The sequence below is a fragment of the Virgibacillus xinjiangensis genome (genome assembly GCF_042643145.1).
GTDB classification, from domain to species: domain Bacteria; phylum Bacillota; class Bacilli; order Bacillales; family Amphibacillaceae; genus Virgibacillus_O; species Virgibacillus_O xinjiangensis.
Genome location: NZ_JBHRSA010000013.1, coordinates 1 through 57671 on the forward strand (window position 1 = coordinate 1; position 57671 = coordinate 57671).

The 57671-nt window shown below is 44.2% G+C and carries 52 protein-coding genes and 1 pseudogene (1 of these 53 running past the window's edge); 23 read left to right on the forward strand and 30 right to left on the reverse strand.

What is annotated here, in order from left to right; genetic code table 11:
• Both ACFOGI_RS04245 and ACFOGI_RS04250 read left to right on the forward strand, forming a co-directional pair.
• Positions 1–365 (forward strand): DnaD domain protein (locus tag ACFOGI_RS04245; RefSeq protein ID WP_390268918.1); only part of this gene is annotated, 365 nt, incomplete at its 5' end.
• Positions 366–593: 228 nt separating this feature from the next.
• Complete coding sequence (locus ACFOGI_RS04250; RefSeq protein WP_390268921.1) at positions 594–2360, forward strand: hypothetical protein; 1767 nt, start codon at positions 594–596, stop codon at positions 2358–2360.
• A 271-nt stretch (positions 2361–2631) separates the two neighbouring features.
• On the opposite strand, the gene ACFOGI_RS04255 is transcribed toward ACFOGI_RS04250, so the two are convergent.
• Positions 2632–4263 (reverse strand): flavin-containing monooxygenase, encoded by a 1632-nt coding sequence (locus ACFOGI_RS04255; protein WP_390268924.1) that lies wholly within the window; start codon positions 4261–4263, stop codon positions 2632–2634.
• On the reverse strand, positions 4260–5195 hold the full coding sequence (locus tag ACFOGI_RS04260) for an alpha/beta hydrolase (protein WP_390268927.1): 936 nt from the start codon (positions 5193–5195) through the stop codon (positions 4260–4262). Before ACFOGI_RS04260 ends, ACFOGI_RS04255 begins: the two co-directional genes overlap by 4 nt.
• A gap of 135 nt (positions 5196–5330) precedes the next feature.
• Between ACFOGI_RS04260 and ACFOGI_RS04265 the strand changes: the two genes are divergently transcribed.
• Positions 5331–6020: a response regulator transcription factor gene (locus tag ACFOGI_RS04265; protein ID WP_390268930.1), complete on the forward strand. Its 690-nt coding sequence runs from the start codon at positions 5331–5333 to the stop codon at positions 6018–6020.
• A 140-nt stretch (positions 6021–6160) separates the two neighbouring features.
• On the opposite strand, the gene ACFOGI_RS04270 is transcribed toward ACFOGI_RS04265, so the two are convergent.
• Positions 6161–6973: a 5'-methylthioadenosine/adenosylhomocysteine nucleosidase gene (locus ACFOGI_RS04270; RefSeq protein WP_390268933.1), complete on the reverse strand. Its 813-nt coding sequence runs from the start codon at positions 6971–6973 to the stop codon at positions 6161–6163.
• A gap of 489 nt (positions 6974–7462) precedes the next feature.
• On the opposite strand from ACFOGI_RS04270, the gene ACFOGI_RS04275 reads away from it, so the two are divergent.
• A complete protein-coding gene (locus ACFOGI_RS04275; protein ID WP_390268935.1) occupies positions 7463–8305 on the forward strand; it encodes an Ltp family lipoprotein in 843 nt (280 codons plus the stop codon).
• 93 nt (positions 8306–8398) lie between these two features.
• On the opposite strand, the gene ACFOGI_RS04280 is transcribed toward ACFOGI_RS04275, so the two are convergent.
• Positions 8399–9172, reverse strand: coding sequence for an acetoin reductase (locus ACFOGI_RS04280; RefSeq protein WP_390268938.1), 774 nt, complete (start codon positions 9170–9172; stop codon positions 8399–8401).
• A gap of 347 nt (positions 9173–9519) precedes the next feature.
• Here ACFOGI_RS04280 and ftsZ point away from each other — a divergent pair, with 347 nt between their 5' ends.
• Together ftsZ and ACFOGI_RS04290 are read left to right on the forward strand one after the other, a co-directional pair.
• Positions 9520–10701 carry a cell division protein FtsZ gene (gene ftsZ / locus ACFOGI_RS04285; RefSeq protein ID WP_390268941.1) on the forward strand — a complete coding sequence of 394 codons (1182 nt, stop codon included), beginning with the start codon at positions 9520–9522 and terminating at the stop codon, positions 10699–10701.
• 490 nt (positions 10702–11191) lie between these two features.
• Entirely contained in the window at positions 11192–12616 is a 1425-nt protein-coding gene (locus ACFOGI_RS04290; protein WP_390268944.1) for an MFS transporter, read from the forward strand.
• Positions 12617–12975: 359 nt separating this feature from the next.
• Here ACFOGI_RS04290 and ACFOGI_RS04295 read toward each other — a convergent pair whose 3' ends face one another.
• Positions 12976–14082 carry a 5-methyltetrahydropteroyltriglutamate--homocysteine S-methyltransferase gene (locus ACFOGI_RS04295; RefSeq protein WP_390268947.1) on the reverse strand — a complete coding sequence of 369 codons (1107 nt, stop codon included), beginning with the start codon at positions 14080–14082 and terminating at the stop codon, positions 12976–12978.
• A gap of 299 nt (positions 14083–14381) precedes the next feature.
• Positions 14382–15425, reverse strand: coding sequence for an NAD(P)/FAD-dependent oxidoreductase (locus ACFOGI_RS04300; protein ID WP_390268950.1), 1044 nt, complete (start codon positions 15423–15425; stop codon positions 14382–14384).
• A gap of 159 nt (positions 15426–15584) precedes the next feature.
• Here ACFOGI_RS04300 and ACFOGI_RS04305 point away from each other — a divergent pair, with 159 nt between their 5' ends.
• From ACFOGI_RS04305 to ACFOGI_RS04320, 4 genes are read left to right on the forward strand one after another with little or no spacing between them, the layout of a single operon-like run.
• Complete coding sequence (locus ACFOGI_RS04305; protein WP_390268953.1) at positions 15585–16442, forward strand: ABC transporter ATP-binding protein; 858 nt, start codon at positions 15585–15587, stop codon at positions 16440–16442.
• Positions 16378–17289: an iron-hydroxamate ABC transporter substrate-binding protein gene (locus ACFOGI_RS04310; protein ID WP_390268956.1), complete on the forward strand. Its 912-nt coding sequence runs from the start codon at positions 16378–16380 to the stop codon at positions 17287–17289. Before ACFOGI_RS04305 ends, ACFOGI_RS04310 begins: the two co-directional genes overlap by 65 nt.
• A gap of 18 nt (positions 17290–17307) precedes the next feature.
• Complete coding sequence (locus tag ACFOGI_RS04315) at positions 17308–18309, forward strand: FecCD family ABC transporter permease (protein WP_390268959.1); 1002 nt, start codon at positions 17308–17310, stop codon at positions 18307–18309.
• A complete protein-coding gene (locus tag ACFOGI_RS04320) occupies positions 18302–19309 on the forward strand; it encodes a FecCD family ABC transporter permease (protein ID WP_390268962.1) in 1008 nt (335 codons plus the stop codon). Before ACFOGI_RS04315 ends, ACFOGI_RS04320 begins: the two co-directional genes overlap by 8 nt.
• A gap of 107 nt (positions 19310–19416) precedes the next feature.
• Here ACFOGI_RS04320 and ACFOGI_RS04325 read toward each other — a convergent pair whose 3' ends face one another.
• The gene (locus ACFOGI_RS04325; protein ID WP_390268964.1) at positions 19417–19857 is read right to left on the reverse strand and encodes a CHRD domain-containing protein; all 441 of its coding nucleotides are present in this window, start codon (positions 19855–19857) and stop codon (positions 19417–19419) included.
• A 176-nt stretch (positions 19858–20033) separates the two neighbouring features.
• Between ACFOGI_RS04325 and ACFOGI_RS04330 the strand changes: the two genes are divergently transcribed.
• On the forward strand, positions 20034–21836 hold the full coding sequence (locus ACFOGI_RS04330; RefSeq protein WP_390268967.1) for a LysM peptidoglycan-binding domain-containing protein: 1803 nt from the start codon (positions 20034–20036) through the stop codon (positions 21834–21836).
• Between the two features lie 114 nt (positions 21837–21950).
• On the opposite strand, the gene ACFOGI_RS04335 is transcribed toward ACFOGI_RS04330, so the two are convergent.
• Together ACFOGI_RS04335 and ACFOGI_RS04340 are read right to left on the reverse strand one after the other, a co-directional pair.
• A complete protein-coding gene (locus tag ACFOGI_RS04335) occupies positions 21951–23297 on the reverse strand; it encodes a bacteriocin secretion accessory protein (RefSeq protein WP_390268970.1) in 1347 nt (448 codons plus the stop codon).
• A gap of 21 nt (positions 23298–23318) precedes the next feature.
• Positions 23319–25469: a peptide cleavage/export ABC transporter gene (locus tag ACFOGI_RS04340; protein ID WP_390268972.1), complete on the reverse strand. Its 2151-nt coding sequence runs from the start codon at positions 25467–25469 to the stop codon at positions 23319–23321.
• 239 nt (positions 25470–25708) lie between these two features.
• Between ACFOGI_RS04340 and ACFOGI_RS04345 the strand changes: the two genes are divergently transcribed.
• The 4 genes from ACFOGI_RS04345 (at position 25709) to ACFOGI_RS04360 (ending at position 28786) form a co-directional block, all read left to right on the forward strand.
• Positions 25709–25879, forward strand: coding sequence for a class IIb bacteriocin, lactobin A/cerein 7B family (locus ACFOGI_RS04345; RefSeq protein WP_390268975.1), 171 nt, complete (start codon positions 25709–25711; stop codon positions 25877–25879).
• 41 nt (positions 25880–25920) lie between these two features.
• On the forward strand, positions 25921–26103 hold the full coding sequence (locus ACFOGI_RS04350; protein WP_390268979.1) for a Blp family class II bacteriocin: 183 nt from the start codon (positions 25921–25923) through the stop codon (positions 26101–26103).
• Between the two features lie 489 nt (positions 26104–26592).
• Positions 26593–27192 (forward strand): DUF3267 domain-containing protein, encoded by a 600-nt coding sequence (locus tag ACFOGI_RS04355; RefSeq protein WP_390268982.1) that lies wholly within the window; start codon positions 26593–26595, stop codon positions 27190–27192.
• A 304-nt stretch (positions 27193–27496) separates the two neighbouring features.
• Complete coding sequence (locus ACFOGI_RS04360) at positions 27497–28786, forward strand: hemolysin family protein (protein ID WP_390268985.1); 1290 nt, start codon at positions 27497–27499, stop codon at positions 28784–28786.
• 158 nt (positions 28787–28944) lie between these two features.
• Here ACFOGI_RS04360 and ACFOGI_RS04365 read toward each other — a convergent pair whose 3' ends face one another.
• The 4 genes from ACFOGI_RS04365 to pdxR all read right to left on the reverse strand — a co-directional run bounded on the left by ACFOGI_RS04365 (position 28945) and on the right by pdxR (position 32640).
• Positions 28945–30252 carry an N-acetylmuramoyl-L-alanine amidase gene (locus tag ACFOGI_RS04365; RefSeq protein ID WP_390268988.1) on the reverse strand — a complete coding sequence of 436 codons (1308 nt, stop codon included), beginning with the start codon at positions 30250–30252 and terminating at the stop codon, positions 28945–28947.
• 232 nt (positions 30253–30484) lie between these two features.
• Positions 30485–30727 (reverse strand): twin-arginine translocase TatA/TatE family subunit, encoded by a 243-nt coding sequence (gene tatA, locus ACFOGI_RS04370; RefSeq protein ID WP_390268991.1) that lies wholly within the window; start codon positions 30725–30727, stop codon positions 30485–30487.
• A gap of 18 nt (positions 30728–30745) precedes the next feature.
• Complete coding sequence (locus tag ACFOGI_RS04375; protein WP_390269151.1) at positions 30746–31087, reverse strand: YnfA family protein; 342 nt, start codon at positions 31085–31087, stop codon at positions 30746–30748.
• 173 nt (positions 31088–31260) lie between these two features.
• Positions 31261–32640, reverse strand: a complete 1380-nt coding sequence (gene pdxR, locus ACFOGI_RS04380) for a MocR-like pyridoxine biosynthesis transcription factor PdxR (protein ID WP_390268994.1) — start codon at positions 32638–32640, stop codon at positions 31261–31263.
• A 132-nt stretch (positions 32641–32772) separates the two neighbouring features.
• On the opposite strand from pdxR, the pseudogene ACFOGI_RS04385 reads away from it, so the two are divergent.
• Positions 32773–32850: pseudogene (locus ACFOGI_RS04385) on the forward strand (FMN-binding negative transcriptional regulator); the annotation flags it as partial.
• A gap of 87 nt (positions 32851–32937) precedes the next feature.
• Positions 32938–34065, forward strand: coding sequence for a trans-sulfuration enzyme family protein (locus ACFOGI_RS04390; protein ID WP_390268997.1), 1128 nt, complete (start codon positions 32938–32940; stop codon positions 34063–34065).
• A 182-nt stretch (positions 34066–34247) separates the two neighbouring features.
• On the opposite strand, the gene ACFOGI_RS04395 is transcribed toward ACFOGI_RS04390, so the two are convergent.
• The 7 genes from ACFOGI_RS04395 to mmgD all read right to left on the reverse strand — a co-directional run bounded on the left by ACFOGI_RS04395 (position 34248) and on the right by mmgD (position 43676).
• The gene (locus ACFOGI_RS04395; RefSeq protein ID WP_390268999.1) at positions 34248–35723 is read right to left on the reverse strand and encodes an aldehyde dehydrogenase; all 1476 of its coding nucleotides are present in this window, start codon (positions 35721–35723) and stop codon (positions 34248–34250) included.
• Between the two features lie 10 nt (positions 35724–35733).
• Positions 35734–35928 carry a 4-oxalocrotonate tautomerase gene (locus tag ACFOGI_RS04400; protein ID WP_390269002.1) on the reverse strand — a complete coding sequence of 65 codons (195 nt, stop codon included), beginning with the start codon at positions 35926–35928 and terminating at the stop codon, positions 35734–35736.
• 128 nt (positions 35929–36056) lie between these two features.
• On the reverse strand, positions 36057–37022 hold the full coding sequence (locus ACFOGI_RS04405) for a catechol 2,3-dioxygenase (protein ID WP_390269005.1): 966 nt from the start codon (positions 37020–37022) through the stop codon (positions 36057–36059).
• Between the two features lie 65 nt (positions 37023–37087).
• The gene (locus tag ACFOGI_RS04410) at positions 37088–38602 is read right to left on the reverse strand and encodes a 4-hydroxyphenylacetate 3-hydroxylase family protein (RefSeq protein WP_390269008.1); all 1515 of its coding nucleotides are present in this window, start codon (positions 38600–38602) and stop codon (positions 37088–37090) included.
• A gap of 261 nt (positions 38603–38863) precedes the next feature.
• On the reverse strand, positions 38864–40750 hold the full coding sequence (locus tag ACFOGI_RS04415; protein WP_390269011.1) for a XylR N-terminal domain-containing protein: 1887 nt from the start codon (positions 40748–40750) through the stop codon (positions 38864–38866).
• Positions 40751–41097: 347 nt separating this feature from the next.
• The gene (locus tag ACFOGI_RS04420) at positions 41098–42537 is read right to left on the reverse strand and encodes a bifunctional 2-methylcitrate dehydratase/aconitate hydratase (protein WP_390269014.1); all 1440 of its coding nucleotides are present in this window, start codon (positions 42535–42537) and stop codon (positions 41098–41100) included.
• Between the two features lie 47 nt (positions 42538–42584).
• Positions 42585–43676 carry a citrate synthase gene (gene mmgD, locus ACFOGI_RS04425; RefSeq protein WP_390269017.1) on the reverse strand — a complete coding sequence of 364 codons (1092 nt, stop codon included), beginning with the start codon at positions 43674–43676 and terminating at the stop codon, positions 42585–42587.
• Positions 43677–43801: 125 nt separating this feature from the next.
• Here mmgD and ACFOGI_RS04430 point away from each other — a divergent pair, with 125 nt between their 5' ends.
• On the forward strand, positions 43802–44671 hold the full coding sequence (locus tag ACFOGI_RS04430; RefSeq protein ID WP_390269020.1) for a LysR family transcriptional regulator: 870 nt from the start codon (positions 43802–43804) through the stop codon (positions 44669–44671).
• 130 nt (positions 44672–44801) lie between these two features.
• Here ACFOGI_RS04430 and ACFOGI_RS04435 read toward each other — a convergent pair whose 3' ends face one another.
• The gene (locus ACFOGI_RS04435; protein ID WP_390269023.1) at positions 44802–45539 is read right to left on the reverse strand and encodes an SDR family NAD(P)-dependent oxidoreductase; all 738 of its coding nucleotides are present in this window, start codon (positions 45537–45539) and stop codon (positions 44802–44804) included.
• A 194-nt stretch (positions 45540–45733) separates the two neighbouring features.
• On the opposite strand from ACFOGI_RS04435, the gene ACFOGI_RS04440 reads away from it, so the two are divergent.
• The 3 genes from ACFOGI_RS04440 (at position 45734) to ACFOGI_RS04450 (ending at position 47882) form a co-directional block, all read left to right on the forward strand.
• Positions 45734–46333, forward strand: a complete 600-nt coding sequence (locus ACFOGI_RS04440) for a TetR/AcrR family transcriptional regulator (protein WP_390269026.1) — start codon at positions 45734–45736, stop codon at positions 46331–46333.
• A gap of 394 nt (positions 46334–46727) precedes the next feature.
• A complete protein-coding gene (locus ACFOGI_RS04445; RefSeq protein WP_390269029.1) occupies positions 46728–47072 on the forward strand; it encodes a DUF4064 domain-containing protein in 345 nt (114 codons plus the stop codon).
• Between the two features lie 15 nt (positions 47073–47087).
• Entirely contained in the window at positions 47088–47882 is a 795-nt protein-coding gene (locus ACFOGI_RS04450; RefSeq protein WP_390269032.1) for a hypothetical protein, read from the forward strand.
• A 258-nt stretch (positions 47883–48140) separates the two neighbouring features.
• Here the strand turns inward: ACFOGI_RS04450 and ACFOGI_RS04455 are convergent, their stop codons facing one another.
• The 4 genes from ACFOGI_RS04455 to ACFOGI_RS04470 all read right to left on the reverse strand — a co-directional run bounded on the left by ACFOGI_RS04455 (position 48141) and on the right by ACFOGI_RS04470 (position 51534).
• Positions 48141–49037, reverse strand: a complete 897-nt coding sequence (locus ACFOGI_RS04455; protein ID WP_390269035.1) for a sensor histidine kinase — start codon at positions 49035–49037, stop codon at positions 48141–48143.
• Positions 49038–49058: 21 nt separating this feature from the next.
• Complete coding sequence (locus ACFOGI_RS04460; RefSeq protein ID WP_390269038.1) at positions 49059–49808, reverse strand: ABC transporter permease; 750 nt, start codon at positions 49806–49808, stop codon at positions 49059–49061.
• On the reverse strand, positions 49801–50724 hold the full coding sequence (locus ACFOGI_RS04465) for an ATP-binding cassette domain-containing protein (protein ID WP_390269041.1): 924 nt from the start codon (positions 50722–50724) through the stop codon (positions 49801–49803). The genes ACFOGI_RS04460 and ACFOGI_RS04465 overlap by 8 nt, the downstream gene beginning before the upstream one ends.
• A 120-nt stretch (positions 50725–50844) precedes the next feature.
• Complete coding sequence (locus ACFOGI_RS04470; RefSeq protein ID WP_390269044.1) at positions 50845–51534, reverse strand: response regulator transcription factor; 690 nt, start codon at positions 51532–51534, stop codon at positions 50845–50847.
• Between the two features lie 372 nt (positions 51535–51906).
• Here ACFOGI_RS04470 and ACFOGI_RS04475 point away from each other — a divergent pair, with 372 nt between their 5' ends.
• On the forward strand, positions 51907–52677 hold the full coding sequence (locus ACFOGI_RS04475; protein WP_390269047.1) for an acyl-[acyl-carrier-protein] thioesterase: 771 nt from the start codon (positions 51907–51909) through the stop codon (positions 52675–52677).
• A 92-nt stretch (positions 52678–52769) separates the two neighbouring features.
• Here the strand turns inward: ACFOGI_RS04475 and ACFOGI_RS04480 are convergent, their stop codons facing one another.
• Entirely contained in the window at positions 52770–54041 is a 1272-nt protein-coding gene (locus ACFOGI_RS04480) for a hypothetical protein (protein WP_390269050.1), read from the reverse strand.
• Between the two features lie 601 nt (positions 54042–54642).
• Between ACFOGI_RS04480 and ACFOGI_RS04485 the strand changes: the two genes are divergently transcribed.
• Positions 54643–55164 carry a gamma carbonic anhydrase family protein gene (locus ACFOGI_RS04485; protein WP_390269053.1) on the forward strand — a complete coding sequence of 174 codons (522 nt, stop codon included), beginning with the start codon at positions 54643–54645 and terminating at the stop codon, positions 55162–55164.
• 59 nt (positions 55165–55223) lie between these two features.
• On the opposite strand, the gene ACFOGI_RS04490 is transcribed toward ACFOGI_RS04485, so the two are convergent.
• The 4 genes in view from ACFOGI_RS04490 to ACFOGI_RS04505 are tightly spaced (at most 60 nt apart) and all read right to left on the reverse strand, a layout consistent with a single transcriptional unit that may run on beyond the window.
• Positions 55224–55670, reverse strand: coding sequence for a PaaI family thioesterase (locus ACFOGI_RS04490; RefSeq protein WP_390269056.1), 447 nt, complete (start codon positions 55668–55670; stop codon positions 55224–55226).
• Positions 55671–55693: 23 nt separating this feature from the next.
• Positions 55694–56638 carry an NAD(P)H-dependent flavin oxidoreductase gene (locus ACFOGI_RS04495; protein WP_390269059.1) on the reverse strand — a complete coding sequence of 315 codons (945 nt, stop codon included), beginning with the start codon at positions 56636–56638 and terminating at the stop codon, positions 55694–55696.
• A gap of 60 nt (positions 56639–56698) precedes the next feature.
• On the reverse strand, positions 56699–57553 hold the full coding sequence (gene paaX, locus ACFOGI_RS04500) for a phenylacetic acid degradation operon negative regulatory protein PaaX (protein ID WP_390269062.1): 855 nt from the start codon (positions 57551–57553) through the stop codon (positions 56699–56701).
• A gap of 24 nt (positions 57554–57577) precedes the next feature.
• Positions 57578–57671, reverse strand: partial view of an enoyl-CoA hydratase-related protein gene (locus ACFOGI_RS04505; protein ID WP_390269065.1) — the 3' portion only. 683 nt of this gene lie beyond the right edge of the window; the window shows 94 of its 777 coding nt (coding positions 684–777); the start codon falls outside the window, past its right edge — the gene reads right to left on this strand; its stop codon occupies positions 57578–57580.

A 57671-nucleotide genomic window follows, 5' to 3' on the forward strand; every position in this document is an offset into this window, starting at 1 on the left:
GGTCATTTTCTTGTCCGGGGTGGATCAATAAGATGGCAGAGGTGGATCCAACCTATGTCCTTCTTCAGTATGTGAAGGGGATTCTGAAGGCATGGAATCAAAAGGGAATCAGGACGGTCGACGAGGCTGAAATGGAGGAGAGGTCTTTCCGGCAACAGGAGAAGAGAATGTCCAGTCATGTCCAAAACCGGCAGAACGAGGAGATTGTGCCCGATTGGTTCAGGGATAGGAACAAGTTATCCGTTGAAAAAACCGACTCGATTGAGACGGACACCGGTGAAGACAGTGAGGAAGTATCGATTGAAATTGAAAGGCTGCTCGCCAAGGTCAGCGGAAAAGAAGAAGAGTCTCATATTGTGAGTTAGGAGTTTGGTGATAAGTACTAAGAGCTCGCCTCTACATGAGTATAGTATAAAGATTATTCATTTAACCCCTCTATTAACACCAGTAGTACTAAAATATTGAAGTTGAAGATTTAATTAGCAAAAATTACCATGAATAGGTAACTGATAATGTGGTTTTTCGATCAAACTTCTTTGGTTCTTGGTTTATAAATGATAAAATGTTAGAAAATTCAAGAATGAGGTATGTAAATGATTGATAGACTCATATTAAGTGAAACAGCTTACTTTTATAATCTTCAGCAGAAATTAAACAATAATTTTATTAAGCATCTTTTCATTGACATTTCAAGAAAAAAATCGGGCCCCTATGCTACAAAAATCATTAATCAACAATACACAATATCTGGAAAAAACCTAACATACTCATTATGTATTTTTAAATATAAAGACACACCAAACTTTCTCGACGATGAAGGCAATGAAGTGGAGATTAAATTTGCCTACCTACTATTAATTCAATACTCAGGTATGCTAGTTGTGAATAAAAGGAATGTAAGCAGCTTAAATTCTAAATTAGAAAAATATATTACAGATGTAGATGTTACCACTATTTCAAGGTTGTTTTTGAATGAGAAAACTTCTTATGAAAAGTTTTCTTTAAGAAATATGGATATTAACGATAAAGCAATACGTAATCGAAATATTGAAGCAAATGACTTACGAATTTCCTATAACCCTATTTATTCAAGCAAATATATACTTAATAATATGCGTATAAAAGATGGAAATAAAAAGATATCTTTGGGCTTAAGTACCTCAAAAATTAATAGGTTAGGTAAAAAAGTAGCTATAGAAGATTATTTTGAATATGTTATTGACGTAGTAGACAGGATTGAAAGCTTTGAATTAAAGGAATCCTATTTAGATAACTTTTCAACTCCTATACCTACAGAAAATCTTATAAAAGAGCTAGAGCCTAAAAGTATACTATTTTTATTTAATGACTTATTAAATGATTTCGAAAACGGTATGATCGATGATGTAAGGTATGGAAATCCTGACAACGGAAGAAGCATAGACCTGCATAAATACTTAGAGGAATTTAATTCCTATTGTGAAATACTAAAAAAAGATACTCGCGGAAATGCAATACACAGAATTGTAAACTCAATTGATAAGAGTTTAATTTTAAAGAAAAATAAGACTTCCATAACCCTAGGGTGTAAAAAACTGAGAAAAATCTTTCTTATTTATAATGGGGAAACTATTAATTTACAAGAATATCTAAATAAGAATCAAAGCTTTATCGTTACATTTTCAGATATGGAGATCGTTTATTCAAACAAGAAACTATTTAAGGATAATAAACTCCTACAGAACCTTGACTCTTTTTTGGAAGTTTTAGTGCCATACGATGAATTAACATCAATAACAGCTGAGAAAGGTAATACTTCTAAAACTTCGTCTAAATTCGAAGAAAACACTCTATTCGATTTTATTGAAAGTAATATCGCTTACGATATAGATTATTTAATATGTGATGATTTAGGCAATGAATTTGCAGATTTTATCTCTATATTAGATTCTAAAAAAATAAGTTACTATCATGCAAAACATGGTAATTCCCAATTATCAGCATCTGACTTTCAAATTGTCATAGGACAAGCCATAAAAAACATTGGTAACATGAATATGTCACCTAATGACTTGAAAAGAAAAATTGAAAGATGGGGCGGAAAAATATCTGGAACAAATATCCCGTTAATTAGAAAGGGAAATTCTACTGAAGAAGTTCATGTAGCATTCTCTAAAACTCAAGACTCTCCCAACTCGATGTTAGAAATTTTTATTGTTGTTAACTTTTTATCAAAATCTCGGTTAGAAGAAGAATTAAATAAATTAAAAAATGGGGACTCAGCTCAACACCAGGTAATTCAAATATTGTGGTTGTTATCCTCTTTTATTTCTACGTGTAAGGAAATGGGGATAATAGTGCATATAACGTGTTTACCATAGATAATCCGCTCCCTTGAAGAAAGGGAACGGATTATTTTTAATATGTTGCTAATCATAAATTCTTTCTTCCATTTACCATCACTTTGGTAAGTTTTTCCTAAACAGGTTTGAGCATGATGGACTCCGCCTGTTACACCAGGGTTGAACAGTAGATCGGCTGCTGTAAACTTTAACAACTCTCTTACACAGTTCAATGCTGGTTCCAAATCCAGGGTCCTAATCCAAAAGCATGCCGGTCACCAACCTTCATCTATCAAACCATCCCCCCACACTATATCTTCTGCTCGCTAAGACTATTTAAGGTAAAGCCTTTATAGCCATTGGACGCAACATCCTCACATATATTGCGATACGGTCCGACGCCGCCAAGGTAAATGGGGAAGCCGCGTGGTTTTCCGTCTATGTTAGCTCCGGTGTACCAGGAATCAGTCTGGACGAATAGTGTTTGCTCCGCTACTTCCCGGCAATGTTGGCTCCACTCTCTCTCCGCTTCAGCTTCTGCTTCAGCGCGAGTCATGTTGTGTTCATCCATATACTGAATGAAATCATGGATCCACTCTACATGCTGCTCGATGGATACCGGCATATTCGACAACACCGAAGGGCTCTCCGGGCCGGTAATGGTGAACATGTTCGGGAACCCATTGAGGGCAAGCCCAAGATACGTTTGAACAGACGATCCTCCAGCCCACTTATCATGCAGGCTTGTGCCATCCCGGCCACGGATATCCATTTTCAACAGGGTTCCGGTCATTGCATCATAGCCTGTCGCAAACACGATGATGTCCAGCTCATGTTCCTCCGCGCTCGTCTGTACCCCTCTTTCCGTGATTTCCTCTATCGGATGCGCTTTGACATCTACCAATGAGACATTATCACGGTTGTACGTTTCATAATAATCGGTGTCTAAAACCGGCCGTTTCGTGCCGAAATAGTAGGTCGGCTTCAGCTTCTCAGCGATTTCCGGATCTTCGACAATCTCACCGATCTTCTCCCGGATAAAGCTGCTTACCGATTCATTGGCATCGGCATTCACCATGAAATCATTGTAGGCATTAAGCAAATACAGACTGCCTTTATTCCAGGCCTCTTCAAAAATCTTCTCCCGCTTTTCCGGTGGATCCTCTAATGCCGACCGTTCTCCTGGTGGGATGGCCAACCCAGAATTGGAATGACGCATCGAGTCGCGCAAGTTCTCGAAATCCCCTTTTACTTGCTCGATATAGGCCTGATCATACGGATGATTCTCGGCCGGAATGCTGTATTGGGGTGTCCGCTGGAAGACCGTCAGATGTTCGGCCTCCTTCGCAATCATAGGAATGGATTGAATACCACTGGATCCCGTGCCAATGATCCCGACTCGTTTGCCTCGGAAGTCGACGCCTTCATGCGGCCAATTCCCGGTATGATACCAATCCCCTTTAAAGCGATCGATTCCCTCAAATTGCGGCAGATTGGCGGTGGACAAACACCCGACACCTGTAATAAAGAATTGGGATCGAACCGTTTCCCCATCGCCCGTTGTCACTTCCCAGCTGTTAGAGGCTTCATGGAAGTGGGCGGAGGTTACGCGTGTGCCGAACTCGATATCACGCCGCAGGTCAAATTTATCAGCCACGAAGTTCAGATAATCCAAAATTTCCGGCTGTGTCGGAAACCGTGAAGACCAGCTCCATTCCTCATACAGTTCTTTTGAAAAGGTATAATTGTAATAAATGCTCTCGGAATCGCAGCGGGCACCTGGATAGCGATTCCAATACCAGACGCCGCCGACATCATCACCCGCTTCATACACCTTCACCGAATAACCGGCCTCCCGCAACAAATGCAGCATATAAAGTCCCGAAAAGCCTGCCCCCACAACTACAGCATCATAATCGACATGCTGCTGCCGAGCCCTCATAGCGTCGCTCCTTTCTTCAAAAATTGGCCGATGCGTCCAACCGTCTTTTTAATACGGTCGGCAAAGAAGATCATATTGGTGAAATAACCATGGACCAACCCATTTTCACAAACATACGTGACGTCCACACCTGCATCCTTCAGCCGTTTCGCATAGGCTTTGCCCTCATCCCTGAGGACATCATTTTCGGCCGTGGCCACAAATGCAGGCGGCAAACCCGATAGTTCCGGTGCTTTCAGTGGGGATACATACGGATTTGTCCGGTCTTCATCCCCGCGGATATAGTGCGTGCCGAACCATTTCATCAATTCCCGATCCAATCCGTACCCTTCTTGAAACTGTTCATAGGATGGTGTGTCATAACCGAGATCTGTCACCGGATAAATGAGCAGTTGTGATTGAATGCCGGTATCTCCGTCCTCTTTCGCCTTCATAGTGACTGCTGTCGCCAAATTTCCGCCAGCACTATCGCCCCCGACAATGATATTGTTGCTGATTCCATTAATGGCCGTACTATTTTCCCGTGCCCATTGATACGCTGCATAGGCATCATTCAATGGAGTCGGAAATGGATGCTCTGGTGATAACCGGTAATCGACATTGATCACAACATGCTCCGTATGGTTGGCGAGCAACCGGCATGTTGCATCAGCTGTCTCCAGATCACCAAGTACCCAGCCACCACCATGATAATAGACGATAATCGGAAAAGGCCCCTCTCCCGCTGGTGTATATACCCTGGCGTTTATCTTTTCGCCATCACCAACCGGAATCCTCCGTTCTTCCACATTCGCTACAGGCGCCAGTTCCACTTCCACTGGTGGTGCCTGTGCCATCATCTCCCTCACACTTGGCGGGTCCATTTTGTAAAATGCCGGCATCTGAGTAAACGCTTTCAAATATTCCTTCGCGCTTTCATCTAAATGAGTCAAAAAACCACCCTTTCATGGAATCAATATCTATCGGCTGAGCTTCATGAATGCCTTGTAAATAGTTTATAATATTGTTTATAATTAGTATATTCCCACAATTTAACCGGGACATCCCCCTAAATAGGAGGTAATAAGATGCCATCAGCTACTACCATTTTAGGAAGCGTTCAGGCATTCGAGAAGATAACCTCGCATGAAGAACAGCTGCAGCAAGCCCTGAAAACCTATGTAGACCTGTTTCCTGTCACCAATGGCTATCTGTTCAGATATTCGCCTCTGGGCTATTTAGCTGAAGGAATTATTGTCATCGAAGATCATCAACTATACAGTGCCAGCTCTATCCGTGATGACATCCGCTCCATTCCCGGAATCTACACAGCCATTTATGAACGCCAAGCCAAATATTACACAGGGGCTGAGTACCTCAAGCAAATGGGTACCAAGTACGTTTTCACTGCAACAGCGGGACTCGTCATGCCCATCACGATCAATAACATTGTCATCGGCTATATCATCAGCAACACCTTTACAGATGATCAGCAGATTGACACCAACATGCTTGCCTCCATCACCCTCTACGGACAGACCATCGGCAAAGCACTTTATCAGCTTAACGGCAGGCAAAAGTCGAACGTGTTAAGCAGAAGGGAAATGGAAGTCATGCATATGATTGCCAATGGGGATACCACCAAGAAAATGGCCGACGACCTGGACATAAGCGAATTCACGATCAACCAATATGTTCAAACAGCGATGCGAAAGCTCGGCGTACAGAACCGTACACACGCTGTCGCCGAATTATTTCGGAGAGGCATATTGACTTGACCATTCCGTAAAATGACAAAAGCGCCGTATCACTTTTTCTGATACGGCACTTTCGTATGCTTTGTTTGAGCCCGCCAAATGGGTACGAATCTCTTCCTCTGCCCCATCCATTCCTCGAGAATATCGGACTCTAGCTGTTCCTACATCCCCTTCAACATTTCTTCAATCACATGACTGGAATTGTTCGCTGCTTCTTCTACAAAGTTTTCTTGGATGCCGGCAGCTTCTTCCCCTGCATCATCGGAAGCTGAGCGGATGACGACGTACGGAATTTCATTCAAGTAGGCGACTTGTCCGACGGCCGCACCTTCCATCTCGACTACGTAAGCATCAAATGTTTCATAGATCCATTCCGTCTTTTCTTCGCTTGCGATGAATTGGTCCCCTGTCGCAATCGGTCCTTGGAAGACATCAACATAATCAGGAAGACCTTCCGTTGCTTTCTCTGCCAGCTGAATCAAGTCTTGATCCGCTTCGAAATACCTTGTGTCCATGTATGGAATTTGTCCCGGTTTGTAATCTTTGGCGGTTTCGTCCATGTCATGATGGACGGTCTTGGTGGAGATGACGATGTCTCCGAGACCTAAATCAGGATGGACCCCACCTGCTACGCCAGAGTTGATCAATGTATCTACTCCAAAATCACTGATAAGCATTTGAGCTGCGGAGGCTGCATTCACTTTCCCGATGCCTGATTTCACCAGGACAATCGGCTGCCCTTCCAGAGTTCCTTCGTAAAAGGTCAATTGTCCTTTCTCCGTCGTCTCTTCCACTTCCATATGCGAGTGGAGGATGTCGATTTCCACTTCCATCGGGCCGATGATTCCTACTACATTTTCTTCTTCCTCTTCAGCAGCCGCTTCTGTATTTTCAGCCTGGTCCCCACAACCTGCCAGCAAGAGAACCAACATTACGCTTCCGATTAAACTTCCTAGCTTCTGTTTTACACTCATGTCATTTCCTCCTGTTAAGTAAAATACGAACAATAGATAAAATATAATTACTAATGTACGTATTTTATTCTACACAATTCCTTAATTTTTGCCAACCCCTCTTTTATAAATTGTTTAAAAACGAATGATGGTGACTGAATACAGATGCATGTCCCGGCCATTGGACGCATTGCCTGTCTAATCCCATCATGGAACTGGGTCAGGCCTTCTGGAATATTACAAAACTATGACACTGATTAAGCTTACCTTCTCATCATCAAGGTTGTGCTTCTCTTTGCATCCCCACCCTTCCACTTTTGCCTTAACGGCAGAATTCATTGGGATTAAATGGGAATAAATGATCAGCCGATCAAATTGATCGTAAATTAGAATGATTAGTGAAATGTAACTTTTTCAAGAAAATATATTACAAGTAGTTTACAAATGTTACAGATGGCACTATGATGAATAGGACTATATAACTAAAGAAGAAATCAGGGGGAAAATAGATTGAGTACTTTATTCATTATAATCGGGTTGTTCGGATTTCTCGGCTTCGGCTTTCTGGCCATCGTCAGCATATTTAAGAGGAACGGCCTGACCAAGAAGCGCTTCATTAAAAGTGGTGTTCTATTCGTTGTGATGATCGTCGGTATATCAATGACGGATTCCGGTGATGGGCAAGAGACTGCATCGAACGAAGCTGATGCTGAATCGGAAGAAGTAGAAGAGGAAGAACCGGAGGAGGAACCGAAGGAAGATCCTGAAGAAGAGTCAACAGAGGAATCTGACGGGGAATCTAAAGCGGAGCCTAAGGAAGAATCTGAAGCAGCATCAAAAGAAGAACCAAAAGAGGAATCGAAAGCCGTATCAAAAGAGGAGCCTAAAGAGGAACCTGCGGCAGAACCGAAAGAACCGGAATTGACTCTTTCCCAGGAAAACGCAGTGAACCAAGCGGAGAGTTACCTTGCCTATACGGCATTTTCAAAACAGGGGCTTATCGAGCAATTGGAGTATGAAGGGTTCAGCAACGATGATGCGACCTTCGCAGCGAATAACATAGAAGTCGACTGGAGAGAACAGGCTGTCCTGGCTGCTGAAGATTATATTTCCTATACAGCATTTTCTGAGCAGGGACTGATTGAACAGTTGGAATATGAAGGCTACAGCACAGAAGATGCAACATACGCCGTGGAGAACATGGATGTCGACTGGAAAGAGCAGGCCGTTCTGTCTGGTGAAAATTATCTTGACTATACCTCTTTTTCACGAAGTGGCTTGATCGAACAATTGGAGTATGAAGGATTCAGCACAGAACAAGCGACATATGCAGTGGATCAAATCGGTTTGTAAGAAAGATGGAATAGATGAAGGGGAGGATGGAAAACCATCCTCCCCTATTTATGTAAAGCAAGAGGTACCCATATAGATACCTCTTCATCTCTCTTATCTGAATACAATTCCGCCATCGGTGATGATGGACTGCCCAGTTATATAGTCGGAGTCGTCCGATGCCAGGAATGATACAAGGTTTGCGACATCCTCCGGTTCTTGGGGTCTTCCCAGAAGGATACCTCCGGAGAATTCTTTGAATGCGTCCCCAGGTTCCATGTGATCATAGTATTTGACCATTTCTTCGTCAATCCTGTCCCACATGCTCGTGCCTGCAACACCTGGGCAATAGGCATTCACTCGAATATTGTCTGAGGCCAGTTCTTTGGCAGCTGATTGGGTATATGAGCGTACTGCATGCTTTGTAGCAGAATAAGTGGATAGCATTTCATACGACTCATGTCCAGCTATACTGCAAGCATTGATGATTTTACCTTTCGTTTTCTGTTCGATGAACTGTTTAGCAGCTGCTTGCGTTCCAAATACGACACCGTTGACATTGATGGAAAATGCTTTGTTCAACTGTTCTTCATCAACGTCCAAAAATGGACTGACCACATCGATACCAGCATTGTTCACAAATACATCAAGCTGCCCGAAGGCTTCTACTGCTTTGGATACTAAGTTGAACTGGTCGTCTCTTTTCGAAACATCCCCTGTTACAGCAATGGCTTCAATACCATCTTTTTTAAATTCTTCTAATGTGGAATTCAGTGTCTCTTCGTTAATATCATTCAATACAATGTTGAATCCGTCTTTTCCCAGCCGCTGGGCAATTCCTTTACCCAGACCGCCGCCGGATCCCGTCACTACTGCTACTTTTGCCATGTAATCTCTCTCCTTTTACTGATCCATCATTTATCATTAGTTCTTTAGAAGCATTCCATTGATACTATTCCCTTCCATCGACAAACCAAACATCCTGATGATTGGATTGAACCTGTTTTAAGGTTACCAACAGATTACATTTCCAATAAAAACCAGATCACCATATGTACGTATACAATCCTTTTTGATAACCTTCATACTGTGGTAAAGTTAATACGATGGTAGTATGGAATTGCTTACAAGCAAACTAGTATTGATAGAATGTCACACGGGTATTTCCTTGCCCGGCAAAATAGGGGAAGAATTACATCAATCATCGAAATATTACATAGTGGGAGGAACTGAGAATGTTTGAGTTTGATTCAAATATGGAGCAGCTGGCATCGATAAAAGTCATCGGGGTAGGCGGAGGCGGCAATAATGCCGTGAACCGTATGATCGAGCATGGAGTGGAAGGTGTTGAGTTCATTGCCGTCAACACCGATGCACAGGCACTTCATCTCTCCAAAGCGGAAGTGAAACTGCAAATAGGTGGAGAGCTTACCCGAGGGCTCGGTGCCGGGGCAAGCCCAGAAGTCGGAAAGAAGGCGGCAGAAGAGAGCCGGGATGAAATCGAGGCAGCCCTCCAAGGCGCTGACATGATTTTCGTTACAGCAGGAATGGGTGGAGGAACAGGTACAGGTGCAGCGCCTGTCATCGCGCAAATCGCCAAGAACCTGGGATCCTTGACACTCGGTGTGGTTACCAAACCATTCTCCTTCGAAGGAAGAAAGCGGTCGACACAAGCGAAGTCCGGCATCGATGCATTCATCACGGCAGTTGATACACTGATCGTCATACCTAACGACCGCCTGCTGGAGATCGTGGACAAACACACCCCAATGCTGGAAGCCTTCCATGAGGCAGACAATGTACTAAGACAAGGGGTACAGGGCATTTCCGACTTGATCGCTAAACCAGGCCTGATCAACGTCGACTTTGCCGATGTAAGGACCATCATGCTCGATAAAGGATCAGCCTTGATGGGAATCGGAAGTGCTACCGGAGAAACTCGGGCGACGGAAGCAGCCAAGAAGGCCGTTTCCTCTCCATTACTCGAGACTTCCATTGATGGTGCGCGCGGAATTCTGATGAGCATTACCGGCGGAGCCAACCTGAGTCTCTTTGAGGTACAGGAAGCTGCCGACCTGGTCACTTCAGCGGCAGACAGTGAAGTGAATGTGATCTTCGGTTCCGTCATCAATGAGGAACTGAAGGACGAAATCATCGTGACCGTCATTGCTACCGGTTTTGATGAAAATGCCAAACAGGCAGAAACGCAGCAAAGACAACAGCGTCCGGACATCAATGACCATCAGCAAGCAGCTAGCCGTGAGCCGGAGGAAGCCCCACGGGAAACGTACGAGTACCAGCAACAACGGCCACAACGGCGGCCACAGCCACAGCAGCAACAGCAACCCGAACCAGAGGAAGACTCCCTGGACACTCCTACTTTCTTGAGAAACAGGAGACGAAACCGCAACCGTTAATAGATGAAGATAAAGCAAATGACCGGTCCCTATCAGACTGGTCATTTGCTTTTTGTATGGAGCAGCGGCCATCATACCCCAAGAAAAGCCCACCCACTCCCTCTCTTGCAAACAGGGTTGGTGCAATTCCCACCTAGCTTCCCTCAAATGTGAATGATCCCGATAGATGGTACTAATCTATATATTCCATCATAGATGACAGTAAATTTTTTTAACCGGATACAAAAAAGCGCTTGCACATTATAGCGTTTTCATATAATATGAGTTTATAGAAAATTAATTTGTTGATTAAACAAACTAGCTTGTAGACGCCCTCTGATCAATCATTTTTACCAAAAGTTCTCTCCAGGATTTTTTGGTTATTCAAGCAAATAGTCCTGCCTTTTATGAAAGCGTTCTAGTAGTTTGAACAGTGATCCTATTATTTTGACGAAACTGTTGATTAAGGAAGATATGAAAGACTTCAAGAGCAATAATGGAGGGATTCATCATGGAAAGCATGGAAAGAGCGATAGAAGTAAATGGACCAATGGAAAGTAATAAGGAGCCGGTTCGCCCATTTGGTATGCGAGATAAGATTGGATATTTATTAGGGGATTTTGGAAACGATTTCTCTTTTATTCTAGTAAGTACATTCCTGATGGTGTTTTATACTGACATCTTCGGGATCAGTGCGGCAGCCGTCGGTACTCTATTCTTGGTTGCACGGATGTGGGATGCGGTAACCGATGTTCTATGGGGACGTTTTATCGACTCCAGAAAGACAACGCCAAAAGGGAAATTCCTTCCTTGGATTTTCAGGATGTCGTTCCCGCTTGTCATTGCGAGCGCTTTAATGTTTCTGCCTATTCCAGGGATGTCTGAAGGCTTCTACCTTGCATATGCCTATGTAACCTATATTTTATGGGGGATGTTATATACATCTGTCAATATCCCGTATGGTTCCATGGCTGCGGTAATCTCCAGTGATTCTACCGATCGTACATCCTTGTCTGGATGGAGAACAATGGGAGCAACGTTAGCGAGCCTGGTCATCAGTGCTGGTGCACCATTATTCGTTTTTGTGAATAACGAATTGTCTGCAAGCCGGATGTTCATGACAGCAGTACTCTTTAGTATTCTAGCAATTTCTTGCTATATGGGTTGTGTAAAGTTAAGTACCGAACGGATTCAAACACCAGATAAAAAGCCAGGTGAAACACTTAGCTTTGGAAAAACAGCCAAAGGCCTTGTGAAGAATACTCCATTAATCACGATCTTGGCAGCATCCCTTATATTTTTGATGACCATGATGCTTGTCATGTCCATAAACGTTTATTTGTTCAAAGATTATTTTGGTAACGCAACCGCATTGAGTATATTTACCATTCTCCAGACTGCTGCGGTGTTTGGTTCTATGCCAGCATTGACACCAATGGTTAAGCGTTTTGGCAAGAAAGAAGTTGCTTCTTTCGGCATGCTGCTTGCGGGAAGTGCATATCTTACACTGTATTTTATGTCAACCACTTCCTTGGCTGTGTTCTTCGTAGCCAACTTTCTAGGCCTTCTAGGATTCGCGTTGTTCAACTTGATTATTTGGGCCTTTGTTACAGATGCTATCGACTATCAAGAATACCTTACGGGAACCCGAGAAGATGGAACCATATATGCTATCTACTCATTCGCACGAAAAATGGGACAGGCATTTGCAGGTGGTCTAACAGGATTTGCGCTTACATTCGTCGGATATACGGCATCTGCCTCGCAAACACAGGAAGTAAAAGACGGAATCTATACGGTAGCCACCTTAGTACCTGGCGTCATGTACCTGCTTGTGTTCTTGATCCTCGTATTTGTGTATCCGTTGAACAAAAAGCGCACCAAACAGCTTGAAATTGATCTAGCTGAGAAGCGCGAAGCAACAGTGGGAAACTAAGACGGACAAATCCTGCTTAGATAGACAAGTCCATTAAAAAGACTTCCATACAGTAAAAAAGAATTTGAAATAAAGAAAAACCGCCACATGGCGGTTTTTCAGCTTGTAGAGAAACCCCGTGGTTTTCTACAAGTTTTTTTCTGGCCTCCAGGAGCACAGACCATTCCCTTTCCGCGGACGAACGCCCGAGTCTCCTCGTGAAAACCCACACTGCGGGGTCTCGGATCGCCCGTTTTTCCGCAGGAGTGTCATGGTCCTTTGCTCCTTAGTCCGAGGTTGAAACCGAAAAAGACTCTTCTCCACCTGGCCCACCACCCTAGCTAGGTGGAGGGCAACCATTGGTACTGGGGCCGTTTTAGTTACTTCCAGACATCGTTCGCTACGTCAACAATCAACTTCAATTTATCCCATTGCTGTTCTTCGGTCAGTTTGTTGCCAAGATGTGTGGAGGCGAATCCGCATTGCGGGCTCAGGCATAGCTGTTCATGTGGTACATGGTTTGCTGCCTCTTTGATCCGCGCCTTGATTTCGTCTTTATCTTCCAGCTCTCCATTTTTCGAGGTAACGACACCAAGGACGACTTTCGCGCCCTCATTCGGCACATGGTCGAGTGGCTTGAAATCTCCTGAACGGTCATCATCGTATTCCAGGAAGAAACCGTCCACGTTCTCTTTTGCAAACAAGGTCGGTGCAATGCGCTCATAACTTCCTTCAAATGCGTAGGTGGACCGGTAGTTGCCCCGGCATAGATGGGTGGTTACAACCAGGTCCTCCGGCTTGTCTTCCAATGCCAGATTCACTACACGCACTGCCAGGTCGATCAATTGCTCACTGGAATATTCATCACTTTTGTTTGAATGATAGTTATCAGAAGAAAGCCCTGCAATATGGACGTCATCCAATTGCAGATAGCGTACACCTGCATCATAGAATGCACGGATGGCATCCTTGTATGCTTGTGCAACATCCCTTGCAAAGTCTTCGATATCTGGATAGATTTCCGTATTGCGGACCCCTGTTTCAAACAATTGGTTCGGACTCGGGATGGCCTGCTTCGGAACGGCACGGTCGCCGACAATTTCTTTGAACTCGATGAAATCTTTGATGAATGGATGATCTGGGTTGAACGAAACTCTGCCGGTATTCCGGATATGGTACCTTTCCGTTTCAATCCCGTCGAATTCATAGCCTTTTTCTGTCACATACCCTTCGATCCCATTCAGATGTTCCAAGAAATCGAAATGCCACCAGGTACGGCGGAATTCCCCATCCGTAACAGCTTCTAACCCGACTTCGATCTGCTTGTCCACAATGCGTTTGATTTCCTTTGTCTCCACTTCACGCAATGCCTCTGCAGAAATTTTTCCCTCTTTATAATCCGCTCTAGCCTTATGTAGGTTATCAGGACGCAGCAAGCTGCCTACATGATCCGCTCTGAATGGAGCCTTCAAGATGGTTTTTGTCATGGTTTATCTCCCTCTTTCTTTCATTTTTTAAATAATTTCTTCTTATAATGACCATAGCATAGAAGAATCGCTATAGCGTAACACTTAATAACTATCACTCGTTATAGCTTGAAGCTATATTAGGGAGGAATTCTTCTGTTAAAGCCAAACGCATCCGTGAAAAAAATGAATTGTAACCAACTTTGACATCTCTGGCTCCACGCATAAAAAAAACACCCCAACAAAGTGGGGTGCCATCCATCATATCGTGCTATCCTCGTGGCCTGCCTAACAGCTTGCTATAATCCACTCGGCCAGCGTTACACCGTACCCAGCATCTCACGGATCATCTGCTTGTTCCGCTCATCGAACTGTTCATTATGGGAGGAAACCAAAGCTGTGGCCGCAGCGGACGGGTCGATATGATTCTTCGCGCTGTTGACGGCATTCACTGCATCTTGGAATGCTCCGACAAGCAGGTTCACTTTGCCTTCGTAGGATATATTATCCCCGGCCGCAAATATCCCTTCTTGGCTGGTACACCCTTGGGCATCTCCACTGTAAAAGCCATCCTCGGTCCGCTCCATCGGAAGATTGTCAGAGGTGTCCAGGGAGTTGTCCTGATGGTAACCATGATGGACCAATACATGGTGCACTCGCTCTTTTGAAATTTCACCGGTCCAGACATTTTCCAGTACGGCCTCATCCAAGTGGCTGCCAGCACCCTCCAGCGACCGGATGACCGTATTCCGCAAGATGACGGCATTGCTGTTTTCCAGCTTTTCCACCTGGGCTTCATGTGCCCCTGCTTCTCCTTTGCGGCACACCAGAATCACTTTTTCAGCAATATCCACCAGCTCCACCGCCCAGTCTATCGCGGCATTGCCTCCTCCGGATATCATCACGACCTTATTGTGAAGGGACTTAAGGGAAGGCATCCTGTAATGGAGGTTGTTCCCTTCAAACCGGCTGGCTCCCTCGATCTCGAGACGTTTCGGCGTGATGATCCCTCCCCCATTTGCCAGAATGACCGACTTGGAATGATGCTTACTCCCGTCATCCGTTGTGATGACAAATTGGTTGTTGCCATCTTTTTCAAGGAAGTCCACTTTTCTGTTCAAAACGACGGCCGGATTGAATGTCAGAGCCTGTTCTACCAGCTGCTTGGCGAACACAGCCCCTGTGACAGGAGGCTGTCCTCCTGCATCCCAGATCATTTTTTCCGGATATAATGTTACCTTTCCGCCAAGTGATGGCTGTGCTTCCAAAATTTTCGTTTTCATTCCACGCAATCCACTATAAAAGGCTGAGTACAGACCCGCAGGCCCTCCACCAATAATGGTGACATCGAATAGTTCCTTCATGATACGTCTTCTCCCATCTATGTATTGACTATTTTTTTAATTTTCATTTGACAGCAAGCGGTTTACTATTTACTATCTAACTATGTAATAGATAATGATAATCATTTTCAATTATCATACCATGAATATTATAAAAATTACATAGGGAGGGTTGGATTAATGCGATTGACCGTGGAAGATGTCCGGGTCGGCTATGAAGACAAGACGATCGTCCATGATCTGAGCATGTGCATCCCGGATGGCGAGATCACCACCATCATCGGTTCCAACGGCTGTGGCAAATCCACGCTTTTGAAAGCGATGACCAGGGTGATTGCCCCTCAAGCCGGACAAATCATGCTGGACGGGAAAGCGATTGCCCAGATCAATACAAAGGAACTAGCAAGACAGCTTGCTTTTCTTCCGCAAAATCCAGACAGTTCCAGTGGCCTTCTGGTGGAAGAATTGGTCTCCTATGGCCGTTTCCCCTACCAAAAGGGATTTGGCAATCTATCCAAACAGGATAAGGAAATCATCCAATGGGCGCTAGACGTCACCCAGACAGAAGCGTTTCGCGGCCAGCCATTGGATGCCCTGTCAGGTGGCCAACGGCAGCGTGTGTGGATCGCCCTGTCATTGGTTCAGGATACGGATATCATCTTCTTGGATGAACCCACTACCTACTTAGACATGGCCCACCAGCTGGAAGTGCTGGAATTGCTCCAGAAGCTGAATAAGGAAGAAGGCAAAACCATCGTCATGGTACTGCATGACCTCAATCAAGCTGCACGCTTCTCGGATTTCGTGATCGCACTCTCCAATGGCAGGCTGATCCAGGCCGGGAGTCCAGAGGAGGTCATCACACCGGAAGTTTTGAAAGAAGTATTCCAAATAGATGCGGTTATCGGGAAGGACCCGCGAACAGAAAAACCGATGTGTATCACCTACAATCTATTAAAAGGAGAGAAAAATCATGAAAAAATGGATATTTCCCATGCTTATCCTGCTTACCCTCATCTTGGCAGCGTGTTCCAGTAATGCGGAAACAGGCAGCGAGGATGAAACAGATGACACCATTACATATGAATCCGAAACAGGACCGGTCGAGGTGCCGGCAAACCCTGAGCGCGTTGTCGTACTGTCCTCCTATGCCGGGGATCTGATCAAGCTGGGAGTGAATGTGGTCGGTGTCGATTCCTGGTCGGCTATGAACCCCAATTTTGAAGAACACTTGGAGCAAGCCGAAGTAGTTTCCAATCAAGACTTGGAGAAGATCATCGAGTTGGAACCTGATTTGATCATCGGCCTGAATAACATAGAAAATGCCGACAAACTGAAGGAAATCGCGCCGACCGTTCTGTTCACCTATGGCAAAAACGACTATCTCGAGCAGCATATCGAAATCGGAAAAGTCGTGAACAAAGAAGAAGAAGCGAGGGAATGGGCAGAAGACTTCAAGGAACGTGCCGCAGCCCTGGGTGAGGATATCAAGGCCAAAATCGGGGAAGATTCTACTGTCACAGTGATTGAAAACTTTGAGAAACAATTCTATCTCTTTGGAGACAATTGGGGCCGTGGGACGGAAATATTATATCAAGCGATGGACCTGAAAATGCCAGAGGCGGTAGCCGAAGTCGCCATGGAACCAGGATACTTTGCCATCTCCCAGGAAGTCTTGGGTGATTATGTCGGCGATTATGTGATTTTGAGCTTGACCAATGACCAGGACACATCGTTCTTGGAAGCCGATTGGTATAACAATATAGACGCGGTTGAAAAGGGGAACGTCTTCCAGGCAGACGCAAAAGCCTTCTATTTCAATGATGCTCTGAGTCTCGAGTATCAATTGGATTTCTTTGAAGAAAAATTTCTCGGTACCGAGTGAAGCCAGGGAACTGACGAGATGAAAAAGGTCCGTTCCCTCCCCTTCCCATTGTTATTGCTTACAGCTTTGCTGTTATTGTTCCTGAGTTTCTATGCCGCCCTCACATTCGGTGCGGCAGACACGACCTTCCGGGATGTCTGGCATGCCATGATCGGAAAGACTGGTGGAGATTACTACTCCGTCTTGCAGGAAATTCGCTTCCCACGGGTGATTGCAGCCTTCTTTGTCGGCAGTGCCCTGGCCGTTTCAGGGGCCATCATGCAGGGTGTCACCCGCAATCCGCTTGCAGACCCAGGCTTGCTCGGCATCACGGCAGGTGCTAATGCAGCCTTGGCGCTGACCATGGCACTTATCCCGTCAGCATCGTACCTTTCGATCATTATCGCCTGTTTCATCGGAGCTGCTGTCGGAATGGGGATTGTCTACGGGATTGCCGGGTCCATGAAAACGGGTCTTTCTCCGCTGAAACTGGTATTGGCAGGGGCTGCCGTCACAGCCTTCCTACAAGCACTGGCGGACGGAGTGGGGATTCTTTTCCATATATCCAAAGATGTGTCCATGTGGACTGCTGGCGGTCTGATCGGAACCACTTGGCAGGCACTCTTGGTCGTTCCTGTCATCATCGCCGGCCTCCTTGCCAGTATTGCTCTCAGCCGGCATTTGACGATACTGAGCCTGAATGAAGAAGTGGCTGTCGGACTGGGCCAGAAAACCGCCTTGCTGAAAACCTTGCTCATGGGAATCGTGGTCCTCCTTGCTGGAGCTGCGGTGGCCCTGGTTGGAAACCTTGCATTTGTGGGGCTCATCATTCCCCATATTGTCCGGGGGCTGGTCGGTTCCGACTACCGGATGATTGTTCCCATGTCCATCGTGGCAGGCGGGCTGTTCATGGTTATCGCAGACCTGGTCGGGCGCACCCTGAACGCTCCATTTGAAACCCCGGTTGTTGCGATTGTGGCCATCGTCGGTCTACCGTTCTTCTTATTATTGGTACGTAGAGGAGGACGAGCATTTGGCTGAACAGAAACAGAAAAAGCAAAGAAAATGGATAGCCATTCTTGTGGCCATCTTGATCGGGGTGTTTACCTGCAGTGTCTCCTTGGGAGATTCCACCCTGTCCATCTGGCGTATCGTCCCGACGCTATCCGGGTTCGGCTCGTTCAAAGAAGAATTCATCCTATTTTCCATCCGCCTCCCCAGGTCCATTATCCTAGCGCTTGCGGGAATGGCCCTGGCCATGTCCGGTGCATTACTGCAGAGTGTGACCAGGAATGACCTGGCAGACCCGGGTATCATCGGGATAAATGCCGGGGCCGGTGTGGGAATCACCATCTTTTATCTCTTTGTACAGTCCGATATCCAGCACTATGCCTATGTATTGCCGATGGTCGCCTTCCTCAGTGCGATCATTACGGCTCTCTGCATTTACTTTTTTTCCTATGAAAAAGGAAAAGGGATCCAGCCCGTCAAACTCGTATTGGTCGGTGTCGGCTTTGCCTCTGCTCTCTCGGGATTGATGATGCTGCTGATTTCCTCTGCAGAACGCAGCGATGTGGAGTTTGTCTCCCGATGGCTCGCCGGCAATATCTGGGGAACAGACTGGCCATTCATCCTGGCGCTGCTTCCATGGCTCCTTGTTTGTCTGCCGGTTATCTTTTACAAAGCGAACACGCTGAATATCCTGGCAATGGGTGAGCCTAGTGCGATCGGATTGGGTGTCTCCCTGAACAAAGAAAGATTTCTCCTGATCATCATCGCCGTTGCCCTGGCAGCCGCAGCGGTATCCGTGACAGGAGGAATCAGTTTCATCGGGCTGATGGCACCGCATATAGCAAAAAGCCTGGTAGGACCTAGACACCAGTCATACCTCCCTATCGCATTACTGATGGGAATGATTCTGTTGATCGCAGCAGACACCATCGGCCGGAACGTGTTGGTATCTGATACGATTCCAGCAGGGATTGTGGCAGCATTCATCGGCGCCCCTTATTTCATCTATCTGTTAATGAAATCGAATTGAAGAATAAAAGAAACCTGGACATTTCTTCTACGAAGGAGGATGGTCCAGGTTTTTTTTCTGTCAATACTGCTCAGCCGATAGATTCCCCATCTTTTTGGCTAAGTTACCTAGTATCGTCTATGGTGCAACGGAATGATCTGCCCTCTGATTTCCCCACCAGGATTTTGTTCGGTATGGGCATTCACATACGTCAATTCTTTACGCATCAACATCAGCAGGTCCTTCACATCTCTTACACCTACATCATTGGGAACAATGTCCTCATCTGTAATGACGCCTGTAATTACCCCTCGGCGAGTGGTTATCCCATTCTGCTCTTCCAGTGTCGCCAGATCGGCGCCAAAAAGGAAGGCGAGAACAGGCCCATTCTCATTGCGGGCTCCAAAGTGAATATGCGCTTGGATGAAGTTTCTGATCTGGTTGACTTCCAGCTCGAACTTGATCTTTGTACAATCCCTGTTGGCGACAAACTCAGCTGTTCCGAAAGCATCTGTCCTTACTGGAGGTACTTCGTTCGCACCTTCCAGATGAGCAATGAATTTCTCCATCAATTTCACCTCCTCCCTACACGGTATGTAAAACGGAAGGACCATGTATAGGTGAGGGAAATCAATAGCTGTAAAAGCAACATCAGCCTTGGAAGGGATGGTGTTGGCGTCCTCTATATTCTAATGCGAAATCCATGTACATAAACTAGTCAAGACCATGGATAAGAGGTGATCGCATGCAAATGTTTTATACGGTGCAGCCGGGGGTCACCGTCTACTTAATAGCCAATCGCTGGCAAGTGCCGCTCCCATCCCTTATTGCTGCCAACCGGTTGGTGTCGCCTTATACGATTTTCATCGGCCAACAGTTGTCGATGCCTCCAGGTGTTACGACCTATCTGGTGCAGCAAGGAGACACTGTTTACAGGATTGCACAGCGCTACCGCATTCCCCTGGCATCCATCATCCAGGCCAACTCCTTGCAGCCGCCCTATATCATCCAGCCGGGACAAGTGCTTACCATCCCTGAAGGTGTGCCTTATTATGTCGTCCAGCGGGGAGACACCCTTTATGGAATAGCTGCAAAATTTAACGTCCAAACAGAAGGGGGCATTCTGCCGCAATTGATCCGCACGGTGAATCAATTGCCATCCGATACGATTTATCCGGGAATGAACCTTGTCATCCCGTATGCCCCTCCAGGCGGGGATGGACTCCTTGCCTATACAGCTGTACAGGGAGGAAGCTTTGATATATGGCTGTACAACCCGCGGAATGGATCCAGTTCCCGACTGACGAATGGGCTTGGTGAGCAGTACGCTGAACCGTTTTGGTCGCCCGACAGCAAGAAAATAGCCTTCATTGGCAGAAACAAAATCGTGTATGTTGCTGATGTAGAAACAGATTCGATTGCCCGGATCGACCAAATCAGCCCCTACACCTTGCTGGATTGGTCTCCTGACAGCACGCAACTCAGCTATGTAAAGGGTAATCAGATCGTACTTTACGATATACATGCACACAGTGCTCGAACCCTCGACCAGCCTGGTGCAAGTGATGTCCAGTGGTTCCCTTCAGGAGATGAACTGCTGTTCAAAGCAAATGATGCGAACGGAACCCCTCAGCTTTATCGGATTCAGACCGATGGCATGAACAAAAGGCAAATCACCCAACTGGAAGAAGCGTCTTTTTTTAATGTGCGTCTTTCTCAAGATGGCGCTTACGCCCTTTTCACCGGTCCGGGAGTGAGTGTTTCCTTGGTGACAACAGTCGATATCTCAACAGGAGCGATACAAACACTTCCAGGCGGCCCTCTTGGGAAGAATTACAATCCCGAATGGTCCCCGGGTTCAGAGCAGATTGCATACAGTGCCACCTTTTACGTAAACGGCTATTATTCCTACATTCAAACGGATGACCGGGCCGGCAGGAACCTCCAGACTTGGGCCATTGCCGATTGTTTCAGTTCGGATGTCACCTGGTCGCCCAATGGAGACAAAATCGCCTATCTCTCCGGATGCCGACAAGCTATGGGTCCGAACGAAGCATGGGCCTTGGACGTTTCCCATCCCGTTCCAATCCGACTATTTACAGCAGATGCGATTTCCTATCTTAAATGGTCGCCATCCCAAACAGCACGCAAGAAGACATTTCGCAGTGACGTCTACCAAGTATCCCTACGCTACCCAGCCGACTGGCAGCAAACAACCGCTGAACGATTTGAAGGACCTGACGGATTTTTTCAAATCGGGGCCATTCTTTCCGAAAGTGCGCTGGAAGAAGTATGCCGGAATGAAGCCTACCATCCATTAGAACCTTATGGATCCAATCCACAGATTGTGGCGACAACCCACCTCGGTGAAGACGCCTGTATCATCCTTCCATCAGACGACCAGCCGCCTGAAATGAACCAACAGGCCGCCTTTATCACGGCCTATCCGGAATCGATCATGATCAACGACGATACGTACAACTACTTCATCCTTTGGGCTGATCAGGATCATATCAGGGAAATATCCAGTGAACTGGAATTTCTTTGAGTTGGCGTGAATTAACCGGAATACAAAAAAAAGAAGGTGCAACTAAAAAATCTTAGTTACACCTTCCCCCACGTCGGTTATCAACTTAAAACCTTCTGACCTTTAGAATAACCCTTAGAAAATTTTGTCCTTAAAGTAATTAAAATAGGTCTTTTCTCCAACGATTAATGATACTTCTCCGGCTAATCCAAAACGTAAAGGAGTACTTTCTGGAATTTCAATTACGGACCCTTTAACTTGGTAGAAAACCCCTTTTTCTGTTTGAGTGCTGTTACTGGCGATTTCAGTGATTTTCCCACGTAAGGCTTTTTCAGAGACACCTTTTACATCGAGAGTAAACGTAAATTGCATTCCCACCTCTACGTTGGTCATATCAGATGCTGGTATAGCAGTAACAATTTCAACCGTATCTTTTTCTAGGTTAGGTAAAATCTCTGCCAGAACAGTGCCTTCTGTAACAGAAGAAGTAGATTTATACTCCTCATTGATATGTATAATGCCATCTGACTTTGCCACCACTTTATTTTTCTCAGAGAGAACTTCCATCTCATTGAGAGAGCTCTGATTCGTCGTTATTTCATCTTCCACTGCTTGAATTTGCGATGCTATTTCCGCAAGCTTTTCGCTTTTAGTTAAATCATTCTTTGATTGAGAAGTTGAGATTTGCTGATCCAAGCTACTAATTGAAGAAGAGTTATTACTAATTTCCAACTCAAGATTCAGAATTTCTCCCTCTATATTATCAATTTGAGAATCCAAATTACTTAGAATACTCGTTTTCTCTCTTTCTTTATCTAAGGAAGAGTTTATCTGTTCACTATAGAAATCAAACTGATTATTGATTTTTTCACTTTCGGTATGGAACGAATCATCATTATTTTTAAGCGCTTCTCTTAAGCCTTCAGTATTAGAGAGAGTTTTCTTTTTGTCCTCGAGCATGTTACTTATCAATTCATTCTCTTCTTCTATCGATTTCTCTGTACCCGTAAGTATTTCAACTATGTCCTCGTTGTTTTCTTTTTTTTCAAGGAAATTATTCACTATTTCAGAGTATCCAAAAGGGTCATCGCCTTCAAAATAATTGACTTCGTTCGTTATACTTTCTTTCAGTGTATACAATTCCTCTTTCTGTTCATTTAACTCGTCAAGTTTAGTTTGAATCTCTTTTTCTTCTCTTTTCATTTGTTTTTCATCGAATACCAATAAAGTATCGCCAGTCTTCACTTCTTTATTTTCTTCTAAAAAGTTATCCACTATTTCACCCGAATTACTAGCCTGTACTAATTCGGTCTCTGTCGGTTCTAATAAACCAATTGCATCCACCGTAACTTCTCTGTAACCAACAAATAGAAAGATACATACAACGACCAATAGTAAAATTACAGGATATAGAATGTACATATAGAAATGGCTATGGCTCTTCTTATAAATAGAAGAGTTATCCTTCCAATTATTTTCCAACTCTAATGCTCCTCCTTTCTTCTAAATTTCCCATAGACTGTAATATTTACCTTTCGATTCTAATAACTGCTCATGTGTACCTGATTCGACAAGCCGTCCTCCATCCATGACCAAAATATCATCGCATTTTTTGGCAATTTTTAGATGGTGAGCAACAAAAATAATGGTTTTATCTTTGAGGTTTAACAAATTAGATATTATTTTATGTTCTAGAAGAGTATCCATATTACTTGTAGCTTCATCTAGGATCAAGACTTCTGCGTTCTTTAATAACGCTCTGGCTAGAGCTATTCTTTGCTTTTGACCTCCTGATAGGTTTGAGCCTCCTTCTTCTATCGGAGCCTGAAAACGGAGTGACTGGGAGTTTATGAACTCCGTCAATTCAACAAGTTCACAAACCTCCAAAATTCTTTTGAAATCTATGTTATCTCGTATGCCGAATGTTAAATTTTCCAGTATTGATCCATAAAAGAAAAATGAATCCTGTGGGACATAGGTTACATGATCCCTTAAATAATATTTATCAATATCTTTTGAGTTTATATTATTAAAGGCAATGCTGCCTTCTTTCGGTTCATAATAGTTAACTAAGAGTTTAGCTACCGTTGACTTACCAGAACCACTGACCCCCACTAGTGCAACTTTGGAACGGAAAGGAATAGAAAAGGAAACATCCCTCAACACAGGAGCTTTCAAACCATAGGAAAAAGTTACGTCATTGAATGTAATTTCATTATCCAAGATGGACGGATCTTTCACTTTCAATCTCTCATGTTCACTTACTTCTGGCTCAATATAAAACACCTCATTTAGACGCTTATTCGCTACTTGAGCTGTTTGTATCTTTACTTGTAAATTAATAATATTTTTAAGTGGTTTTATGAAGAACACCAATAGAGAATTATATGTAATGAGTTGCCCAATACTGATTTCTCCATCTATAACCAAAAAGGAACCAACCCATAGGATGACTACAGTACTCAGCAATTCGATTAGATGCTTGAAGGAGCTCTGCAAATTATCCAGATTAGCCCTAACAAAGGTCTTCTTTAGAAGTTTCACAAACTTCTCGTCAACCTTATTGTAGATTCTTTCCTCGGCATGGTATGACTTGATTGTCTCTACCCCATTAATACTTTCTATCATACTTGAATTCAGTTGGGCACTAGCAACCATTTCCTGCTCGTTCGCCTTTTCATAGAATTTGACAAAAGACAAAATAGCGATGATATAAAATGGCAAAGTACAAAGTGTGATTAGAAATAACGTCATATTCTGTACTGCCAGCACAATGCCGATAATGATTACCATGCCTATGTCTAAAATCATTGATAATGTAGCGCTGGCTAGAGCATCAATGATTTTATTGGCATCAAGAAACCGGGACATTATGTCTCCGACTTTTCTTGTAGCAAAGAAATTCATGGGCAGGTGTAATACATGCTTAAAATAGCTAAGCATCATATCAATACTCATATGCTGCCCCATGATTAGTAATATGTAACTTCGACTATATTCAAATATAACCTGGAATATATAAACGAACACAAGGCCTATAGAAATAATACTTAACGAATCTTTTGTTCCATTAGGAATAAAATAGTCAATTAATCCTTGAAAGTAGTAAGAACCTAATACTCCAAACAAAGTTATTAGCAAGGAAGCCAGGAAAATATTGAATATCATCGCTTTCTTTCTGAAAATCGTAGGTAAAAACGATGTTATTCCAGCCACTTTTTCCTTTTGTGGAGCGTATTCTTCAGTAGGGATCATTAGCAATAGAACACCTGTCCATTCCTTTTCAAAGTCCTCAATTGGCTTCTTGACTATTCCTTCCCCAGGATCAGCTATTATTAGCTTATCTTTTTTGACTTTATGTATTACCACGTAATGAAAATAGGACTTATTCACCATTACATGGGCTATAAGCGGAAAGTGCAGATCTTTTTCCTTCCACACACTGCTGTCTGCTTTTATTGCGGTACAGTCGAAACCTAATTCTTCCATACATTTTTTCAATCCAAAAGCTGATGTTCCATTGGAATCTGTTCCTGACAATTCACGTAATCTGCTGAGTGGAATCTCAGTCTTGTAGGTCTTTAATACAGTTGCAAGGCATGCAATCCCGCAATCTCTTTCATCTTGTTGTCTTATACAAATCATACTGACCATAACCCTCAATGCTATTTTATATTATAGTGCCAATCCGAAAAATGTTACACAATTGTTACATTTATTCCATAAGGAACTATATCAATTAATCTATTAAAAGGCAATAATACTTTGAAAACTGGAAGAAAAAAGTACAAAAAAACCATAATTAGAAAAATTAAGTAAAAATATTACATTTTCTTTGCAATTATGCTACTATATTTTTTGTGTGTTCAAAAAAGGAAAGGAGGAGGATGAAAATGGAAGAAGCTTTGAAAAAAAATATGAGTGAGAGCGAGCATAAAGTTCTCAGTGAAGATGAATTAATGGATATCGATGGTGGATTAGCATTTACTGGTTCTGCAATCGTAGGTGGAGTTCTGTTTGTTGGCGGTGTCGCTCTTGGTGCTGCTTGGGCATTTTCAGACTGATTTGTAGTTTTAAGTAAAAATTAACTTAGGGAGGAATTCATATGGATAATGTGGTATCGCTTGAGAAAAATAATTATGAAGTTATAGGAAACGACGAACTAATGGATATTGATGGTGGTTTGGTAATCACTGGTTCCATGGTAGTAGCTGGCGTGGGCATCCTTGCTGGTGGTGTAGCTGTCGGATATGCTGCTGGTACAGTAGTCGAAAACTGGTTAGACTGATTAGGCAGAGAGGAAAGTATTGTACATGACCATTGGTTTTCTGACGATTGGTAAGTTAAGTATATTGTTGGGGATTGCTTGTCTTGTCGGACTACTAATAGCTAACTTCTTAAACATTGTCAAGGTTCCAAAATTAGTTCCACCTATTGTACTACTAATCTCACTTACAAGTCTATTCGCCCTTATCTAAGGGGAATTCATAAAAACAGCAATAAGATTAAGATGGTACTAACAGAGCTTAAAGCAACTTGGCTCACACTGAAAGTTTTGGACAGAAGGCACAGTTGATCAGTCACTCTTATATAACAGAGTGTTCCTTTCTACTTAAATTACGAATCATTTATAGAGTAAATCATTTCCTCAAACAGTCCAATTTGTAAATGAATTGGACTGTTTGTTTAATTGAAAGCTTATACAGCTACTTATGCTAAAATATAAGAGGTTCGTTACTATCCATATTTTTAAAGGTCGTAATCTAGGGGAGAAAACATGTTTAATATAAAGTTCAAAGGAAAATATACAGACGAGAACCAATTGAAAAGAGGATCATTGCCTCATAATGCGGTCAAATTCAAAGAGCCGAATAGTATTTCTACAGCGTTTTTATTAGGTGGACTAATCAGTTTGCCTATACTTTTACTTTCCACAACTATAATGATTATGAAAATCGAAAATTTCCTGGCCATACCTGTTTATCATTATGTATTCATTGGCCTGCTAAGCATGATTCTTACATATGTGCATGAATTGATTCATGCATTCAGTTTGCCAAGATACTCAGAAAAAGAAATCTGGACGAAAATGAACGAAGGGGCCTTGTTCGTTCACTTTAATAGTCCATTATCAAAATATAGATTTGTATGGGTATGCATGGCGCCGAATATCATACTTGGATATCTCCCCTTTCTATTATTCTCCATTGGAGTTTTTGATTTTAATAATATTATATCTGTATATGTTGGCATTTTATCCTGGGTTATGATTCTTACGGGTATTGGTGATTATTTGAACGCCTATAATGCGATCAGACAAGTACCTCCAGATGCAAGAATCATCAACCATGGAATCAACTCTTACTGGGTTAGATAGCACAAGTAGCTGTTTCTTATAACCTCAGCTCTCAAGGCAGACAATAAAACTCTTTTTTACTTGTCCACCTTGCAATGGACCTTTGTTGGCTGGATACGTACATCCAAGCTTCGACCATCCTATGAAATCCTCTTCCATCCAACACCTAATAAAGCACCCTTCAGCCAACCGGCCAGGCTTGAAGGGTGCTTGTTTATTCGGGCATTGATCCGCTGTAAAATGCTCCTACCTATTAAATGAATAATTACGTATGATAAACTATTCTATATTACTTAATAATTTGGAAAGAGGTTAAGCTTATCTCATGACACTTCTGATATTGTACTTGTTTTTGGCAATAGGCATATCATTTCTTTGTTCCATACTGGAAGCCGTTTTTCTGTCCACCACTCCCTCGTACTTGAATGTGAGAGCGGAAGACGGAAACAAACGGGCCAATCTTTTCCTGGATCTGAAGAAAAGTGTGGACCGTCCCCTTTCCGCTATCTTGACGCTCAATACCATCGCCCATACCGTAGGGGCAGCTGGTGTGGGTGCGCAAGCCACTAAAGTATTTGGTGAAGCATATTTTGGGGTGATTTCGGCTGTTCTTACCATTCTCATCCTTGTCTTTTCCGAGATCATTCCTAAAACGCTGGGCGCCAGGTATTGGAAGAAAATGGCGCTGGCATCTGGTCAAATCATCCAATACTTGATCTATATTACGTACCCGTTTGTCATCATTTCTGAGCTCATCACCAAAGTGATCTCAAGCAAATCCTCTGATGGCCAAGCAACTACGACAAGCAGAGAGGAATTAGCCGTGTTGGCGAATGTTGGGACAGAAGAGGGAGTTTTTGAGGAAAATGAGAATAAAATGATCCAAGGCTCCATCAGACTGAAAGGAGTCAAGGTCAGTGAGGCAATGACCCATCGGACCGATATCATTGCACTCCCTGCAGATGCAACGCTGAAAGAGGTTATATCCGTCATCACCGAAGAAAGATTTTCAAGACTGCCAATCTACGAAAAAAGTATCGATAATATTGTTGGAATACTGTATGTCAAAGATCTCATTGAGTATCTGAGCGAACCGCATGATATGGATGATTTCGATTTGATGGATTTCTGCAGGACACCGTATATGACGCCAGAGTTCAACACGATGGCAGAGTTATTCAAGGATTTCCAGGATAACAACATCCATATCGGCATCATCATCGATGAATTCGGCGGAACAGCTGGGATTGTTACACTGGAAGATCTATTGGAGGAAATTGTCGGTGAGATTTTCGATGAAGATGATGAAGTTGTTACCGATATCGTAAAGCTTGATAACAACACCTTCCATGTCAACGGAAGCATCAACTTGGACGAGGTAGCAGACTATTTCCATGTGAAACTTCCTATCGACGAATATGAAACGCTGAGCGGATTTATCATTAGCCAAATCGGACGTATCCCCGAGGCTGGAGACAACGACTCCATTGAGTATGCAGGATTGACCTTCCAGATTGAAGAAGTAGATGGCCGAATGATTTCCAAGGTGAAAGTATCTAGAAATCCTGTAGGGACAGGGTCATCGTCCGACCTAATGAATCAATCAGAAACATAGATGTGAAAAGTAACCATTCTACTTCTGGCCAGGGGTATAGGATGGTTACTTTTTTATAGAATCTCCTGATTGTCAAAGTTGGCTGGGAAATTCTCGTGCCGCTCTGACTTGCTGTTCGATTGCCATGTGAGAAGGAAGACAGCCTTTCTAGTGATCGCTCAGTCCTTGCTGAAATGGTCTTCCAATCCAGCGACAATGCCCTTAGCAGCTTTTTCTTGGTATCCATCCGTTTGGACTAGCTCTCGTTCTTCCGGATTGGAAATGAAACCGAGCTCTATTAATAGAGCCAGTTGCCTGTTTTCTCTCAACACTTTATAATCAGCTTGCTTCGAGCCGCGATCCGTGAGCTGGACGTGACGGACCAATGATTTCTGAACGGATTCGGCAAGCTCCTGACTCCCATTATTATAAAAGATATCGACTCCACTTATTGATTGGTCTTTGAATGTATTATAGTGCAGACTGATGAAGGCATCTGCAGCAGTGGAATTACTGAGTTGCACCCGCTGGTCGACGGAAATGAACGTATCTTCTGTCCGGGTCAACGTGACGGAAGCCCCCTTATCACGCAACTGTTCATAAAGTTTCCTTGCTGTAGAAAGGTTTATTGTTTTTTCATCCACCCCTGACCGGACCGCTCCTGTATCCTTTCCACCATGACCCGGGTCAATAACAAAATGATAGCCAGACAAAGCCTTTTCACCAATTTGCTCCCTGCGTGCATCTTGATTTACATTTTCTTCCCTGACTTCAGCAGGTGATGCTTCTTTTTCATCATTTTCTTCTGCTTCTTCATCTTCATAGTTTTGAGGGGATACTGTTTCCGATTCCTCTTCTTCTATATCTTCTGGCATCTGTTGCCGATCCACTTTTTCATTTGCATCCTCCTCCCTGACTTCAGCAGGTGATGCTTCACCTTCATCACTTACTTCCGCTTTTTCATCCTCATTCTTTGGAGCAGATACTGTTTCCGATTCCTCTTCTTCTATATTTTCTGGCATCTGTTGCCGATCCACTTTTTCATTTGCATCCTCTTCCCTGACTTCAGCAGCCGATCCTTCACTTTCATCAACTTCCGCTTCTTCACCCTCATTGTTTGGAGCAGATGCTGTTTCCGATTCCTCTTCTTCGGTATCTTCTGATGTTTGTTGGCGATTCACTTCTTCATTTGCCCCTGATACCGCTGCCTCTGTGGATTCACTTTTTTCCACCAGCAAATATAGGGCGATCCATGCTTCTTTACCATTATAAAATGTTCTTCCCCATCCATTCGATTCTTGAAAAATCGTGACCTGTGCACCGCTGTTCAAATAAGCTAGAACTTCTCCGCCTTGGTCTGGTGCCTCCCGCAAATTCACGGTTTCCGAATGGACCTCATATAACTGCCCACTATCCGCATGGACGGTTGGTTCAAAAATAAAGAGACATACAAAAAAGCCGATACCTACCATAAGTTTATGTTTCATTTGGAGTGCCTCCCAATTGCTAGTCTGATATATTGGCAGTTTTGCCAATAGACGCGGCCAATATACATGCTGATGGTAGATTGGCAGACTCAAGTTTTGGAAGGCAGCAAGTCCAAAAAATGTCAAAAGCGCTGTATCATTGTCCGATACAACGCTTTTGTGTGAAGTGCGTAAAATGTGACTCCGGTTTATCCTTTTCCAACGCAATACACATATTTTATTGGATTCTATATTAAGATTTATTATCGGATTGATTGCTTTCGTCTTTTGCAGCATCGACTTTGACTGCATCTGTGGCAATGTCATTTACCCGATCGATTGGTTCTTTCACATCATCCAAGATATCGTTTGTCGATCGTTTAAATTCAGATAAAGTTTGTCCAACTGCTTTTCCTAATTGCGGAAGTTTCGATGGTCCAAAGATAATTAAAGCAATAAGTAAAATTAAAATAAGCCCTGGAATACCGATATTCATCAGATTTAAGATAGGTATTTAATGACGTGGTGCAAATAAAATTACGGATACACCAATTAGGCAGATACCAGCACCTGTCCAATCATATAAATCAGGTGTTTTCTTATCAATACCCCAACCCCATAAAACAGAAAGAACTACAAAAACTCCGCCATATGCGGCATAAACTCTACCGAACGATGGAAAGGCTTGAAATGTAGCAATCACACCGTACAAGGCTAGTGCCATTCCACCACCTATTCCCCAATAAAGTGGTTTTCCTTCTCTTAACCATAACCAAATTAGATAACCTCCACCAATCTCGGCAATACCTGCAATTATAAATAATTGATTGCATAAATTATATAGACCACTTCCAATGACAACATTTTTATAATAGATTATAACTTACTCTTATTGCATTAACCTGCTCCAATACCTACAAAAGAAGCAGTACCGTTGTTGTGGTAATGTACCCGGCAGCTTAATGGTAAAATATTAAAAACTGCTGAAGGATCTCCCTGGTAAATGAACAAATATCTAAAAAGGCACTTTTATAACCACGCTTCTCTTAGGAGATTTACACCAAGCTCAATTTCATCAAAAGAAAGACCGCTAAATCCTAATTTAATCAGTGGTCTATCTGAATGGTTTTTTATGAAATAGATTGAAGTTGGCCGCACTTTTACACCATAATGATAAGCCTGCTCGATCAGCCATTCTTCTGAGCACTCCACATCTACTTCAATTAATACGTACAAACCGGACTGTTCGCCAATAATGGATATACTCTGCCCAAAATGTGTTTTCAATATTGATACGAGGTGTTTCATTTTTCTTTTATAAACAAGGCGCATTCGCTTAATATGCCGATTCCATTCCCCGTTTTCCATAAATCTGGCCATTGTCAATTGGCTGAACAGGGATGTCGAGCTTTCGAAGTTCAGGAACCGATTTTTATAACGGTCTAAGAGCTGCTTTGGCAACACCATATAGCTTAAACGCAATCCTGGGAGAAATGATTTGGAGAAATTCCCCAGGTAAATGACCCTTGTTGAATCAATAGAAGCAAGTGCTGGAAACGGCCGTTGCGTATATCGGAACTCACTATCATAATCGTCTTCAATAATGTATCCCTTTACCTTGTTTGCCCACCCGATGAGCGTTTGTCGTTGTTGAATGGACATGCTTACACCGTACGGACTGTGATGAGAAGGTGTTACATAGATTAAGGCAGAATCCATCTGCTCAAGTTGCGATAGATCTGCACCCGCTGCATATACTGGCAGATATTCAAGCGAAAACCGGTGGAATTGAAAAGCTTCCCTGGCGCCATCGAACCCTGGATCTTCTACGATCATACCTGAGAAATCTTCCTGTAGGATATAGCCTAGATTAATCAACATTTGTTGTGTACTGCTGCCAATAATAATGGCATCTGCATCTGTTCTTACCCCGCGTGATTGGAATAAGTATCCTGCGATTTGTTCACGCAGTCTCATCTCTCCGAAAGGATCCCCATACCGAAAACTCTCAGGCAATGATAGAACATGATTCGCTGTTCTCCTCCATATTTTCAAGGGGAAATGGGACTGGTCCACAGCATCTGTCCTAAAATCGACACGTACGGATTCTTTCTCTCTCCTTTTCTTTTTGTCAGGGAGGCTTGGTGGTTCTTGGTAAAGAGTTGGCTCTAATGGATTGACAAAATAACCCTTTCTTCCTTCTCCGCGTATATACCCCTCCGCTACCAGCTGATTATACGCCATTAGGGTTGTATTGCGACTTACTTGAAGAGAATCAGCAAGTTGCCGGATGGAGGGCAGTTGTTCATCAGCTTCCACATTTCCCTGTTCAATAAATGATTTGAACTGCTCGTAGATTTGTTTGTATTTGGGAGAGCTTTCGTTTAAGGCAAATAGATAATCTTTCATATAACATCTCCTGACATGCTTGATTATTTAAAACTGTATCTTTTTAAATGTCAGATTCTATCATAATATATTTTATATAATCGATAGTTTTTTTTAAACTGCGAAATTAAATGAGGGGTGATGAGGATCTAAATTCCAAAGCACTTTGAAATCAAAGATGAAAAAGTGACGGAGGAGATTATAGAGGAAAACAGCTTTGCTACGCAATTTTAACAACATCAGGGTTATCTCAATGCAACCAAATTAAGCCCATGATCACGCATCATGACAATAAATCTTTGAAAGTGAGGAATATGTATGCGTTTTGAAACAAAAGCCATTCACTACGGACGTTCGATTGACAAATCAACGAGCTCGGTCACCATGCCAATCCATCTCTCTACGACATTCGAACGAGCTGCAGATGGCTCCTATCCAAATGAGTTCGTGTATAGCCGGGAAAACAACCCCAACCGTCAGGCTCTGGAAGACTGCCTCACATCGCTTGAAGATGGGTACGATTGCGTCACGTTCGCATCAGGAATGGCAGCAATCACTTCAGCAATCGAGGCCCTTCCTTCGGACAAACCACGTCGGGTTATCATGCCAAACGATATGTATTTTGGTATTCGCTCCCTTCTTTCGGAAACGGATATTGATGCAAAGTTTGACATAGTGATTGTTGACATGACAGATCTTCAAGAGGTGGAGGAAGCGATAAAAAGCGCCCCAACCGGTCTGGTTTGGATGGAAACGCCGTCTAATCCATTATTGAAAGTTGCCGATATTGAAGCCGTTGCCAAGTTAGCACAAGAGTCTGGCGCTTACACTGTTGTCGATAATACGTGGGCAACGCCAGTTCTGCAGCGTCCCCTCACTCTTGGAGTTGATTTGTCCATCCATTCTGTGACGAAATATCTAGGAGGCCATAGTGATTTAATGATTGGTGCAGTTGTCGCAAAATCAGATAGTCCTATGTTGACCAATTTACGAGCATGGCAACACTCAAAAGGTGCTGTGCCTTCCCCTTTCGACTGTTGGCTTGCGCTGCGAGGCGTACAATCACTTGCCCCTCGGATGATGACCCATTGTGCAAACGCAACGGAAGTTGCAGATTTTTTAAAGGCTCATCCGAATGTTGAAGCCGTTCATTATCCTGGTTTATCTGGCCATCCAGGACATCATATTGCAGCACGGCAGATGAGCTCATTCGGCAGTATGTTGTCCTTTCAGGTGAAAGGCGGTCAACGTGAAGCAATGGCTGTTGCTGCGAAGGTACAATTGTTTACCCGTGCTACAAGTCTGGGGGGAACGCACAGTTTCCTGGAGCACCGTGCTTCCGTTGAAGGAAGCACAACGATGGCTCCGCCAAATCTATTGCGTGTATCAATTGGCCTCGAACATGTGGATGATCTTAAAGAAGATTTATCCCAGGCGTTAGAATAAATAAGGAACCGTCATTCAGAGAGGAAAGATACTTTCTTTTCCTCTCTGTTTATTTCTCTAACTCTTTGTATAAGCCATTTGAACGTCATTAAAACTGCCCGTTCGTTGAACAAACTTAAAGCGCTGTATCAATTTCTGATACAGCGCTTTTGTATGAGGTGGAGAAGTGTCTCCGATATATCCTATTCCAACGCAATACAGATATTCTTCGCTTCGGTGAAGAACTCCATGCTGTGGTGTCCGCCTTCGCGTCCTACCCCGCTCTGGTTGAATCCTCCGAATGGGGCGCGCAGGTCGCGGACGAACCAGCAGTTGACCCAAATTGTGCCGGCCCGCACATGATGGGATACCCGATGGGCCCGCTGCAGATTGTCGGTCCAGACGACTCCGTTCAGCCCGTAGTCCGTGTCATTGGCGATTTCCAATGCCTCCTCTTCTGTCTCGAAAGGAATCAGCGTGACAACCGGCCCGAAGATTTCCTCCTGGCTGATACGCGCTTTCGGATCCTCCTGGATATAGATGGTCGGCTCCAGGTAATACCCGTCCTTTAAATGCTCAGGAAGTTCCGGCCGCTTGCCGCCATGGACAAGGGTGGCTCCTTCCTCCTCGGCAATTTCAAAATAGCTGGTGACTTTTTCATAATGCTCTTTGCTGACCAGCGGTCCCATATTGGTTCCGCTGTCCTGCGGGTCACCGACCTTGAAACTGGCGGCCGCTTCCCTGAACCGTTCGACAAACTCATCGAAAATCGACCGCTGTACGAGAATCCTCGACCCGGCCAAGCATACTTGGCCGGAGTTCATGAACGCTGCCTGCAGGGACGTCTGGATGGCCTTATCCAGATTGGCATCCTCAAAAATGATATTGGCTGCCTTTCCGCCCAACTCAAACGACACTTTTTTCAACGAATCGGCACCGCTTTTCATGATCGATTTCCCTGTGGCTGTTTCCCCTGTAAAGGAGATGAGGTCCACATCGGGGTGGGTAGTCATGTATTCGCCTGCAGAACCTGGGCCGAATCCATGGATGACATTCACTACACCGTCAGGGATGCCTGCTTCTTTTGCAATCTCCCCGAGAAGCGAGACCGTCAGTGGTGTCACTTCCGCCGGTTTGATGACTGCCGTGTTCCCTGCAGCAAGGCATGGGCCCAGCTTCCAGGTGGTCAGCATGAACGGCAGATTCCATGGGGTGATCAAGGATGCCACACCCACCGGCTCATACCGGGTGTAATTCAAGTAGTCTTCATCCATCGGATAGACTTCGGCTCCTTGCTTCTCCATGAAATCTGCGAAGAATTTCAAGTTGTTCGCCGCCCGTGGTATTTCCTTTTCCAGGGCTACCGGGTATGGCTTGCCGACATCCATCGCTTCCAATCTGGCCAATTCTTCTTTTCGCTCCAGAATGATCTCGGCCATCCGGCGCAGCTTCTGACAGCGCTCCGATAAAGGCATGGTCCTCCATGGCCCTTCCTCGAATGCCTTCCTTGCTGCCCGGCAGGCACGGTCCACTTCTTCCTCTTTCGCCTCCTGGACATGGGCGATGATTTCCTGTGTAGCAGGGTTGTAGACATCGAACTTGGCATCGGATGCAGATTCCAGATATTCACCATTCACAAAGGACTTCACTTCTTTGACGCGTGTCTGGACATGTTCCATAATGACCCTCCTAGAGATTTTTCCGCTTTTTGACCGATTCTCCGGCTATTCCCCAATGTTCCGGTGCCATCTCGTTAATTTGTATACGTACATTTTCCTTCGGTGCATCCAATACATCTGAAACGACCCCCGTCACCTCATGGATGAGCCGCTCCTTCTTTTCCGCTTCCCGGCCTTCCAATATGTTTATCTGAATAAACGGCATGCTGACTTTCCCTCCATTTTCTATGCTATTTGCATGTGGCTTCCTTTGAATCGATACGGGCTATTCTAATCCACAGATACAGGCTGCACAGCACGAACCAGCGTTCATGACGTGCAGCCTACTGCCTGTTACTTGCTCGGCACTTTGCTTGGCACATCCGGGGTGCCATATAAGAAATACTCATTCGGCAATGGAGATCCATACCAGATGATTCCTTTTTCGAGTTCGTCTTCCTTCCATGTGATCGGTTTCCAGTCAGGATCCAGGATCAGGTAACCGGAGTCTCCGAACAGTTCCACACGGTTTCCGCCCGGCTCGAATACATACATGAAGTATGCTTGGCTGACCCCGTGTTTACCTGGTCCGGCTTCAATCTGTACGCCGCTTTCCACGAGCAGGTCAGCTACATCCATCAAGTGTTGTGGATATCCATACCAGAACGCCACATGGTGGAAACGACCTTTTCCGCCCCGCTGGTCACTCATCAGCGCGATTTCATGGACAAGCGGGCTTACACTCATCCAAGCACCCATCTCCAGACCATCATTCATGATGATGTTCTCGCGTAATTTGAAACCAAGCTCATCGGCCATGAAATTTTTATTGGCTGTCACGTCACTGCACATCAAGTTCACATGGTCCAGTCGTCTCGCAGGCACACCGACATTCGGCTTCCTTTGCGGACGGCTTTTGAGCGCCGTCTTCTGATCCTCTGGAGCTTGGTAATATTCCACATCCCAAAGCAATTCCATTTGATGGCCGTCAGGCGTCCGGAATTGATAGGCCTGTCCATGGCCGAGATCGCCTTCAATCCATCCTTGTCCATACCCGCTTTTCTCCAGGGACTGGACCTTGCGGTAGAGGGCTTCCTCCGACCCGGACCGCCATGCCGTATGGGCCATGCCTGGCTCTTTGGCTTCCGTGATTTTCAGTGTATGGTGATAAAAATCCTCATACGCTCTCAAGTAGACGGACTGTCCTGCTCTTTCTGTCACTTGAAGGCCCATGATATCTGTAAAAAACTTCACGGTTTCCTCCGGTTTTGGTGAATACAACTCCACATGCGCCAACTGTGCTACATCAAAATTTGACATTCTGACTCCCCCTTATTATTAATGGATATTTTTGAAAAACAGCTGAAAACGTAAGGACGTACGGTTTACTTGATTCCACTCAATTCACTTTTGCCGGCATTGAGCCACGTATCATTGGTCCAGCCTTCCAAGTCATAGTCGCTCATCGCGGTATCGACGAAGGAACGGTATTTGTCAGCCGCACCCACTCCCTCTGCATGCTTGAGTGCTTCCAGGCGGATGTTGTCGGTATTGCCGCCATAGTTGATTTCATACAGTTCATGCCGGCCGCCGAACTCGGAACCGACGGAATCCCAGACCATCTTCAGCAATTTCACCCGGTCCTCTGCACTGATTCCTGTTCCCCGGTAATATTGGTCCAGATATGGACGCAATTCCGGATTCAGGAAATCATTCGCACTGGAAGGGAGCTGAATCAAGCCGCCGGCGACCACCTGTTCAAAGATATTTTTGACTCTCGGCCATGTCGACGGAGCCAACACACGGTAGGCATTGCAATATTCCCCGTTCGGTACGGCGATGCCGTTGCTTCCGATTTCCGGTTCAGTTGCCATCGAGGTGGACAATCCCCAGAACATATTGCGAAGGGCGATCACTTCACCCAGATTCGCTTGGACTCCTCTGAATTGGTCGGTGCCGGAAGCTTCGGTAGCCTTGAGCAGAAGGCCGGCCATGAAATCGAGCTTTACGGCGAACCGAGTGCATCCATGGAACGTAAAGCGGTTGAAGAACCCGGTTTCCGTGAAAAAGTTGTTGGTGGTTTCCACATTTTTATAAGCCAACACGTCTTCCCATGGAATGAAGACATTATCCAGGACAATCACCGCATCATTTTCATCAAACCGGCTGGAAAGCGGATAGTCGAATGGCGACCCGGTCGCCGCTGCCTGCTGTTCATACGACTGGCGGCTGATCACTTTCACTCCTGGCGCGTTCATGGCAACGAAAAAGATGAGCGCGTGACTGACATCCCCTTCTCCCAGATCTTTCGGTCCGTAATTGGATACGAAGTTATAATGGGTCAGTGCCGCGGCAGTTCCAACCATTTTTGCCCCACTGACAATGATGCCGTCATCCTTCTCCGCTACGGCCCGGACGAATACATCCTTGTTTTCGTGTAGTGGTTTCGAACGGTCCACCTGCGGATTGACGATGGTATGATTAATGAATGGCACATCTTTTGATGCTTTCCTATACCATGCTTTCGCATTGTCCTCAAATCCTTTATAGTAGTCGGCGTAGGCATCCAGTTGGGCGGTGAAAGACGCCTTATAATCTGGTGTGCGTCCCATGAAGCCGAAGTTCATTTTAGACCAGGTGGCAATCGCATCCCTTGATTCCAACAGATCCTGTGCATGTCTGGAAGTTTTGAAGAATTTATGTGTCTTGTCCCCATATTCCGTCGTGGTCACCAGCTTGCTCTCCATCTCTGGATCATGCAGGGCATCATACATCCGCGCATAAGAGCGGGCGGAATTTCTATAGGCAGGATGTTCCGTCACATCCTCGATCTTTTCTCCATTCAGGTATACTTCTCTTCCATCCCTCAAGCTCTCCAAATATTCTTTGCCGTTCAGCATGGTTTCGCCTCCTGTTCGAATATTTTTTCTAAAAACTTCTTATTTTTAGATTATCAATGTAAGCGTTAACAAACAATGACATCATCCGACGGAAAAGAAAAGAACTTCTGCAGGTATCTGTCTGTTTTTAGATCATTGGAAGGGACAAATGTGTATGGATTATGCAAAAAGAGCATAAAAAAACGCCCAGTCATTTAAATTCTGAGCGCCCGTGCTAATGATATGCTGATATACCGTCAAAACGGCCATGTTATCAAAAAGCTAATCCAGCTCTATTTCCCCGATCAGAATCAATGCCTGCAACGACAGCAGCAATTGATGATTAGTGGTCGGGTTGCGCAAATCCATCTCCAGCATCTCTTCTATTTTTCCGAGACGATACCTGAGACCACTGAGTGACAAGGCGATATCAGCTGCTGTTTGTTCCAGGTTGCCGCCGTTCGATAGGAAGATATGCAAGGTTTTCAAAAGCTCCAGTTTTTTATGGTTCATGTCTTCGCATAACGGTCCGAGTATATAGGAAGCAATCCGCTTCACTTCCTGTTCATTGTTGGCATTGATCAGCGGTCCCATCAGGCCGAGCCTGTCAAAATGAATGATTTTATTCTTCCTGGTGGCCATCCTTAATGCTGTCAGTGCCTCCCGGTAAGAATCCACTGCCTGTCCGATTTGGTCGGAGGGCAGACTCATCCCTGCAGAAAATGTTGCCTCGGGATACTCCTCGGTAAGAAATTGGAAATAGTCCCTGCACAGGGTGTCGATGTCTTTCTCGCCATCCCCCTGTTCCGGGATCAGCAAGGTGATCCGGTTGGTGTATTGGCTGATCAATATCTTCAGTTGATTCCTTTTGAAGTATTGCAGTGTCGTTTCCAGAAGATCCTCATAGAAGAGCAGCTCCTCTTCCAATGGTTCTTTGCTGGTAGAGCATTTGACTGCCATGATTTTAAAGGGCTGGTGAAGATCGACCTGGAAATAGTTGCTGCGGCGCAGGATTTCATTCGGCTGGTATTTCCCGCTTAGGATTTCCTCCAGGAACCGCCCCTTGACCCGTTCTGCTGCTTCGATCTCCGTTTTTTCATTCAATAGATACAGGGAAGAGACAGATGAAATCTGTTCGATGATCATCCGATGGGCATTGGAATTGGATTCCGATACAGCTCCCTCTTCTCCGCAAAAGGAACAGTATCCGATAATGTCATCCTGCAAATAGATCGGTGTGACCAACCGGGTATGATTGTCCAATTTCAATAGTTTCGTATGATTGATGGGGTTTTTCTGCCTCATCGGGTGATCCATATAGCAACGGAAATCCTCGCATGCTGCTTCCAATTCCTCCTCGGTGAACCCCTCTTGGGCCAACACACTAAGCTTCGCGTCCTCAATAAGGATGGGAACATCCATATACTCATTCACGACGTGGGCAATCGAATGGAGATCACGCCTCCTCAACAGCTCATTGGTCAATTTCTTATGGACCGTATAGGTCTTTGCAAAATTATTCCGTTCCTCCAACAGCCTCTCATAAGTTACTTCCAGCTCTTTGACAATAGGCGATTCCTGGTAAAAAGGCAGTTCATCATCGACTTCCCCGTCCCAGAGATCCAGTGATTTGCCGACCCATCTGCAGTGGGAATCCCCTGCCCCATAACAAGAAACTTCTTTGAAAATGATGGGTCTGTCGAATATCTCGCTGAGATAGCCGCTGGCATAACCTGTCAATGTATAGCATACAGGGGTTGGTGAGCAGCCGAACTGGCGGACATGTTCCACCGCCTCATAAGACTTCTCCCAGATTCCTTCCATGTGGACGGAGGCTTTCTCATTGCCATCTGGCCGGATCACCTCTATCTTCTCAGGGATGGATTGCACATGTCCTTGCATCGTATGGAGGACAGGACCGTACTCCGCCAATTTTTCCAAGGAGGCTCCTTTCCTATCCTTCATTTTTCTCGCGTCATGTCTCCCCAATTCTTCTCCATACCTTATCAGAAACCCTTTCACCCGCTTTTGGCCGATATTCTCAAGCAGGTCCTTCCTCAATGTACCAAACGCAGAGATAGATGTAAGAATGGACCGGTCCCCATCGAAATGAATCGTCCCATCCTCCATTATTTGCAAGCCATCACGCAATTTGTGTTCTACTACCATTGAATACCTCCATCATTGAATTCTCTCCTGACTAACCCCTCATATCATTGTTTGTAATCGCATTCATTTCTTTGGAGAAAATCATAGATAGATGCGTTCCAACTATTTCTATATATCTATTTGATTTCTGAATATTAATAATTAATATTATATAACATTCGTCTGGTAAATAAAAAACAAATAGCTTCAGTTTTACCGAAAAAATCTGCAGGTTTTTGCTGGTCGAGAGGAAGTGAACTGGAAAATGACAGCAAAAATGCCCCAAAAGCACTGTTTCCTGTAACTTTCAGGGCATCCTTCTACCTATATTTACAGTTTGATAGAGTCACGATCAATCATGCGTTCCCTCAAGGTTGAGTGAAAAGCTCGGTGAATTCATGGACCTTCATGTTCACCAGCTGATTGTAGTCACAGGTTTTTTCTTTGATGGATTGCAGCTGTTTTTCCGGATATTTAGTAGAAAGATTTGCTGCGTACTTCTCCAGGATTTGGGGGATTGCTTCATTTCTGCGGAACCGGTGCCCCAGCGGATACTCGCAATCGACTTTGTCCGTGGAAGTGCCATCATTGAAATGCACTTGGACGGCATTGGCGATCGAGCGCTTATCCGGATCCAGATAATCCTCGGTATACCGTCTATCTTCCTCGATGACCATTTTTTCGCGGAGGGCATCGATTCTCGGGTCCTGTGCCGCTTCATCTTCATAGTCTTCTGCCGTGATGTTCCCCTTCAGCAATCCAACAGCAGTTATATATTGGAGGCAATGGTCACGGTCTGCCGGATTATTCAATGGACCTGTTTTATCGATGATCCGGATGGCTGATTCATGGGTGGTGATGGTAATCCGGCTGATATCCTCCCAGCGGTTCCTCACCTCAGGGGAAAGTTGTACGGCTGTTTCCGCTGCCGTCTGGGCATGGAATTCAGCCGGATAGGAAACCTTGAACAGAACATTTTCCATGACATAGCTATCCAATGGCTGACTGAGCGTCAAGCGCTGTTTGTTGAAGAGTACATCCTCGAAGCCCCAGCCTGGTGCACTCAAGGCCGTAGCATAGCCCATTTCCCCTTTCACAGCCATCATCGCCAGCCGTACTCCCCTGCTGGTCGCATCGCCTGCAGCCCAGGACTTTCTTGACCCGGTATTCGGTGCATGCCGGTATGTCCGGAGACTGGAATTATCAATCCAGGCATGGGATAAGGCATTGATGATTTCCTGACGGCCGCCACCCAGCAATTTGGTAACGACAGCAGTAGTCGCAATCTTTACATATAGGACATGATCCAGTCCTACCCTGTTCAAGCTGTTGTCCAGGGCAAGTACGCCTTGGATTTCATGAGCCTTGATCATCATTTCCAAGACTTCTCTAACGCTCACCGGCTCTTCGCCTCTGGCGATCCGCTCCTGGCTGACATAGTCGGCAACCGCTAGAATTCCGCCCAGGTTATCGGAGGGATGGCCCCATTCGGCAGCCAGCCAGGTGTCATTATAATCCAGCCAGCGGATCATCGCGCCAATATTGAAAGCTCCCTGTACCGGGTCCAGCACATGAGGAGTCCCCGGCACCCTTGTTCCGTTCGGCACGACTGTACCCGGGACGACCGGACCCAGAAGTTTGGTGCATTCCGGATAGTTCAATGCGAGAATTCCGCAGCCCAGTGTATCGATCAGTACATAGTGGGCCGTAGAAAAGGCCTCCTCACTGGTGATTTCATGGTCACAGACATAATCTGCAATTTGCTCCAACAATGTATCGGTTTTCTTTTCTGTTTGGACTTTCAGCATCAATTTTCTTCCTTTCCTATTTGGATTCGTTTTTTCATTCATGCATATCAATTGCCTGTGTAATGCACTCTTGGCCGGAACAGACGGTTGTTTTCATGCTGCTCGATGACATGGGCAGCAATCCCGGCTGACCTGGCAGTAAAGAAAATCGGCGTATATAAAGGGATCGGGATTCCCAGCATCCAATAGACTGGGGCTGCATAATAATCCAGATTCGGATACAGCCCTTTCTCCTCTTCCATCACCCGTTCACCAGCCTCACACATATCAAGCAGCAGATGATCTCCCTTCCGGTCACATAATTCCTTCAGTGCTTCTTTCATCACGATGGCCCTTGGGTCCATTCGCTTCATATAGACACGATGGCCGAATCCCATGATCTTCTCTTTCATGCGCAGTTTCCTGTACATCAACCGTTCGAATGCTGCGGCAGAATCCGCTTCATTCAACATATACATCACCGCTTCATTCGCTCCCCCATGCAGACTTCCCTTCAGAGACGCGACTCCGCCTGTCAAGGCACCGTACATATCGGACTGGGTGGAAGCGATCACCCTCGCGGTGAAGGTGGAGTTAGGCATTTCATGTTCACTGTAAAGCAGCAGGGACCGGTCAAAAATTTCCGTTTCCAGTTGGGATGGTTCTTTTCCTGTAATCATATAAAGGAAATTCGCGCTGTAGGACAAGTTCTTGTTCGGCTGAATCGGCTCCTCCCCATTGATCAGCCGGTAGCTGTTCACCGTGATGGCAGGAAGTTTGCCCAAAATATCATAGGCCCTTCTTTTGTTTGCCGAAAGTTCCCGATTCTCCAAATCCGCATCATATCCTGCAAGGGCAGACAGTCCTGTACGGAGACCATCCATCGGGTGGGTGGTGCCCGGCAATAGTTTCAGAATCTCTGTAATACCTGCCGGAACTTCACTTTGCATGTTCAGCTTCCCTTCCAGCTGTTCTTTCTCCTGAATGGATGGAAGATTCCCCTCCAATAAGAGATGGGCGATTTCTGCATAGCCGACCCTGCTCGATAAATCGATCAGGTCTTCCCCTCGGATGATGATTTTCTCTTGGACCGTATCCAGCAGGGAGATTTCCGTTTCAGCAGCAATGACACCTTCCAGGCCTGCGGTATATGTCTTCATGAACTTCTCCTCCTTTATGTAATTTTTATAATTTTATTATAAGTTTGAATTAGGCATAAAAAAAATATATAATTTCTATGACCAGACATAGAAATTTTCTATTTCTCGTGGAGGTGGCAATAGAGATGAATTATCATGATTGGGAGATGCTGGACATTTTAAAGTCCACGGAGAACATCACAAAGGCATCACAGCTCCTGTTCGTCTCCCAACCCACTGTGACGTCGCGGATACAGAAACTGGAAGAGCATTATGGCGTGAAACTCATCCTGAGAAAACAGAAAGGGATCACCTTCACGCCCGAAGGCGAGCAATTGGCAAAGCATGCGACAAAGATGCTCCATGCCCAACGGAGGATCGAGGAACAAATGGACAATATGAAATCACAGGTCTCCGGCACTCTCCGGGTGGGGGTTTCCAACTTCTTTGCCCTCAACAAGATGCCGAAGCTCCTCCGCCTGTTCAAGCAAGAGTACCCGAACGTGGAGTTCCAAGTAGTGACAGGCTGGAGTAGCGAGGTTCACCGCCTGATTCTCAATCATGATGTACATATCAGTTTCATCAAAGGGGATTACACATGGAGAGAGAAGAAAGAACTGCTCTATGAAGAAGAAATCTGTGTCGCCGCCCCCTGGGAGTTTGAGTGGCAAGACCTGCCGGAAGCGCCCCGGATCGATTACTACACGGATGAGAAAATGAAAGACATCGTCGACGCTTGGTGGTACAGCAATTACAGCCAACGCCCCAATATCAATATTCAGGTGAACCAGGTGGAAACATGTAAAGAAATGGTCGTGAACGGGCTAGGCTATGCCATTCTCGCCAACCTGGTGGTGCGGGATTATCCAGACCTTTCCATCAAGCCCTTGCTTGACACTGCAGGCAGGCCGATTACCAGAAAGACATGGATGTACTATCTCGAAGACTCCTTGGAAATGAACATCGTACGGGCTTTCGTCCAGTTCATCAGGGAGTTGGATGTGAAGGCATTGTAGGGATGGGTTATACCTATGGATGGAGGAGTTAGGAAGTAGTCCTTTTTATGATGGTTAACCCGTTGATTAGAGCATAAGAAAAACCCATCCTGAATGAAATTCAAGATGGGTCCTTATGGTCAGTCTTCTATTATTGTGCTGTATATCCACCATCAATGACCATGGAATTTCCGGTCATGAAGGAAGAATCATCGCTGGCCATGAAGAGTACGGCTTTGGCCATTTCTTCTGGCTGGCCCAGACGCTTCATTGGTGTGGCATTCGTCAAGAATTCTCTGTCGGTTTCCCCTAGGATTGGCGTTTCGATAAATCCTGGGCATAACGCATTCACCCGAATGTTGCGCTCTGCATATTCCAAGCCAAGTGAACGGGTCAAGTTGATCACACCTGCTTTGGCGGCATTATATGCTGCACTTCCAGGAGATCCGACCCAGCCATACATGGAAGCTGTATTGACGATGACCCCGCTTCCAGCTTTCAAGAATTCTTTGATGGCCGCTTGGGCTACCAAGAACACGCCATCCAAATCAACCTCTACCGTCTTTCTCCATTCTGCATAGGTCAATTCTTCTGTCGGTTTCACCGCACCGATTCCGGCGTTATTGAATAAAACATCCACTTTTCCAAACGTAGATAAGGTGGTAGAAAATATATTTTGCACTTCTTGTTCACTCGTTACATCTGCTTTTACGAACAGGGCTTCTGTTCCTTGGGATTTCAGTTCTTTTTCGATGGCAGCGCCTTTTTCCTCGTTCATATCTATCAATACCAGTTTTGCTCCTTCAGCTGCGAACAAGCGTGCCGTTGCAGCACCGATACCAGATACTCCACCTGTGATGACTGCTACTTTATCCTGCAATTTTCCCATTTATGATACCCCCTGTTATAATATATACGAACATCTACTCATGTAAAAAGGCTTACATCCTTATAATAGTATCTGGTTGGATAGAGTCCAACCAACAATAGTTTTACGAACGTCCAGTTGATAGACACATCCGGACGTACTGTCCATGTACTATACATACAATAAAGAATTGAACAAGATTGGGGGATACTCTGATGGAAGAGCAGCTTTCCACTCCACGCAAAGATAGAACAAAAGAACATTTCCAGCAGGCACTGGTCGACTTGATCAAAGAAAAAGGGTTCCTTGCCGTCACGGTCAAAGATATTGTGCAATATTCCAGATACAACCGCAGTACATTCTATATCCATTATCATGATAAATTCCATTTAGCCGATGACCTTCTCCACACCAAACTTCAAGGACTGGAGGAAGCTGTCGGAATACCGTACCAGTCGGACCGATATATCCATACCGTTGACCTGAATGCAAGGTCTTTTGGGATTATCACCTATATCCATGAAAACCGTAAATTTTTCGACCTGATCAACTATCCAGATACCATCCCTGGCATACATACCGAATTCCCACAGACCATCTTGAAAATCTACCAGGAAAAATTCCAATTCCATACGGTCAACAATACACCCGTCGATATGGATTATTTTACCCGCTACACTGCCTATGGATTTTATGGCCTCTTAACCAATTGGATCAACACGAACTTCGAAGCATCACCGGAGGAATTTATCAAAGAACTGATCAAGCTCTCGCGAACACATATTGAATCTGTCCGGTATACGGGGGAGATATGAATGAATTGAGAAAATCTTGGACAGGTGCAGATGTCCGAGTTTTTTTCATACGAACCAATCCATACCCCTTTACCCCTATGCTGATAAAGAAGAAATTGATGTTTCCCGTCTGTGAGCTTTGACAGAGCTACTCCAAGGCCCAGTTTGTTGCAGGATTTTCGGCCCCGTTCATTGTTTTATCATTTTCGACCTTATAAAGACTATTTGAATAATCCTCTCAAGAAGTCCTGCTGACGGTTTGGTTGAGGGGATTGTTCTATATATTCATCTGTTTCACCTCTATAATTCCATACATATTACCAATTATTGTCAATAACCCCCTTTCATTTGCCTGATTTTGGTAGTAATATAATACTAGTTACTATTCAAATTTTTCTGAAAGGAGGTGTAACCCTTGAATAGGACAACAGAGTTAGTTCTCGGTATTATCGGTGGATTAATAGGATTTGGTGGTGCTTTTTTGGCTTTATTTGTAGGGTCGGTCGATGAGGCAATAAATGGGACATCTGAACTTAATGGGTTAGGAACAAGTGCTTTTATTTTTAGCGCACTCGCTATAATAGGAGCCATACTAGTCAAATTCAAACCGAAATTAGGCGGATGGCTCATGTTAATCAGTGGTATTGCAATTCTGATTTCTATCAGTTTATTCGGCGTAGTACCCGCCCTATTTCTTATCCCGGCAGGTCTTATGGGAATTATAAGAAAATCCAATGGAAAAAAGGAAAAGGCTGCATAAAGAAGGGGAATGAAAATGAAGAAATTTATTATTATATTAACAGCTATTAGTTTAAGCATGTTTATTACAGCTTGTGGCTCAGAAGATATTGCGGGAGATACAAACTCTGATTCTCAATCAAATGAAGTAGATAGCAATACCAGTGAAGATAATAATACTAACCAAAATGAACAAGAAGAAGCCGAGTCTGAATCAGAGGCCGAGTTAGAAATTGTACAAACTACTGGCGGAACTTGGAAAGATTCTATTGACAGTGTTTGGGTTCATTCATCAGCAGTCTTCGAAAACACAGGTGATACTCCAGTTAAAATAGGAGAAACCCAGATGAACTATAAAGATACGGATGGTGGAATATTAGGAACCTCTTCTATGATTTATTCAGTTCCTAGTGTGGTAGCTCCAGGCGAAAAAGCTTTCATTTCAGAAACTACTATATTAGATGGAGTAAATGATGCCTCAGTATATGGTGAAACCACATATAATTTCAATTATGATATTACAGATGAAAAGTCCAACCTTCTTGAAGTGTCGGGTGTTAAAGGCACAGCAGGTGCTGATGAATACTCTACCCCTTACAAAGTAACGGGTGTAGTTAAGAACACAACTGAAGAAATGCAAGATGATATTCGAATAGCTGCAGCTTTATTTGCTGAAGATGGTACACTTCAAGGTGTATTAAAAGGTAGTGTGGATGTTGGAGTGAATCCTGGAAGTGAAGCTGGCTTTGAGCTGACCTATCCAGAAATACCTAGGGAAGATGCTAGTAATATTGAAACAGTAGAAGTAAAAGCATACGGTTGGAAATGGTAATATTTGTCTAAAGAACTTCTCTAAAATATAGGGGGAGTTCTTTTTATTCTAGAACTCCCATTTAAAAAGGCGATAATTCCGGTAGATGGATGCCCTTGTGTTTATCAAGAATTATAATTAGATAATTTCTTTCAGGTTAGAATGCTTTTGTTTGGAACAGCTCTATCCCCATGCCGTACTGATCAATAAAGCCACAAATGAAAAAGAGCACTTCATCTTTGACTCAAGAGAAGCGCCCCCATATTAATTATCACTATTTTAATACCACCAAACACATACCACCGTCAATTGCCCATCCTGCACCTCCGCATCAATGTTTCCGTTCATTTTTTCCATCAGGCTTTTAGCGATCGGCAACCCTAAGCCAGTTCCCTTCCCTGTCCGTGTCTGATCCGCTTTATAAAAGCGGTCGAACATATGTGTGACATCTATTTCACTGGATGGATCCACTGAATTGCTGATCGTCAATTGGATCGAGGCCTCGGTTTTCTTCAGCCGGACGGCTACATCACCGGTGGAGTACCTCATCGCATTGACCACGAGATTTTCAATCACCCGTTTGGCAGCGGAAGGATCCACCATCAGGTCCCAGTCGTTTTCCGGAATATCGATGACAGGTTCTATATCCCTTTCATTGAATGCTTCGTAAAACCCGAACAGCACCTCCAAAACGAGCTCATTGAACGCTACCTGTTCCATTTTCAATGGGTAGTCTACCTGGTCGATGATCGACAGCTCGAAAAAGTCCTCCAACAACACCTTCAATCTTTCCGCACTGTTCTTGATGGTACCTATGTATTCCTTTTTCCTTTCGTCGCTGATTTCGTCTGCCTCCAGGAATTGGATATATCCCAATATCGAAGTCATGGGTGTACGGATATCATGGGATATATGAGAGATCGCCTGTTTCAACTCGTTTTCGGTGGACTGCTTTTCTGCTTTCGCCTGCTTCGTTTTGTCAATCTGATCATTTATTTCCTTGGCAAGTTTCTCAAAATCCCGATCATAATAGCTGACATCGATTTTCTTCGCTGTCTCCTGTCCGTTCAGCCGCTGGAGCTCGCGGGCTGCTCTTTTTATTTCCCTTTTCAATAGAAAAAAGCGAGTGAGTACCACGATAAAAGCTATTAGGATTATAATAGTGAAATACAACATTCGGCCTCACCCGCTTTCTGTCTACTTGATTTCTTTCCGCTGGAAAATAACGCTTCCTACTGCACCAAATGCCAGGAAGCTTATCACCGGAACCGCCACGAGGGTCCATATTTCTCCAGTGGCCAATTCATCGACAATACTGATGTTATGCACCAGTTTAAAAATGGAATGACTCACAACCGGTTCGAAAAAAGGAAATTTGACTGCTAAAAGCTGCAAAGGATAATCAACGAAGATAAAAAACATCAGCAGAAATCCGATCGTTTTCCCACTATCGGTAAAAAGGATGGAAAAGATGGCCATGATGGAAGCAAAAGCTGCCCCATACAACATGATCAACCCAGTCGTCTGGAGGTAGAATGACCATTCCGGCATGTCTTGAAAGCCGAAGAAGATGGCACTCACCGCCGTCATGAAAACCGGCAGAATCAGCGAGATGATCATGGCGCCAAACGAAAATACCATCAGTTTGGCGATATAAATACGCAGCCTGCTGTTGCCGGAGGAAGCGATGCTTTTCATCGTGCCTCTGGAATATTCACTGGTAATGAAGAAACCCGCCAGGATGCTCGGCAAGAGTTTTACAATATTGCCATGGGCACCAAGGATATTATGCAAATAGTATTCATCCACTGGTGGCAGTCCCGGTCCGCCATTATCGAATTCCAATAGAGGAAACAGGACAGATACTGCCATCAACAGGAGGATCAAGAACCGGAATGATCGCTCTTTCTTCAGCTTGTACCATTCTGCTTTCATCAAATTACCCATGCTGCACACCTCCAATGCGGTGGCTGAAGTATGACTCCAGGTCCTCTCCCATCGGCATGAACTCCTCAATCACCAATCCTTCATCCGTCAACAGCTTGGAGATTTTCCTGGGCATGTCTACATAGGCAAACAGCTTGATGGCCCCGTCCGGCATCACTTCGTAGGCTTGTGTGGATAGTTTGTTCTCCATGACGGTAGCAGCCCTATTCGGATTATCCACCTTAATATGCAGGTATTGCTGGCATTTTTCATTCAGTTCTTTGGCTGACAGCTGCTCCAGCAGTTCTCCGTGATGGATGATGCCATAATCCGTCGCCAACAAATGAAGTTCACTCAAGATATGGCTGGAGATCAGCATGGTGATGCCATATTCTTGATTCAGCTTCTTCAGCAGCTCCCTTACCTCCACGACTCCCATTGGATCCAGCCCATTGATCGGCTCATCCAGAATCAGAAATTCAGGATCTCCCAATAAAGCTATCCCAAGACCCAAGCGTTGTTTCATCCCTAAGGAAAAATCCTTCGCTTTCTTTCGGCCTGTATCCTGTAAGCCTACCAATGCCAGCGTTTTTTCAATACATTCTTTCCCTGGTATTCCTTTCAAAAGCCGGTGTGCCTCTAAATTTTCCGCGGCTGTCATATGTGGGTATAATGCAGGGCCTTCAATGATCGTGCCGATTCGCTTTCTTGCCTCGATCACCTGTCGTTCATTGGTCTCCCCAAATAACTCGAAAGTCCCTGACGTCGGATAAGCAAGACCGGTGATCACCCGGATCAACGTGGATTTCCCTGCTCCATTCTGTCCGATAAAACCGTAAATGGATCCCTTTTTTATCGTGAGACCCACCTTATGAAGTGCCCATTTCCGATGATATTTTTTCGATAATTGGTTGGTTTTTAACACATACTCATTCATCCTGGTTTTCCTCCCTACAAATTGTTGCTAGAGCACATGCCAAAGATACTTCCCTTTGGCCACTCTTCTACTATAAGAAGGAAACCATAAGAAAGTCTTAAGACAATTCTTAAGAAAACCTTAAGTTTTAAGCCGGTAGCCCATCCCCCAGATGGTTTCGATATATTCCTCATCGGGATGAGCCTTCGCGAGCTTGCTTCTGATATTGCTCATATGTACATTGATCGTGTTGTCATCCCCATAGAATGCCTCATTCCAGACACTCTCGAACAGATTGGCCTTCGTAAAAACCTTATGAGGGGAGGAAACCATCAAACGCATGATTTCATATTCGCGTGCCGTCAGTTTCAGCTCCTGTCCGTTCACTGTCACTGTTTTTGCGTCTGTATCCACCATGATGTCTTTATGACGAACTTGGTGAACGTTTGGCAGTCCAGCCCGATGGTACCTTCTGAGACAGGAATCAATCCTGGCAGACACCTCTTCAATATCGAAAGGCTTGGTTATGTAGTCGTCCGCACCGGACCTCAAGGCATTGATTTTCGTTTGCGTCTCCAGCTTGGCGGAGATAATGATGATGGGTATATCACTCTCTTCTGTCACCTTCTTCAGAATAACCTCCCCAGGCAAACCAGGAAGCATCAGATCGATCAGCACCATATCCCACTCCCGGTTGTCCAAATGGATCATCGCTTCTGTTCCGGAATAAGCCGGCTTCGGAGCATACCCATTCTTCTGGACAATGTTGCAAAGCAATCGATTGATATCCTCATCATCTTCAATGATCAATATATTCACTGCATCCTTCATTCCAATCACCCTCACTAACCATATCATTTATCGAAATGAATGGGTTGTCAAGGGTGGGAATGCTAGCGCGTAGCGAAAAAAAGCCTGACATAGAGCGGCTGTGATGCCTTGTATGTCAGGCCTTATGGAACAATGATATTAATAATGCAAGTAAATGCATTCCCAGATAGCAAGGGGTAATAACTTACAATGATGGCTTACTAGGACCAACATGCCGGTAGATTGGATCTTACCTGCAAATGAAGCAATCAAACCCGTGCTTAGAAAAAATTAAAACATTCTCTGGATATATATCAAGCCTATGCCTGCTGTTGGAGCAGGATGATATGATAGAATTTACAGAAAGAACATAAAAAATAAGGAGCTATAAGGATGCAGACTTCTACATTATATAAAAAGCTTTATCATATTGACTTGCGTGACGTAGATTTTAAAAAGAAATTGAGGATCAGCACATTATTCAGCTATTTTCAGGAAATTGCCAGTCTTTCTGCGGCAAGTATAGGTGTAGGCATAGATGATATAGCCAAGAACTATGGTGTCGCCTGGATTCTCATGCGAATACGGGTAGAAGTAGTCCGAGTACCTGAATTAAACGAAGATATTACAATTGAAACATGGACACATGAACCTGGAAAGATGGAGTTCAAACGAGATTTCGTTGTGCGTGATCAGGAAGGAATCCCTATTGTCCGAGCAGTTTCTGCTTGGGTAATTATGGATTTGGTGGAGAGAAAAATAAAAAGAGCTTCCCATATCCCATTTGACTATCCATCTGACATAATAGAACCTGCTATCGATTACAAACTGAAAAAACTAAAGCGTGGCGAGTCGATGGACACAGTGTATCAGAAAGTAATCGGCTACAGTGATATTGACTTCAACGGCCATCTGAACAACTCAAGGTATGTAGATTTTATACTTGATTGTTTCCCTGTCAAAGATCATCAAACCCATGAAATAAAAGCGATTGAAGTAAACTTCAATCATGAGGCATTACCAGGGGAAACTATTAAATTGAAAAAAGGCATGTCAAATACCGATCCAAAGATAATGATTACGGAGGGGATTAATGAAGATAATCAAGAGGTAGTTTTTAGGGCTCAGTTGGAAACCAGAAGATTAAATGAAAATAAAGACTGACGATTCCCGTTTCTTTTAGATACTTCCATTTTTTGAACCGTATTTTTAGGCTTTAGAAGGGTGGTGTGATGCACACCACCCTCCTGTGAATCTTAGATTGCTTTCTCGGCATCTGGGGTATCTGAAGTATCTGAAGTATCTGATACCACTTCATCTGTCGCTTGTTTTTCTTCTCTTAAACCGATGAGTAAGAAGTAAAGAACAATACCAATCCCCATACCCCAAGCGGCACCAAGCGTTGCTGTCACTATCCCGATGATCAGCACCAAACCACGTGAGATATTACTGGAAACCATCCCCATCGCTACATATGCACAAGCAAACCCTGTCAATAGCAGTGTAACTGATAAACCAACCGGAAATAAGGGTGTAATTATACCGATGACAGGTAAAAACAGACCAAGCGGAATCGCTAAAATATAAAAGTTCATCGGCCCGCCATAAATAGAATCCATCACGCGTTTTCCTTTCTTATACCGCTCAATCAAGAATATCTGTACCCCTGTCCATATTGGCCCATGAATCCAAAGAAGCGGACCCCCGGTGAGGAGTTGAGCGATATTTCTAAGAGAAAGTATGTAATGGCTTCTTGTTGGATTAATGTCTATCTTTTCATCGCTTCTTGCTTTGTCTGCCTCCTTTAAGAGAGTGTTGGCAACAATCAAATCACTAAACGCTAGAATGTAGATCATTACCCCTATGGGAAGCACAGACAGGATCATATCCCAGCTTGGAAAGCCAACAGCCCATATAGATAAAGTCGAAATCGTCTCTCCAATTGGCGGTACAAAAAATCCCCACGATAAATCGAACGATAGTTCTCCGGTTAACCATCCAATGATTCCAGCTCCTGCAAAAGCGAATAAAAGAGCATTGGATCCAGCAGCCATTTTCAACTTTGATTCCGGCAGATTAGAAAAAGGAATGGAAAACATTAAGATCAATACGATGATCCATGCAGTTACCAATGTAATCGGCATTTCCTGCAAGCGGTCCAGTTCCGACTGGAACGCCGCTATGGCCGCTCCCATGATAATCCCCGCTTTTAACGTCGTTGGAAACATTTTATTAAATGTTTCACCGAGTTTGGTTATGCCAAAAAACAGTAACAATACTATGACAACAAGAAAGATAGCGATCATACCTTCAATGGCTTCTTCACCAGGTGTAAGCGCGTTCATAAAAACGATGGTTAATGGCAGCCCAGCTGTAATACCTCCAGCTGCATAGGGGTCTCCAAATAACACCGTTTGTGCAAGAACCCAGAATAACATGACAAGGCTCACCGTCCATGCGATTTCAAAAGAGACTTCAAAATATTGCATAACAAGTGGTGTTACCGCGCCGCACGTCCCAAGAAGCATCAGCCCCCCCTGTATGTGCTGACTTGGTGTCAATTGCAGGTGAACCCCAGGCACCCTTAATGTGAAGGCCCCCCATTTCAACCCTGGTTGTACCTTTCCATGTTTCGTCATAAATTGTTTCTTCCTCCTTCTAAGTTATTTATTAAAAAGGAATCTCCCTTTTTAATTACGTTTTATAACCCCTCCCCGTCCTAGACAGCAAACGGTTATGTAGTCCTAATCGAGAGAATTATTCTAGCTTGACTACCGGCAGGACAACCATACCAGCAGTTCTCTATCCACTAACAAATAAAAGTATATCGTTTTAAAAACGATATACTTTTATTTGTTATATAAATAGTACTTAAACAAGTAGATTGTGTCAACATTATATTGTTAATATTTTAACTTTTTTAAAAAATAGTTTATATTAAATCCATCAACTACCAGCTGATAAGATACAGACTTCTTAACATTATGGTATTTGTTAGACTAGCTTGGAAAGCTATTTAACACGGAAGGAATTCCCAATTTGAAGGAAAAATTTGCAATTATCTACATTTATATACTTGCATAAATGTTATAATAAATTTAATTACTGGAAATGGAAAGGAGTGTAAGAATGGCAATACCCTACAATAACAAGTATCCTGCCATCCACGATACTGTATTCGTGGCTCCGGGAAGTCATATAATAGGAGATGTTTCCATCGGGAAAGAGTCCTCTGTATGGTTTAATGCGGTGCTGCGTGGGGATGAGGATTCCATTACGATCGGAGAAAAATGCAGTATTCAGGATAACTCAACCATTCATTTGTATGAAGGTTGTCCAGCACATATTGAAGACGAAGTAACAGTAGGACATAATGTTGTACTCCACGGATGCAAAGTTGGAAAGCGTTCCATCATCGGTATGGGCTCTACTATCCTTGATAATGTGGAAATAGGAAAAGAATGCATCATAGGAGCGAATACTTTAATCCCACCAGGGAAAAAAATACCGCCTGGTTCTTTAGTTGTTGGATCTCCGGGTAAAGTAGTCCGATCGCTTACGAAAGAGGACTACGATTTAATCCAACTTTCCGTAGATACTTATGTAGAAAAGGGGAAGGAATTCAAGGAAATATTAGAGGTTAATAGTTGAATATTCCCTTTAAGTCATAATAAAAAGCTGTGTACAGAGCACAGCTTTTTAGTCTCTATTTATTCTATTGATATGAAGTAATGTTTTTTTCGGTAAGCTATTGCTTCTATAGAGGCAACGGTTTCCTTCTCTGTCTCAATTTCAATACGATAGAAACCGATCCTGTTATTCCGCCTCACCTCTGAAGCCTTAGCTGTTATAGTGTCTCCTTCTGCTGCACTTTTCATGAAATTAGTGGTCGTGGAAAGACCGACAGAAGCTTTTCCATAGGAGTTGCAAGCAAGTGCAAAAGCAAAGTCAGCCATAGTATATAGTAGTCCGCCGTGAACCGTTCCATGTGCATTTAACATATGGTCTTGAGCTTTCAGTTGAACGGTAGCTTCACCTGCGCTAAAAGCGATAATTTCCATTCCCAAATGTGCTGCATATTGATCGTCTTTAAGCTTATTTAAGATCTCGTTGTAGTGGTTCTGATGAATCGAGATTTCATCTTTCGTTTGAATCATCTCTACCCTCCTAAGACCCTGGCTCATAATATCCCTATACTTCCTTTTAACGTCTCCTTTGCTTCTGTAACCATTGTCTCCATCAATTCTGCCACAGATGGGCAGTCATTAATCAAACCTGCAATTTGGCCACTATTAACAAATCCGTTATCTGTATCTCCCTCAACAGCCCCTATCTCGTGATACTCTTCTCCGGTTTTTTCCATAAACATCTCTATAGGCCCGTCTTCTATTTCTGATAATTTATCAGCATAGTTTCCTTTCAAGATTCTGCGTATCTTGTTTGCGGGACGGCCAATAATTATGGTAGATTCATCTGTTGCTTTTAAAATAGATTCCTTATAATTACGGTGGAACATTGCCTCTTTGGTAGCGACAAACCTAGTACCCATCTGGACACCAGATGCTCCTAGTGAAATAGCAGCCGCCATTCCCCTCCCGTCAGCTATACCTCCTGCAGCAATCACAGGGACAGAAACACTGTTGACCACTTGGGGTATCAAGGTCATGGTGGTACTTTCATTCAAACTATTAATGCCAGCAGCTTCATAACCTTCACAAACGATTGCATCAGCTCCCGCATCTGCCGCTTTCTTTGCCTGCTTGACAGTAGAAGAAACACAGATCACCTTGATATCTTTTTCCTTCAATCGAGGAAGAATCTTTGCTGGATTCCCTGCAGATAATGAAACCACCGGTACCTCTTTTCGGATGACCATCTCCACTATTCGACTGACTTCTGGATGTACGGAGACTGGAATATTCACACAACAGGGGCGATCAGTATTTTCCATCATCGTACTGATTTTACGATCACATTCTTCTACAGAAGTGGTGCCAACGCCGATTGTACCTAGTCCGCCTGCATTTGAAATTGCTGCTGCTAAGTTGGGATCACTAATATTTCCCATCCCACCCTGGATGATGGGAAAATGTATCCCTAATAGATTCGTGACGAGGTTTTCCATATTATCACTTCCAATCTGGAGTAGTACCTTTGAGATTCCAAATTGTGTGGTTCTTATTCTTTAATTCGCATTCCGCTCGTACTTGTCGTATCCTTTAGCGAAAACTTCTTCAAAGAATTGATTGGCCGGCCCCTCAAGGATTCTATAATAATCATTGAATAATCTACTTGCTGGTTCTCCCTTCCATTTATCCGGTAATAGCTCTTTCGGCAGCCCGGGGTCGATAAACAAAGACTTTCTATAATAGTGCACCAACTTGGTACGCTTAACGAAACATTCTTTATTGCTCAGGGACCCAGTTTGTATTCTTTTGTAGTCAGCCTCATAATCATCTTTATTTCTATTAATGAACAGCTCATACCGTTCATTAATGAAGTCAAGATCCCAGCATTCCCTAACGATTTGATTGTCAGACTTAACACCTATGTTTTCGGAAACAAAGTAATGAACAAAATCTCTAAGATCATATCTTTGGATGATATCCTTGATTTGAGGAGATAAATCATTAGGCGTTACCCATAAACCATTGGATAATAATCCCATCCCGCTCCAGGTCAATTCCTTTCTCAATTCATCTCTGATCTGCCTCTTGTCTTCAGGGATGGTATACAAAAACATCCTCCATTTCCCATCCCATCTATCCGGTTCAGCTCGGTAGATTCTTCCTGCAGCCTCATCAACTCTGTTTATCCCCTGCTCTGTCAGAGAGTAAAAGCTCTTATTCCCTTCTTTCCGGTTACATACCCAGTTTTGTTTACTCATTCTTGAAATGGCAGCCCTGACTGCCTGTGGGTTATGATTAAAGGCTTCTAAAAGTTCAATAAGGCTGCCGATCCAGATTTCATTTCCATAATTTCGAACATAATCCCCATATAATGTAAATATCATGGAGCGGGTGTTGGGTTTACTATTCATATAAATACTCCTTATTATCTTATATTACTGACCTATGAATTCAGGTGCCCTTTTTTCATTGAATGCCACCAATGCCTCCTCCCTATCCTTTGTAGGAATTGTTAATTCATATGATTTT

Bases quoted from the DNA above. Each gene is read 5' to 3' on its own strand.
- ACFOGI_RS04315 (WP_390268959.1), top strand. From the start codon at position 17,308: ATGAAAAAGGTCCGTTCCCTCCCCTTCCCATTGTTATTGCTTACAGCT.
- ACFOGI_RS04420 (WP_390269014.1), bottom strand. From the start codon at position 42,537: ATGCTGAAAGTCCAAACAGAAAAGAAAACCGATACATTGTTGGAGCAA.
- ftsZ (WP_390268941.1), top strand. From the start codon at position 9,520: ATGTTTGAGTTTGATTCAAATATGGAGCAGCTGGCATCGATAAAAGTC.
- ACFOGI_RS04490 (WP_390269056.1), bottom strand. From the start codon at position 55,670: ATGATTCAAACGAAAGATGAAATCTCGATTCATCAGAACCACTACAAC.
- ACFOGI_RS04290 (WP_390268944.1), top strand. From the start codon at position 11,192: ATGGAAAGCATGGAAAGAGCGATAGAAGTAAATGGACCAATGGAAAGT.
- ACFOGI_RS04365 (WP_390268988.1), bottom strand. From the start codon at position 30,252: ATGAAACATAAACTTATGGTAGGTATCGGCTTTTTTGTATGTCTCTTT.
- ACFOGI_RS04270 (WP_390268933.1), bottom strand. From the start codon at position 6,973: ATGAGTGTAAAACAGAAGCTAGGAAGTTTAATCGGAAGCGTAATGTTG.
- ACFOGI_RS04415 (WP_390269011.1), bottom strand. From the start codon at position 40,750: ATGGTAGTAGAACACAAATTGCGTGATGGCTTGCAAATAATGGAGGAT.
- ACFOGI_RS04330 (WP_390268967.1), top strand. From the start codon at position 20,034: ATGCAAATGTTTTATACGGTGCAGCCGGGGGTCACCGTCTACTTAATA.
- ACFOGI_RS04305 (WP_390268953.1), top strand. From the start codon at position 15,585: ATGCGATTGACCGTGGAAGATGTCCGGGTCGGCTATGAAGACAAGACG.
- ACFOGI_RS04455 (WP_390269035.1), bottom strand. From the start codon at position 49,037: ATGTTGTATTTCACTATTATAATCCTAATAGCTTTTATCGTGGTACTC.
- pdxR (WP_390268994.1), bottom strand. From the start codon at position 32,640: ATGAAAGATTATCTATTTGCCTTAAACGAAAGCTCTCCCAAATACAAA.
- paaX (WP_390269062.1), bottom strand. From the start codon at position 57,553: ATGAATAGTAAACCCAACACCCGCTCCATGATATTTACATTATATGGG.
- ACFOGI_RS04400 (WP_390269002.1), bottom strand. From the start codon at position 35,928: ATGCCGTTTATTCAGATAAACATATTGGAAGGCCGGGAAGCGGAAAAG.
- ACFOGI_RS04280 (WP_390268938.1), bottom strand. From the start codon at position 9,172: ATGGCAAAAGTAGCAGTAGTGACGGGATCCGGCGGCGGTCTGGGTAAA.
- ACFOGI_RS04395 (WP_390268999.1), bottom strand. From the start codon at position 35,723: ATGGAACATGTCCAGACACGCGTCAAAGAAGTGAAGTCCTTTGTGAAT.
- ACFOGI_RS04485 (WP_390269053.1), top strand. From the start codon at position 54,643: ATGGCAATACCCTACAATAACAAGTATCCTGCCATCCACGATACTGTA.
- ACFOGI_RS04440 (WP_390269026.1), top strand. From the start codon at position 45,734: ATGGAAGAGCAGCTTTCCACTCCACGCAAAGATAGAACAAAAGAACAT.
- ACFOGI_RS04250 (WP_390268921.1), top strand. From the start codon at position 594: ATGATTGATAGACTCATATTAAGTGAAACAGCTTACTTTTATAATCTT.
- ACFOGI_RS04310 (WP_390268956.1), top strand. From the start codon at position 16,378: ATGAAAAAATGGATATTTCCCATGCTTATCCTGCTTACCCTCATCTTG.
- ACFOGI_RS04465 (WP_390269041.1), bottom strand. From the start codon at position 50,724: ATGAATGAGTATGTGTTAAAAACCAACCAATTATCGAAAAAATATCAT.
- ACFOGI_RS04255 (WP_390268924.1), bottom strand. From the start codon at position 4,263: ATGAGGGCTCGGCAGCAGCATGTCGATTATGATGCTGTAGTTGTGGGG.
- ACFOGI_RS04265 (WP_390268930.1), top strand. From the start codon at position 5,331: ATGCCATCAGCTACTACCATTTTAGGAAGCGTTCAGGCATTCGAGAAG.
- ACFOGI_RS04495 (WP_390269059.1), bottom strand. From the start codon at position 56,638: ATGGAAAACCTCGTCACGAATCTATTAGGGATACATTTTCCCATCATC.
- ACFOGI_RS04295 (WP_390268947.1), bottom strand. From the start codon at position 14,082: ATGACAAAAACCATCTTGAAGGCTCCATTCAGAGCGGATCATGTAGGC.
- ACFOGI_RS04300 (WP_390268950.1), bottom strand. From the start codon at position 15,425: ATGAAGGAACTATTCGATGTCACCATTATTGGTGGAGGGCCTGCGGGT.
- ACFOGI_RS04325 (WP_390268964.1), bottom strand. From the start codon at position 19,857: ATGGAGAAATTCATTGCTCATCTGGAAGGTGCGAACGAAGTACCTCCA.
- ACFOGI_RS04345 (WP_390268975.1), top strand. From the start codon at position 25,709: ATGGAAGAAGCTTTGAAAAAAAATATGAGTGAGAGCGAGCATAAAGTT.
- tatA (WP_390268991.1), bottom strand. From the start codon at position 30,727: ATGAATATCGGTATTCCAGGGCTTATTTTAATTTTACTTATTGCTTTA.
- ACFOGI_RS04435 (WP_390269023.1), bottom strand. From the start codon at position 45,539: ATGGGAAAATTGCAGGATAAAGTAGCAGTCATCACAGGTGGAGTATCT.
- ACFOGI_RS04340 (WP_390268972.1), bottom strand. From the start codon at position 25,469: ATGGTCAGTATGATTTGTATAAGACAACAAGATGAAAGAGATTGCGGG.
- ACFOGI_RS04460 (WP_390269038.1), bottom strand. From the start codon at position 49,808: ATGGGTAATTTGATGAAAGCAGAATGGTACAAGCTGAAGAAAGAGCGA.
- ACFOGI_RS04360 (WP_390268985.1), top strand. From the start codon at position 27,497: ATGACACTTCTGATATTGTACTTGTTTTTGGCAATAGGCATATCATTT.
- ACFOGI_RS04405 (WP_390269005.1), bottom strand. From the start codon at position 37,022: ATGTCAAATTTTGATGTAGCACAGTTGGCGCATGTGGAGTTGTATTCA.
- ACFOGI_RS04480 (WP_390269050.1), bottom strand. From the start codon at position 54,041: ATGCTTCTTGGGACGTGCGGCGCGGTAACACCACTTGTTATGCAATAT.
- mmgD (WP_390269017.1), bottom strand. From the start codon at position 43,676: ATGAAGACATATACCGCAGGCCTGGAAGGTGTCATTGCTGCTGAAACG.
- ACFOGI_RS04355 (WP_390268982.1), top strand. From the start codon at position 26,593: ATGTTTAATATAAAGTTCAAAGGAAAATATACAGACGAGAACCAATTG.
- ACFOGI_RS04430 (WP_390269020.1), top strand. From the start codon at position 43,802: ATGAATTATCATGATTGGGAGATGCTGGACATTTTAAAGTCCACGGAG.
- ACFOGI_RS04350 (WP_390268979.1), top strand. From the start codon at position 25,921: ATGGATAATGTGGTATCGCTTGAGAAAAATAATTATGAAGTTATAGGA.
- ACFOGI_RS04475 (WP_390269047.1), top strand. From the start codon at position 51,907: ATGCAGACTTCTACATTATATAAAAAGCTTTATCATATTGACTTGCGT.
- ACFOGI_RS04410 (WP_390269008.1), bottom strand. From the start codon at position 38,602: ATGCTGAACGGCAAAGAATATTTGGAGAGCTTGAGGGATGGAAGAGAA.
- ACFOGI_RS04450 (WP_390269032.1), top strand. From the start codon at position 47,088: ATGAAGAAATTTATTATTATATTAACAGCTATTAGTTTAAGCATGTTT.
- ACFOGI_RS04470 (WP_390269044.1), bottom strand. From the start codon at position 51,534: ATGAAGGATGCAGTGAATATATTGATCATTGAAGATGATGAGGATATC.
- ACFOGI_RS04390 (WP_390268997.1), top strand. From the start codon at position 32,938: ATGCGTTTTGAAACAAAAGCCATTCACTACGGACGTTCGATTGACAAA.